This is a genomic window from Rahnella sp. 2050 (assembly GCF_040544515.1).
In the GTDB taxonomy this organism is placed as follows: domain Bacteria; phylum Pseudomonadota; class Gammaproteobacteria; order Enterobacterales; family Enterobacteriaceae; genus Rahnella; species Rahnella aceris.
This window is the reverse complement of the sequence record NZ_JBEPKE010000003.1, coordinates 1-56194: the sequence shown is the minus strand read 5'-3', so window position 1 is coordinate 56194 and position 56194 is coordinate 1. Positions and strand designations below refer to the sequence as shown.

The following is a 56194-nucleotide window of genomic DNA, read 5'->3' as shown; positions in this document are numbered from 1 at the left end:
CCGGACCAGGACCCTGAAGGGTATCAACGTCTGCGTGAAGCCTTTGATGCGGCGAAAAATCAGGGGAATGACGCGACAATCAGTGACGTTGTCACAATGCATAAGCCATCTGCTGAGGTTGTCCCACAGACCTTTTTGCAAAAACCTGCTCCGTTTAACCCCGTCAATGAGATCAGGCAGGAAACCTATCGTGATACTGCGCTACGGCGAAAAATCATTTCACAGGCAACTGAAATTACTGATGAAATGATGGACGATGAAACTGCCGGCCTTAAGCGTCTGGATGTTTTTCTCAAGAGCAATGTGCTGCAAAACCTTGAACTGCACGAATTGTTCAGTCAGGAACTGGCAGCGCAATTAAGTGATCGTGAAGGGTTATATTCCGCACTTCTGATCAAGGTCTCCGACATTATGGGCTGGGATGTCGACCATTATCAGCCCGGTGGCATCTCACCTTACAGGCTGGCGGCCCTGCAACGTCAGGTTGAGATGACTGGTGCGAAACGTTACTGGTCGGTGATGGTACGTGCATATCAGGATTCAACACTGAATCGGTTGCGCTTGCGGTTACTCACGGTTGAAGGTGCAACCGTGCCCTGGTGGGCAAAGCTGGTACCCGATTTTATGACATCACTGAGCAATAAACTCAGAGAGATCAGAATGTATCATCCTGCGTTATTACCCTATTTAAATTCTGTGCTGCTGAAAACCCTGTCTGAAACCCGGGTAGCGCTAAGTTGGGGAACTGTTTTCCTGAACGGCTTCTGGCTTTTGCTGATCATGTTGGCGACGCGTGAGCATCCAGAGCCGTGGCGCTCGCGTATCTTACTCATCGCGATTATCGGGTTGTATATTCACGGTTACCATTATCTGGAGCGAAAGTTGCGTTATCGCCCGCGTATGTTATGCGCGACAGAATGTGTGTTGTCGGTGCTCTCGACCGCGATTATGGTGAAAATAATGCTGGGCTTCTTCACGATGTTTAAGCCTGACGCAGGAAATATGGTTATGGCATTCACCAATTATGGTGTACTCAGTGCCAGCAGTTTTTGCGTGCTCTGGATGATGGCACCAAAACACTGGAAATGGTACGGCGTGCCGTTAAACGCGATTATCATATTGGCGATGCTGCCGCGGCAGTTGATGGGAAAAAGTGCCGGAATCGTCAGAGCTGTAGCGTTTATCGCATTACTGGGGGGGTATTCCCTGCTGATTGCTTTCGGCTTCCGTTAAGGTTGCGGGTGGTTAATCCACCCGCTGTTGTTTTACTCTGCCAGAGTCCAGACACTGACGCTTCCGGCAGCGCAGTAAAATTGCGCGCTGCCTTGCTCGTCGGTTGTAATGATATCCTCGCGGTTTTCCAGCACGTCCCGCCATTTTTTACCGGCGAAGTTGTCGCCCAGATCAATCGTTTTCTCACCTGCTTCGCCGTTGGACATCACCACCACGCAGCCCGGGTGTTCTGCGGTGCCGCTGCGTGAAAACGCAATGCAGTTCGGGTGATCGAAATAATCGGTTTGTGCCCCCCATGCGTAGCGCTGACGGGCTCTGATCAGCGCTTCCAGTGGCACAATCGCAGGCAGTTCAATCGTGTAATTGTTACCGTCGTCCCCTTCATCCTCGTAACTTGCGCCGAATAAATCCGGATAAAATACGATCGGCACGCCCTGTTCCCGCAACAGGATTAACGCGTAGGCCAGCGGTTTGAACCACGGCTCAACCGGTGCTTCAAGAGACTGTAACGGCTGCGTGTCGTGATTGGCCACCAGGGTCACGGCATGCTCCGCATCGGCGGCAACCAGGGTGTTATCAAAAATGGTGGTCAGGTCAAAATCCGCTCCCTGCTTCGAAGCATGGTGGAAATTCAGCTGTAACGGCGCATCGAACAGCATGGTTTTGCCTTCCACCTGATGGATGTAATTTTGCAGCGTCTGGACATCGAATGACCAGTATTCCGCGACCAGATACATCGGCTGTTCGGCTTCCGCCTGAATATGGTCAATCCATTCTTTATAGAACCAGGCCGGAATATGTTTCACTGCATCAAGACGGAAACCGGTACAGTTCGTTTGTTCCATGATCCAGCGGCCCCAGTATTTGAGTTCCTCGCTGACCGCGTTATTGCGAAAATCGACGTTGGCTCCCATCAGATAATCGTAATTGCCAAACTCGTCGTCGACCTGATCGTTCCAGCCGCCGCCGGTGTAGTCGTTAACGATTTTGAAAATGCCCTGTTCATCCGGGTTTTCAATATGGTCGACACCGCTGAAGCAGTGAAAATCCCAGATAAATTTCGAATACCGGCCCTCACGGGCGGCAAAAATGAAACGTGTCCACGCTTCCGCTTCAATGATGTCATCACTGATTTCTTCACGGTTATCAATGTTAACGCGGTTAACCTGCACGCGTTCTTTCTCATCCGCCCCCATTTTATGATTGAGCACCACGTCAAGAATGACGCCCAGCTTATGCTGTTTCAGTGCGCCGATGGCCGCAAGTAATCCCTCTTTGTCGCCATATTTGGTGGCTCGGGAGCCTTTCTGTTCAAACTCGCCCAGATCAAACAAATCATAAGTGTCATAGCCAACCGAATATCCCCCTGATTCGCCTTTATAGGCGGGCGGGAGCCAGGCAGCGGTAATGCCAATCTCAGCCAGCCAGGCCGCTTTTTCGGCCACCTCCGGCCAGAGCTTCCCCCCATCCGGGTAATACCAGTGAAAGAACTGAAACAACGTAGGATTCTGCATACAGACTTTCCATTCAGATGACCAGGAAATGAAGTATGGAGCAGGAACGAAAAAAATGCGGTAAAAGGCAAAAAAAAGCCGGTCAGCAAAGTGACCGGCTATGGGCATGTTGGAAAACGGAATCAGTTGATATCAGGATGCTGAGCAATCAGATTTTTTCTTTTTGCTTCAAGTTCAACAATCTGCGCATCAATATCTTCAATTTTCTGTTCGATGTTATCGTGATGTTCCTGGAGGATTTCACGCGCTTCCGCACGGTCTGAGGCCGCCGGTGTGGCGCCTTTCAGCGGACGGTTGGCGGTTTCTTTCATAAAGATACCGGTCACCAGACCAATCATCGCCACCACCATCAGGTAATACGCGGGCATGTACAGGTTATTGGTTGTTTCTACCAGCCACGCCGCGATCGTGGGCGTCAGACCCGCAATCAGTACTGAAATGTTGAAAGCAATCGCCAGCGCGCTGTAACGGATATGCGTCGGGAACATTGCCGGTAACGTTGACGCCATCACACCGATGAAGCAGTTCAGTAGCACCGCGAGGATCAGCAGACCTAAGAAAATCAGGCCTATCACATCACTGTTAATCAGAATGAAGCACGGGATAGCCAGAATGAACAGGCCGATGCTGCCGATGATCACGAAAGGCTTACGGCCAAAGCGGTCGCTCAGCATCCCCATGAATGGCTGTACAAACAGCATACCGACCATGATGGCGATGATGATCAGCACACCGTGATCTTCAGAGTAATGCAGGCTGTGGGACAGATAGCTCGGCATGTAGGTCAGCAGCATGTAGTAGGTGACGTTTGTGGCAATCACCATGCCGACACAGATAATCAGAGGCCGCCATTGCTTGGTCAGGATTTCACGGAACGAGACTCTTGGCGGTTCAGCGATGTCTTTGCGTGCATCACTGTCGATTTTATCCACGTGCTGCTGGAATGTCGGGGTTTCTTCCAGCGCATGACGCAGATAAATACCGATCAGGCCCAGCGGCGCAGCGATGAAGAACGGAATACGCCAGCCCCATTCGAGGAAGTTCGCCTCACCCACAATGCTGGAAATCAATACCACGACGCCCGCACCGAGAATAAAACCGGCGATGGAACCGAAATCCAGCCAGCTACCGAGGAAGCCGCGTTTCCTGTCAGGAGAATATTCCGCAACGAAAATCGCTGCACCGGTATATTCGCCACCCACCGAGAAACCCTGCGCTAATTTTGCCAGTAACAGCAAAATGGGCGCCCAGATACCGATGGAGTTATAACCGGGTATCAGCCCGATACAGAAGGTGCTGACGGACATGATGATGATGGTGACGGAAAGGACTTTCTGGCGACCAAATTTGTCGCCAAGCGCACCGAAGAACAGGCCGCCCAGAGGCCTGACAAGGAACGGTACGGAAAAGGTTGCCAGGGCGGCAATCATTTGAATACCCGGGTCTGCACCCGGGAAAAACACCTGCCCTAAAGCAAAGGCCACAAATCCATACACACCGAAATCAAACCATTCCATCGCATTGCCCAGTGCTGCGGCGGTAATGGCTTTTTTCAGTTTGGTGTCGTCAATGATAGTAATGTCATTGATTTGCATAGGTTTCACACGTTTTTTTCTTAATCTCATCTTTTACATCCCTTTTCTAAAATACTCCACCGTGTAAGCGTGAGATATTTTGTTCGTACTCTTTAATCATCCAGAGTATCAATAGCATTTGAGTAAGCTATATCATTATAGGATGGTTTTACGCTGTGGCAAAAGCCAACCGTTTTGTGATCAGCTTTGCACTTTTGTTTTCACCCGACGCCGTTTTATCTCACTAAGTGGTAATGTGTTTTCAAATTAATGAAACTGCATTTTAATTAATGAAAGGGAAGCCAGAACACCGGCTGATTTCAAACTACTTGTGGGGTGAATCATGGCAAAAGGTTCTCAGATTCAATTTAATTTCCATACCGTTCAGGACCCTCAGACCGGTGCGCGGGTAACCCGTTTAACGCCGCCCGATGTGTTGTGTCATCGCAATTATTTCTATCAAAAATGCTTTACCCGTGATGGCAATAAACTGTTGTTTGCCGGTGAGTTTGACGGCAACCGCAACTATTACCTGCTGGATTTGAAAACACAGAATGCGGTGCAACTGACGGAAGGCAAAGGCGATAATACTTTTGGCGGTTTCCTCTCTCCGGACGATCAGTATCTTTACTACGTCAAAAATGAACGTAGCCTGCAGCGCGTAAAACTGGCTGATTTTAGTGAGCACACCGTGTATCAGGTGCCGGAAGAATGGGTTGGCTACGGCACCTGGGTGGCCAACAGCGAATGCACCCGTCTGGTGGGTATCGAGATCAGTCGTGAGGACTGGACGCCCCTGTCAGACTGGAAAATCTTCCAGGCGTTTTATCACAGCAATCCGCACTGCCGTCTGTTGCGCGTCGATTTACTCAGCGGGAAATCCCGTGTGATCCACGAGAAAAACGAATGGCTCGGACACCCGATTTATCGCCCGTTTGATGACAACACCGTCGCTTTCTGCCACGAAGGCCCTCACGATCTGGTTGATGCACGCATGTGGCTGGTGAATGAAGACGGCAGCAATGTGCGTAAAGTGAAAGAGCATGCGCCAGGCGAAAGCTGCACACATGAATTCTGGGTACCGGACGGTTCTGCGCTGATGTATGTGTCTTATCTGAAAGGCCAGCATGACCGCCACATCCGCCGGTTCGATCCGCAAACTGGTGAAGATGTCTGTCTGATGACTATGCCGGCCTGTTCGCATCTGATGAGCAACGAGAATGGCACGCTGCTGGTCGGTGACGGTTCCGGTACGCCGGTAGATGTGAAAGATACTGCCAGCCATACGATTGAAAACGATCCGTGGTTGTATATTTTCGATGCCAAAACCCGTCAGCATGCTCCTCTGGCCGCGCATAACAGTTCATGGCAAGTGCTTGATGGCGACCGGCAGGTGACGCATCCGCACCCATCTTTCTCGCCCGATGACCGTCACGTGCTTTTCACCACCGATTACGAAGGCTTACCGGCACTGTATCTGGCGGAAATCCCGGATGCCCTCCTCAGTTCATTACGCAAGGACTAACCGATGTTTACGTTTAAAAAAGATATTCCCTTACAGGATCTGGGTGACGGTGTGAGCCGTCGCGTTCTGGCGCATGACGGCACCATGATGGCCGTTGAAGTGTATTTTGAAGAAGGCGCCATTGGACCGATGCATAACCACGTGCATGAACAGCTGACATATGTGTTGTCCGGTCGCTTTAAATTCACGATCGGTGAAGAAACCCGTGAAGTAAGCGCAGGCGATACGCTGTATAAAAAACCGTACATCATGCACGGCTGCGTCTGTCTGGAAAAAGGTGTGTTGCTCGACACGTTCACGCCGCAACGACAAGATTTTTTATAATTCTTTCTGATCATAAAAAAACCGGTGCCATGAGCACCGGTTTTTTTGACCCCACAGAAAACAAAATCTTATGCGAGGATTTCACGCACAAAGGTTTCGATCTCTTTGTTCTGGCAGTTTTCAAAGAAACATTTCTGGAAACGTTCGCCGGTGACAGCGGTTTTTACCAGTTCAGGATCGATAGCACGCAGCGTATCCAGATAGTTTTCTTTTACCACTGCGGCTTTCACCTGATTCAGAATACCGGCGTTGCGCACCTGAGGTTCTTTGCGGTCAGCCGGATAGCCTTCTCCTTTCACACCGGTAAAGGCCTTTTCAAAGATGAAACGCACGTTCAGCTCAGCGCCCCAGCCGAAGCCTTTAGCGAATGGCAGTGATAAGGCGTTGCCGTTGTTGATTTGCGCGAACAGGAAGGCATCCGCCGGATCAATGCAATAACCGCAGTTAACGCCCGGGTGAATGTTCAGAGACATCAGTGCGCCCTGACCGGTGCCGCAGCCTGCAACGACAAAATCCACAGCTTTAGAATTGAGCAGAATACTGGCCATGATGCCCAGATGGATGTATGTCAGGTGGTGATCCTGTTCGTCAGACATGCCCACGTTGTAGACCGGATACTCTTTTTCCGATGCCACGGCGTTGAGTTCTTTCAGGATGATCGCGTTTTTAGCGGCCTGACTGTTTTCCATCATCAATGCAATTTTCATGAGATTTCCTCTTTGGGCAGCGGTGTGATCCGCTGCTGTCGGTGAATATTTGTCAGTAATTAGCGTGATTAACGCGCCAGCCAGCCGCCGTCAACGGCAATCGTGTAGCCATTGATATAGTCGGAAGCCGGTGAAGACAGGAACACAACCGGCCCCATCAGATCAGATGGCAAGCCCCAGCGGCCAGCAGGAATACGCCCCAGAATCTCTTCGCTGCGTGCTTCATCGGCACGAAGTTGCTGGGTGTTGTTGGTCGCCATATAACCCGGTGCAATCGCGTTCACGTTGATGTTGTGTTTCGCCCATTCATTGGCCAGCAGACGAGTCACACCCATGACGGCGCTTTTCGATGCGGTATAAGAAGGCACGCGGATACCGCCCTGATAGGAAAGCATCGACGCGATATTAATGATTTTGCCGCCGGTGCCCTGAGCAATAAATTGCTTCGCGACAGCCTGTGACATGAAGAACACGGATTTGATGTTCAGATTCATCACATCATCCCAATTCTTTTCGCTGAACTCGATGGCATCTTCACGGCGGATGATCCCGGCGTTATTGACCAGAATATCCAGATGTCCCATTTCTGCGACAGCGCGTTCGAGCAGTGCCGGAATGACTTTCGTGTCGCTCAGATCAGCCGTCAGGCTCAGGAAACGGCGGCCTGTTGCGCCAACGCGTTCGATAGTTTCTGTGGGCTCGACAATGTTGATCCCAACAATGTCACAACCGGCTTCGGCGAGGCCGATTGCCATACCCTGACCTAAACCGGTATCGCAACCGGTCACTACCGCGACTTTTCCCTGAAGCGAGAAATTATCCAGAATCATGATGGTTCCTTTATGCATAAAACGGAGGCGAATACGCTTTTCCGCAGGATTATTGGTTGTCGGGCTGTGCCCGGCGCCGAAATGATAAAAGGAGTTTAGCGATAAAATTCCCGCAACTCAAGAAATTGAAACATCATTTCAATTTATGTGAACTTTGATGTCGTTTTTTGTTGGGTTGATCACGTCCTGACGCAGGGGGTCGGGCAAATGCCAGAAACAGAACGCTGTAAACAGGAAAAATGCGCAGCAAAGCGCCTGATGAAATTAATCATCCGGAGGAATTCTGGAGAGGAAAGGGAAGTTTATGAGGGAGAGAAAAATTCACTGCCCGGCAGGGAAGCCGGGCCAGCGGTACACGCTCACCAGGTAAGCGGAGAGCTTAAGCAGAGGCAACCGTTAGTGCAGGCAGCCCTGACATTCCGTTGCCAGATTCAGACCACGACGCCAGTCGCCCGGAGTCTGACCAAACTGGCGTTTGAAACTGCGGGTGAAAGATTGCTGTGAGTCGAAGCCCAGAGAAATCGCAACGCTGACAATAGGTTCGCCACTACTGGCCAGCATATCGGCAGATTTCTTCAGTTTTTTCTCACGAATGTATTCACCCATCGGCAAGCCGGTGTGCTCTTTAAACATACGCTGCAGATACCAGCGGGAATACCCTGCCCGTTTGGCAACAGTTTTAATATCCAGACGTTCTTCCAGATTGTGATCGATCCACTCGATCAGGTCGTGAATGAAATCCTCGGTTCTCATGGCAAGTCTCCTGCTTCTTTTTTGTTTGCGCCCCCCGAGGGCGACTCGTCTTTTAATACGTTGACCCAGTTTTCGATTAAATGCAAGTTTTACTATTGCATTTAATTGGCCGTTACCGGATAGTCTCTTTCCCGAAGTAAACGTTCTGTAAAATAGCACAGAAAGTGTAACAGTAATTCTTGCACTTTAGTAAGCGCATCCCTACAATCCCCTCGAATCAATTGTATCAGTATTTGATACATTATTGTGCTGATGAACGGCGCAAGTCCCAAAAAAGTCAGATCAGGCAAAGGACGTTACCCGGCGGACAGGCCGGTGTATTGCCTGGCAGTACTTACTCACTGGAAATAAAAATAATGATGAACCTGCAAAAATCACAGGTTGTTGTACGCGGCCGCTCCGGCGGTACGCCTTTGACGTTGCGCCTTTCAGGGGTTGCGCTGATGGTTGCCCTGCTCGCCGGGTGTGACAACAGCGTGGCGCAAAATGCTGCACCACCTGCTCCGCAAGTCAGCGCGGCAGATGTGTTAATCAAACCAATCAGCCAGTGGGATGCGTTTAACGGACGTGTGGAAGCGGTACAAAGTGTTCAGTTGCGCCCCCGCGTGTCCGGCTATATCGATAAAGTGAATTATCAGGAAGGTCAGGAAGTGAAAAAGGGTCAGGTGCTGTTCACCATCGACGACCGCACTTACCGCGCCGCGCAGGAACAGGCGCAGGCTGAACTGGTGCGTGCGCGCAATCAGGCCAGTCTGGCGAGAAGTGAATCCGCCCGTACGGAAGCGCTGATCGGTTCGCTGGCTGTGTCGAAAGAAGCTGCGGAGCAACGTCGTTCGGCCGCTTCGCAGGCACAGTCAGATGTGCTGGCAGCTCAGGCACAGCTGGACATGGCACAGTTGAATCTTGATTTCACCCGTGTCATCTCCCCGATTGATGGTCGCGCCAGCCGTGCGATGATCACGACCGGCAATCTGGTAACAGCGGGCGACAGTGCCAGTGTACTGACCACGGTGGTGTCACTCGACACGGTCTACGTGTATTTCGATGTCGATGAAGGGACGTTCCTGCGCTATCAGGCGCAGGCCCGCGAAGGGAAATTCAATGACAGCCCGCAAAGTCGCTTACCGGTTCATGTCGGGCTGGTGGGTGAAAACGGCTACCCGCATCAGGGCGTCGTCGATTTTACTGACAATCAGCTGAACTCCGGCACAGGCACGATCCGCATGCGTGCTCTGCTGGATAACCGCGACCGCACATTTACGCCGGGATTGTTTGCCCGCGTTCAAATGCCAGGCAGCGCACAGTTCAACGCCCTGCTGGTGGACGATAAAGCCATCCTTACCGATCAGGATCGTAAATTCGTTTATGTGGTGGATAAAGACGGCAAGGCGCAGCGACGTGATGTTGAAATTGGCCGTATATACGGCGGCTTACGCATCGTGCAGAAAGGCCTTGAAGCAGGCGATCGCGTCATCATCGATGGCGTACAAAAAGTGTTCATGCCGGGCATGCCGGTCAATGCCAAAACCGTCAGCATGGCGGCTAATACTGTCACGCCAGCCGCTCCTGCCGTTCAATAAAAGAGAATCCTGACTCATGGACTTTTCCCGCTTTTTCATCGACAGGCCGATTTTTGCGGCCGTCTTGTCGATTCTGATTTTAGTCACCGGGGCGATTGCCATTCCCCTGCTGCCGGTCAGCGAATACCCGAACGTGGTACCGCCAAGCGTGCAGGTTCGCGCTGAATATCCGGGTGCTAACCCGAAAGTGATTGCTGAAACCGTGGCGACGCCGCTGGAAGAAGCGATCAACGGTGTTGAAAACATGGTGTACATGAAATCCGTGGCCGGTTCTGATGGTGTGCTGGTGACGACAGTCACTTTCCGTCCGGGAACCGATCCGGATCAGGCACAGGTTCAGGTGCAAAACCGTGTGGCCCAGGCCGAAGCCCGTCTGCCGGAAGATGTCCGCCGTCAGGGCGTGACCACGCAGAAACAATCGCCAACGTTGACGCTGGTGGTGCATCTGGTGTCACCTTCGGGTAAGTATGATTCGCTGTATCTGAGCAACTACGCCACGCTGAAGGTGAAAGACGAGCTGGCACGTTTGCCGGGTGTCGGGCAGATCCAGATTTTCGGTGCAGGCGAATATGCCATGCGCGTGTGGCTGGATCCGAACAAAGTCGCGGCGCGGGGTCTGACGGCTTCTGACATTGTGAAGGCAATGCAGGAACAGAACGTACAGGTGTCTGCCGGTCAGCTGGGCGCAGAACCGATGCCGAAAGACAGTGATTATCTGCTTTCCATCAATGCGCAGGGTCGTCTGAAAGATGAAGATGAGTTCGGCAAAATCATCCTGAAAAGCGGTGATAATGGCGAAATTGTCCGTCTTCGTGATGTGGCGCGTATCGAAATGGGGTCCGGCAGTTATGCCCTGCGCGCGCAACTTAATAATAAAGATGCAGTCGGGATCGGTATCTTCCAGTCGCCTGGCGCGAATGCGATCGATTTGTCAGACGCGGTGCGAGCCAAAATGGATGAACTGGCAACCCGGTTCCCGGAAGGCATGACCTGGCGTGCGCCGTACGACCCGACGGTGTTTGTCCGTGATTCCATCAGTGCGGTGGTTCACACATTGCTGGAAGCCGTCGTGCTGGTCGTACTGGTGGTTATTCTGTTCCTGCAAACCTGGCGCGCATCAATCATTCCTTTGCTGGCGGTACCGATATCTGTGATCGGGACATTCAGCATTCTGTATTTGCTCGGATTTTCGCTTAATACACTCAGTCTGTTCGGGCTGGTGCTGGCGATAGGGATAGTCGTCGATGACGCCATTGTGGTGGTGGAAAACGTCGAGCGAAACATCGAGGAGGGACTCGCGCCAAGGGACGCTGCGCACCAGGCGATGCGGGAAGTTTCAGGGCCGATAGTGGCTATCGCGCTGGTGCTGTGTGCGGTGTTCGTGCCGATGGCGTTTTTGTCGGGCGTGACCGGTCAGTTCTACAAGCAGTTTGCGGTGACCATCGCCATTTCAACCGTGATCTCGGCCATCAACTCACTGACGTTGTCCCCTGCTCTTGCGGCATTGCTGCTTAAATCGCACGGTGCACCGAAAGACATGCCGTCGCGGCTTATCGACCGCCTGTTCGGCTGGATTTTCCGACCGTTCAACCGGTTCTTTAATGCCAGTTCACACCGTTATCAGAATGCAGTGTCTAAAACACTTGGGCGTCGTGGCGCGGTATTTGTGGTTTACATTCTGCTGTTGTGTGCGGCGGCCTTTATGTTCAAAGCCGTGCCGGGGGGCTTTATCCCGACGCAGGATAAACTGTATCTGATCGCGGGCGTGAAAATGCCGGAAGGCGCGTCCTTATCCCGCACTGATGCGGTGATCCGCAAAATCAGCGCAATGGGGTTAAGTACTGATGGCGTAATTGATGCGGTGGCGTTCCCCGGGTTGAACGCTTTGCAGTTCACCAATACGCCGAATACCGGTACGGTGTTCTTCGCGTTGAAACCACTGAGCGAACGTACCCGTACAGCGGCGGAGATTAATGCGGAAATCAACGCCAAGATTTCGCAGATCCAGGAAGGGTTCGCCTTCTCCATTATGCCGCCGCCGATCCTCGGATTGGGTCAGGGATCAGGTTATTCTCTGTATATACAGGATCGTGCAGGGCTGGGTTACGGTGCATTGCAAACCGCGATTAACACCATGTCCGGCGCTATCATGCAAACGCCGGGAATGGGGTATCCGATTTCTTCATATCAGGCTAACGTGCCGCAGTTGGACGCGCATATTGACCGTGATAAAGCCAAGGCGCAGGGCGTATCGCTGGACGAACTGTTCAGTACGCTGCAGGTGTATCTCGGCTCGTCCTATATCAATGATTTCAACCGGTTCGGACGTACCTGGAAAGTAATGGCACAGGCCGATGGCCAGTTCCGTGACACCGTGGAAGACATTGCCAATCTGCGTACCCGTAACGATAAAGGTGAAATGGTGCCAATCGGCAGTATGCTGAATATCACCACCACTTACGGTCCCGATCCGGTGATCCGCTATAACGGCTATCCGGCAGCAGATTTAATCGGTGACGCTGATCCCCGCGTGCTTTCTTCGACGCAGGCAATGACCGAGCTGACTGCAATGTCGAAAAACCTGTTACCGAACGGCATGAATATCGAATGGACCGACCTGAGCTATCAGCAATCCACACAAGGCAATGCTGCACTGATTGTGTTCCCGATGTCCGTGTTACTGGCGTTTCTGGTGCTGGCCGCCCTGTATGAGAGCTGGACGCTGCCGCTGGCGGTAATCCTGATTGTGCCAATGACCATGCTATCGGCCCTGTTTGGCGTGTGGCTGACCGGTGGCGACAATAACGTGTTTGTACAGGTCGGACTGGTGGTGCTGATGGGACTGGCATGTAAGAACGCGATTCTGATTGTTGAGTTCGCCCGCGAGCTTGAATTGCAAGGTAAAGGGATTATCGAATCTGCGCTTGAGGCATGCCGTCTGCGTCTGCGCCCTATCGTCATGACCTCGATTGCGTTTATCGCCGGGACTATCCCGTTGATTCTGGGGCACGGCGCGGGTGCGGAAGTGCGCGGTGTCACCGGTATTACCGTATTCTCCGGTATGCTGGGTGTGACGTTGTTCGGGTTGTTCCTGACGCCTGTTTTCTACGTCGCACTTCGCAAGCTGGTGACGCGTAAGAAAGTCGTTTTAGAAACGCAAACTGTGTAAACCGTTAAGATCAACAGAATGCAAAAAGCCGGGAGAATGATCTCCCGGCTTTTTTTTATATGCTTTATTAAGAGCGGTGCGCAGCGTCTTGCGTATCAGCGCTCTATTTCAAACAGAGCGAATCTTCTGGGTTTTGCGCCGCTAAATCTTTGGTACATTTGTATTTGCCACCGCGTTCAAACTCAGCCAGGGCATCCGCAACGGTATGACGGGCTAACACCTGAAACGACGCTTCTTCGGCTTCGCTGACAATGTTTTTGAAATAGGTGCAGGCATTGGCGCTGACCACACAGCGGGCGGGCACGTCCGGGCGCGCTGCCCACAGACGTTTATCTTCAATCACCGCGCAATAAATATCACGAAGTGTGATTTCTTCCGCCGGACGGCCAAGTGTAATCGAGCCGGTGCGACCAAGTGTGGAGACGATAATGCCATGCTGAGTCAGTGGCACCATCAGTTTGCGGATAAAACTGGAGTTGGCTTCCAGACCCGTTGCTAAAATCGCACTGGTGCAGCGCTGGCCAGCCTTTTGGGACTGAGCGATACAAAACACCATCTGCATAGCTGTCGGAAAGCGATAATCTAACATGTCATTGTCCTGAGAAACCAAGTCTTAGGTGAAGCACCGTATCACAGAGGAAATCCCCTATACGTGATCTGGTCAATAATATAACAAACACTGTTGCATTATTGAAGGCAGACACCTCTTAAACGCACAGAAAGCCACGATTTAAGGCACAAAAAAACCCATCCGGAGATGGGTTTTGGTACTCAGATTCTTTTATGAGAAGTTTCGGAGATTAGAACTGATATTGTAAGCCTACACCCACGATATCATCGGTAGAGATTTTGTTGGTTTCGTAGAAATTATCATCGTTGTCCAGCAGGTTAATTTTGTAATCAACGTAGGTGGACATATTTTTGTTGAAGTAATAACTCGCACCAACAGAAACATATTTAACCAAATCTTTATCGTTGTTATCAGAAGTATTACTGCCGTCTGCAGTCAAATCCTTACCTTTAGATTGCAGGTAAGACACTTCAGGACGTAATCCAAAATCAAACTGATATTGTGCGGTTACTTCGAAGTTCTGCGTTTTGTTTGCAACACCACTCTCACCAAACATTGTCATATTACGCGTTTCGGAATACATCGTAGCGAGATAGACATTGTTTGCGTCATATTTTGTACCCACAGTCCAGACATCAGCTTTATCCCCTCCTGCAAAATTCTCACCTGCAGAAGTCGTCTGATCGTTTGTACGGTCAGATGATGCATACGCGGCACCCACAGTGATACCCATACCGAAGTCGCAGAGCGAAGTAAATAATTTAATCCATTGAATAAAAAAGAAAATACCGCCATTTCAGCATGCCTTTACTTGCTGAAAATTGTGTATGTAACTGCATGAATTTACAAAGAATAAATTTAGTTTTGCAGAAGGGTTTTATTTTACGAAAACAAATATTACTGTATGTATATCCAGTTTGATGTATGCACGGCGATTTATGTTTGTTGAGCTGATTTACGACAAAAGAAATATGGTCGGTGTGCCGAACGGCAATGCTCTGATCCTTGCTGAACTGACCAAGCGTGTACATGGCACCTTCCCTGATGCTGACGTGAAGGTGAAGCCAATGGTGACGCTCAGCAGTATCAACACGGATGTCAGCAAAGCGCAGAAGGCGGTTCTGGCTGGAATCGTTGAAGAGATGTTTGATTATGCCGGTAACTGGCTAGCAGTCGACTAGAAAGATACTTGAGGCAGAAGTCAGACTTCACTGGATAAATCATATTACCTGTATACCAGCCATAAGATACGAGGCAACTATGCTTATCTCGAAATCTGACGTTATGAAATTACTTCATATCAAATCGAGGGACACGCTTTCCCGGTATGAACGTGACAGATCGTTCCCTGCCCCAGTTAAAACTCACCCAACATTTTACGTCAGAAAGCATGTTGTGGAATGGATAGAAAAACAGAGTTACAGCCCATCACCTTCAGACCTGTCGGTTTGAAGACGCAATGTATTATGGCTTTTAAATGAGGCAAATTTATGCGCGTGGAAGTGACTATTGATAAAACCAAGCAGTTACCCGCCGGCGCGGTCGAGGCATTTAGAGAGGAGTTTCAGAAGAGGCTCGAACGGAATTACCCGGGTGCGACGTTCAGTGTTCGCCGAGCTGGCAGTGACGGGATGTCGGTGATGGGCGGGACGACTTACGACAAGGAAGTTATTGATGTAATGCTTGAGGAAACGTGGGAAAGCGCTGATGACTGGTTTCAACCATGACATAATTCAGCTCTAACTTACTCTCTGATTTATCCACAGTATTTGTGTTGGAAGTTTTCCGGTCTATGATGATTGGTAATAATTTTCTAATTATAATTTACTGAGGGTCTACGGATGGAGTCCGTGAGAATTCAAGATGTGAATGTTTCCCTGCGCTACGACGGCAAAGATGCTGAAAATCATCAAATCGAATTGACATGCCTTGGCGAATCTTTAAAGGGTTTTTCTAAGATTTTAGCAACTGCCGGCACATTCGCGCTCACACAAAAATACTCAAAAAATGTTTCATATCAGGAAGTAAAAGTATACGCAAAAGAGGCTCGAGCAAACTGTTTTACTCTTGATACTGCAATGAATTTTATAACACAGTCTCAATTGTTCTCAGGATCTGCCGGGGCTATACTCGGTGCATTAATACCTTATATATTTGCGCGAAACGCACAAAAGAAAGAGGAAATGAAGGCCTTAAAAGAAGCTCTTGAGAAGGCTATTGAAGCCCTCGGAAATAAGGACAGACCAACTATCGACGGATTGATCTCAGTGATCGATAAGATGGCAGGAGAGTTGCGCCCTTCAGTTCGTCAGGCTGTATCCCCAATTGGTAATACCTGTGACAAAATCAGTGTAAGCACTGGGACAGGAAACCGAGCGGCTACTATCACTGAGGCCGACAAAGAAATCATTGATCAACTGGATGATGATGAAGTACTTGGCCTACGTGAATATCGTGTATTTGTTACAGAATTTGATGCACATCGCATGACAGCGAAAGTGCTTATTGATGGCGATGAATCAGGTCGGCGAGTCATAGCTCAAATTAGTGATCCATCAGCCTCTAAATCGCAGAACCCGTATTTAGCCGCCCTAAGTTCTTACATGTTTAGCGGTGGCGCCAGTAGTTCCTGCGTGACTGTGACAGCAAAAGCTACAGTTAAAAAAGGTGTCATCAATAAGTTGTTCATCGTAGATATACAAGCTTAACCCGGCCACCGAGCCGGTTTTTTTGTTTCTCCTACCATTGCTTAAATCTGAATCTCCTATAATTTACCTCTCAATGCCGCGCCATTAACACCAATCATGTGCAAAACCCACTATTTAGCATCTGCTAATAATAAAACCATCTAGTTACTGTGGGAGGGTTTAAAGTGAGTAGTCTGTACAAATTTGCAGATGCAAGGATATTCCCTTGAAAGCCAATTAAGTTAATTGCCTGCTCCTCTGCGGGCATTTTTTTTGCCATAGAGGTAGTAATTTAAAGCAACAGGACTATTCTCATATCAGCTGACGCAAGATCAGCAAGCCTACCAAGGCGCTATGAGTGCCTATCTTCTGATAACCCGCCGTTAACGCGGGTTTTTTTTAACTACAAACTACATTTACTTAAGCCAAATCTACTTCATGAGCTATCCTTAACAAAGGAGTAACACTCCTGTTCCTAAACTAAATTTGGTGATAATTCACTAGCCTTCGTTCGCGAAGGCTTTTTTGTTTATGTCGGCTTTTTTTCGGTAAGGAAAGAAAGTTATGAAGCAGGTTTGTTGTTAATCCCAAGCGTTGACTCGATCTGTTTCAGCCGTTCGGATAATGCTGAGATAAGTTCTGCCTGGTCTTCATTGCGTTTCTTTAATGCTTTAATAGCGGCACCAGAATATGCGGCTGATACCCCTAGTGTGTTGAGCGATAGCGTGTCCTCTTTCGCGAAGAGCTCCCCTTCCTCGTCGATATAAAGCTGCGGGTTTTTAGTCAATGTGACTGCATCAGGACAATCTTTCTGGACATCCTGCGCAATGAAACCAAAACCTTTAGCGCCCTTTGTTACCGAAATTACTTTTCCGGCTTCGTCGTATTCGCTCGGGACATCGCAGTAATCCCATGAGCAAGTCCGCCATGAGGTGAGCACTGATAGTGCCTGCTCCGGCTCAATTTCGACAACGTTCATCTTAACGTCAATGTCAGATACTGCCGCCCGCCTCGCAGAAGAAACGCCTTGTCCAGTATTAAGCATGCTGAAATCAGTAATTACATCTGAGTTCACAATACGGGAATAAATCGGGTTGCAGTCTGAAAATGAAGTGATAGGAGCTAATCCCTTTTGGTAACAAATCCCCTGCTGATATACTTACGATCGATTCTTTGGAAGAATTTACTATTTATCATCGAGGGCTACGTCTTGCTTTGGAATATCCTGACCTATTTTGGCGACAGCATGCTCATTTTGCCCACCGGAATAACCCTCGCTTTATTTATGTTATGGAAGGCTGACAACCCAGCCACAGCATTAATCTGGCTGACTATAATGGGTGTTTCTGGCCTCGCGGTGAGCATCTCAAAGCTGTTGTTTCTCGCCTGGGGCATTGGCAGCAGTACATTTAATTTTACAGGCTTCAGCGGGCATACCACGATGTCAGCCACTTTATGGCCGGTCATATTCTGGCTGATAGGCCAACGTTTTCAACCTGACAGACGCAGGCTGATGATTATTGCTGGGTATCTCATTGCCATTATTGTGGGTATGAGCCGACTCGCACTGCATGCTCATTCCGTCAGCGAAGTGATCTCAGGATTAATTCTCGGTAGTCTTTGCAGCATAATATTTTTATATACACAAAACGAGCGTGACATGCGCTATTTCACATTCACTCCATTAGTTATTCTGCTTATTCTCCCTCTGTCACTGATGAGCTTTGGCAGGAAAGCACCAACGCAGCAGTTTATAGAACATATCGCTACGCAAATCACAGGCGAACAACCCTGGACGCGGGCAAAACTGGTTGAATGATGTTGGGAAAATGACGAAATCGGCTGTGGGGAATGCTTAGGCCGAGTGGAATTATGAGTAGATTACAATCCGTGAAAGCCAAGAATTATGAAGCATCCCCGCTTCTGACCCGGAAAAAGAGACGCTTTGCATAGCCTCATAACTAAACTGAGACTCTGTAAATACGTATATAAATGCACTATCAATCTCCTGATATTTATATAGTTACGATTGTTAAGTTATGAGTAGCAAAACTGGCGCATAAAAATCATTGACTTTGATGTTACGAGTATAGAGGATAAATTTAAGGATTTTTGGCATCTGTTTCTTGAAGCTATCGTCATTGTTGGTGTTGATTTTAGGTTTGATATATCGCAAGCGGCTTATGCTCCTGGAGGATGATGAATGGGCTTCTAACCTCTGTCGAAATTACTAGTGTGATAATTCAATTAGATATTCCATAATCAATATATTAGATGAGTATTTAAAAATGAGAGAGCAGTGGGTAGATTATGCTAAAGGCATAGGTATAATATTGGTTGTCATCGGGCACGTTAATAGAGGGTTGGATAGCGCTGGTATATATATATCAGAACCTTTCTTTAAAATGTTCGATAGCATCATTTACACTTTCCATATGCCTTTGTTTTTCTTTCTTTCAGGGCTTTTTTTTATAAGTTCTATACAAAAAAGTGATAAACCCGAATTCATTAAGAAGAAGGTAGCAACTATAGCATACCCTTATGTTATATGGTCAGTCATTCAAGGGTCTATCGCTGTATTGCTTTCAAACTTTACAAATAAAAAAACAGATTTCATTTCTGTTCTTGCCTTCCCATATCAACCGACCGGTCAGTTCTGGTTCCTCTATGCTTTGTTTATGATTTTTATAGTGGCATGTTTAATATATAACAAAAGGAATTTCACAACTCAACTACCAATAATAACAGTGGTATCGTTTTTATTATATATTTACAGTTTAAATATTGGAAATTTATTTCACTTGAACTTCATAACAAATAATATTGTGTTTTTCTTTTTAGGATGTGTTTTTAGCACTTTGAAATCTGACCTGATGATTACAAAAACAAACGCAGCGACCTTGCTTCTATCGGTATTAATGTTCCTTCTTGTTCAATATAAATTTCATTTCATTGATGGTATGTTCTATGACAGAATAGGCATTTCAACATTTGTTGTTGCTATGGTTTCAATATTCTTCATTTATGTTTTATCTCTGACTCTTAGCTCAATAAAGGTTGATTTACTAAGTAAGATTGGAAATGATAGTATGGTTATTTTCCTTGTGCACATACTTTGTGCCAGTGGCACAAGGATAATTCTAAGCAAATTATTTGGGGTTAGCAACTGGTACTTACACATGATTGCTGGGACTATTGCAGGAGTAGTTATTCCTATAATATTTTATGGGTTAGTAAAAAAACTAAACTTAAAATTCCTTTTCACTTACCCAGTGAAAAGCAAAAACTCTTAGGTAAACACATTAATAATATTAACTGAACTCCATGTTATATAATCATGCACTTTAATGACATATAACATGGAGGGGGTAAATATGATGTAATTTTTTTATTAAATGATAATTTCTTGTTGAGTTGTTTTTCAGCGTGACCCCTGGTATATTTTGATGTCCTGAATATATAGTATTAAGCAGGTTTTTAAAAATACCAGGTTGCTGATTATCAAATAACAAACTTATAATATAATACCTTTTTTTGCTGCACTGGCACGCATAAGTTGCGTAAGTGTTGAAAAATCAGCATCTGAAATGTATTCAGAAATAATAGCAACTTCGCATAACTGGCATTTCCCAGGGTACTGGCTGTTATATGCCGACCCTAATCTGAATACGTCGCCCAGGTCTGCCGGGTTTGCCGCAGGTGAATTAGTGCCACTTGTGCCGGCAGTCAGGTTATTGACCCTGCGCGTTCTGTCACTGTTTTTACATCGCCCGGAAATCATGTACCACTGATTTATGGGTGATTCAGTTGCTGTTTCTGCGGAAGCCCCGGTTGATACCCCGCTGACTAAAACTGAATGCTGGAAGCGCGTGATGACGTTGCCGTTTCCATTGTTTGAACCAACATCAAACGCTAATGACGTGCCTAAGCAGAGCCCTGTATTGTCAGCCCTTTGAGACTGATAATCAGAAACAACTGCAATCCCCTTTTCTTCTAATGGTTTAACGGTTGCAACAATTGTCATATCAGTGCTGTTTTTGATCGAGGTAACAAGGTAGGCCATCTGGGCACCCGTCAACTCAATGTAATTTGCTCCATATGTCGGACTGCCTATTACAGAGAGAGCAGCCCCGCCTTCAATAAGATTTCTCACTGATGTGGCAGCATCCACGCCGAAAGAAAAGAACCCTTCCCATGCAGCATTGAACGGCACGGATAACTTCGCTTTAGGGGACGCCCACAGGCTGGCGTTTTTATTAATGATTCGTGTTGCCATAATATTTCCTTAGAAGAAGTCTTGCGGGATATTCCCGACAACCAGTGTGAGACGGTCAAATGTACAGGTGTTACCGGATACGCCGCCGGACGTATCAAGGATGGCAAGCACTGAAAGCGTTGTCGCCGTTAACGGCACCGTGATCACTGCCGCCTTCCAGACAAAACCACCCCGGCCGTTAGGGGATGTGACGCCATAAACCCGGCTGGCCGATATTCCGTTTATGGATACAGATCCTGCGTTAGAGCGCGTGTTTGCAGCGGGGACATACGTTCTGCAGGCGAGGGTAATTGTCTGCCCGCGTAAACGGCGCACCAGGCCAGATGGCAATGCACAGGCGGCGTTCGCATCCCCTGTTCCTGTTGACGTGAGTTTCAGGCCATAGTCACCCGACTCAAAGTTCACAGTATCTTTGTCAGCTGTGCAGCCAGTAAGGGTCCAGCCATCTGGGGCTGCGCCGCCTTCTGTCCACGTTACGAACTCACCATTCGGGATCAGGTTCGCACCATTGATAAGGCCCTGAGTGTATTTCGCGGGTGTAGACGGCCATACAAAAAGATTTTTCACGAGGTCAAATATTTTGGCATCACCGGTTGCGTTGGGGTGGATGTTATCCAGATACCAGTCGGTAGGCTTTCCAGCATTCATGAAAAGCTGATAGGCATCAACCAAACTGAAACCCGCTGCAATGGCGGCTTGCCGTGCACCGTTACTCCTGTTTGCCCCCTGATCGCTATCCCTTAACGGGTTTTGAGAGACCATGATCCCACCGGCTGCAGGGTGTCTGAGCAAGATTTGATAAACGGCCGCCAGCGCCATGCCGGCCTGTATTCCTGTTGTGACGTTATAATCAGTGTTATGCCCGTGATTAAATATCAGTAAATCAGCCTGTCTTGGGACGTAAGCGGCCTCAAAATACTGTCCCATAAGATAAAGAGGTTGAGTCCCCGCAACGGCAGCATTATAAAAATGAAGTGTTTTCCCCGCAGTGCCGACCTGCAGAGTCACGGGTGAACCATACGCACCAGACGCCCACGAGTAATACAGGACGGTATATGCCGGGTAATTACCCGCCAGAAACTCCGCCAGTTTTTTCGTCCATTTTTTAAACACCCCGCTGACTGGGTCAGTATCCTGAGTGATCCCTGTAGAATCAGAGTTGATGATTACGCAAACATCATCCAGCGCTGAACGCATTTTTGACAACAAGCCATATGCTGCTGACTGAGGTGGGAGATCTACAGTAACTTCGCCAGGGTCTTCGCTTCCGCCGCCATCACTGCTTGAAGAGGGAATGGAAAATCCCAGCGCGTCAGAAATCATCAACTGGTCGTCATCAAAATTTCCATCTTGCGTAACTGAAATATTGCCCGATGTAATTTGGTTTTCATCGAGTGTTAACATCGGGGTTTCAAAGGCTCCATCCTGACGAATTTGTGAGTGTGAGAAGCCGAGTTCATCAGTGAAAATAGTTAACGACTGGGATAATGGATCCTGCTGGATATTAGTTCTCACCTCCTCAATAGCTACCTGAGATGGCATTTTACGACCTGTCTCCGTCAGCACCCCGGCGGTATTGATGTACTCAATAGCCAGTGATTCATCATCAGAACTTCGCACGAATGTTGCAGCCCCGTCAGGGATGTTTGCAATATCGGCCTGGGCGGCGGCCAAGGTCATATACTGCCGGCTAAGGGGGACAAGGTTCGTCAGTGGGTCTTCAACTGCGCCAACTACCTTTGCAATGTGTCCCCAGCTTGGACCGGTATACTGAGTGCGATCGGGGCGCGTAATGGTAACTGACGGTTCATCACTGTAAATCCCCTGCCAGTTCTCAAAATCGAGAATACGTCCGCGGGCAACCTGCGCGAAGTCGTTGATCACTTTCTGCGTAATAGCCATCTGAAGCAAAGCTGGCACGGAATTCCAGGACAGTCCGGTTGATGAGGGGCCGGTGAACGCTTCGGTAAGGGTGATTTCAACGTCTGATACCACCGAGGAAGCGACAATAGTATAAGGAGCACCACCCACGTTAACGTACATAAAATCACCGGCTTTTAGCTCCGCACTGAAGCTGGTACCGCTACCGATGACTTTGTTAGAACCGTTGGTTAAATCAATAGTGCCTGCTGGCATGATTTTCTCCGGACATAAAAAACCCGCCTAATAAACTGTCTGCTTAAATTTGAACAGTATACTTAGCGGGTAATAGGGTTAATTTATGATATTTGCGTTACGGTTTGCAAAAATATTAATAGTCTGGTTTCCTACTATATTTATATTTGCAGGTGAGGACGAAGTATTTCTAAACCTTATGCCAATTATTGTATTTCCATTTCCAGAAGGAGAAACAACTTGTCGCGATCCAATAACTTGATTTTGCCCTGTGGAAAGTGTTTCAGTAGCGACAACATTACCTGCCACAACCCAATCCATATATACTAATCCTGGACCACCTAATGAAATATTAATGTAAAATATACCATTACCGTTCGCACTGGTTAACGCAATTTTACGTTCAAAAGAAGTCTGAGCGATCCCACAGATATTGTATTCAGACGAAGTCTGATTCCCACCTAAACTGAATGAACCAACGTTAAAAGTCCTGCCGATGGAAAAGTCAGAAAGGTCACCTACTATCCTGTTAGCATTGAGCGTACCCAGAATTGTGCAGTTCTCATTAATCAGTACATTATTTAACTCGCCTTCGCTGGCATAAATCTTCCCACGCACAGTAACACCGGAGAACTCTGAGGTACCATTTTTATTGATGTGCCATCCCGCCTGACCCGGGATGTAAGTATTGGATTCTATGTAGTCCCCAATCATGGCGTTCGTTATCCATGCATTTCCGATGAATGCCTGGCTAATAAGCACCTGTCCATCTTTGATAATAAATGGCGAATAAAGATTGTCCCCGCTGCCGCTAATGACAACAAACTGATTGGCATTTACGGCAAACCGGGTCTCTACTGCCGTGCCATTCACTATCGCTGCAACAGAAATCCCCGCATCGTACTTCGTGCCATTGTAGTTAAGCCCCATCTTCATCGTCCAGATTGCAGATGGCCCACTGGCATCAGCATACGCCGTGAATTTCTCCTGGATAACCGCTTCCTGCTCACCAAATTTCGCCGCCACATCCGTTTCGAGCTGAGCGATAGAGCTGTTCGCATCGGTAGCTATTTTTGTTGCTTCAATAATCCCCGCACGGTTTTCACCGTAGTTTTTCCACTGCTGATCCACGCTGTCATAGTTAGCAAGAATGCTTTCAGCCAGAAGTTGGGGATCGGTAATCAGCGGCTCTAAAAGCGCTTTACCGTCCTGTGTTTCAAGATATTTTTCCAGCGTGTCATGAATAAGGTCGTTGGCATCAACATTGCTTGCACCGGCGACATAATCAGTCCAGTCCCCCACGTTGCCAATTCTGTCAACCAATCTTGCCCGGTACCAGCGCCTTATACCTGCCGGCATTGGGCCATGCTGATATGCAGATCCCGGATAGGGAACGGTGGCCAGCAGCGTTGGGTTTTGATGGTCAGCCGTGGTTGCTTGCTGTAGCTCGGTATAGGCTGTGTCGCCGCTGCCTGCAGGAAATCCCCAGGTGATATCGATATTCCACACGACATTGTTAGTTGCAAAAAGATTGGTCGGCGTTCCCGGTTTGCCTACCTTGCCGTTTAGGGTGGTTGAATTTGCATATCCCCATGGTGATGACACATCGACCGCATTGACCGCCCGGACGCGGACATCGTAAACACCGGCGTATATCCCCTGAATGGTAAAACCCTGGGCGCTGGTCTTACCAACGTTAACCCATTCGCCATTATCTTTACGCCACTGCGCAGTGTAATTGATCGCCCCTTCGACTTTGTCCCAAGATGCCTGAAGCGATGCTACTGTGAGACCCTGTGCAATGTGGTCAACTTCGGTGATCTGGATATTGTCCGGTGCTTTCATCACGTTGGTTGGCGTGACAGTAATCGGTGCTGCATCGACTTTCACGCCGTCATCGATGTACCGGTACTTATTCGGGTCATGCTGTACGCCTGCCACCGTAAAGGTACCGTCATCATTAGAGGAAATTGAGGTGATGCGATAATACTGAATAGCCAGGTTATCGCTGTCGATGGCCCACACTGCACCAGCGACCGGTGTCATGCGATATGCCGTGGCCACGGTGTACGTTTTCTTATCGGCGCTCACGGCACTGATTGTCCGTGTCTGCGCAGATCCGTCTGGTAGATTCACCACAAGACGATCGCCGGGGCCGTAATCTGCGACACGGTCAAGAGTGACATTTCTGCCGTTCACCGCACTAATGCGGCCACCGTTGGCTTTCCCTGCCTTGAAAGGGTCAGCAATACCAATGATCTCCGCCGGCATCGGGATATAGCCATCGAGACCGACACCAAAAGAAACCGTGCCGTCTTTGGCATTGGATAAGAGTACCCAACGCCCGCGGCGGTGTGCCTCACTCTGCGACGTGCAACCAATTGCCATAAGTTGGGTTTCATTCCAGTTGTATCGCTCAACCAGATCAGGCTCATAGACGCTTTCAGGGGTGTCAGAAAAGTGATTTCTCGGATCAGACCAACTGACCAGACAGGAGGAAAACCGGTTTTTATAGGAGCCGCCAGCGTAGGTAAAAAGGCCGTCGACTACGTTCGCGCTGTGATAAGTAAAATCTACGTCGTCCTGCGGCACATCGGCCCGCACGAATATCTGATCATTACCCCAGAAGGTAATGCCACGAAAGACAGCCGCCAGATCTCGGAGTACCGTGTAAGCATCCTGCTGGCTCTGGATGAAAACGTTACAGGTAAAACGCGGCTCGGTACCTCCGACCCCGTTGGAAACCGGTTCGTCGCAATACTGCGCAATGCTGTAAAGCTCCCATTTATCGATCATGGTCGCGTCAACCCGGCCGCCCATGCCATAAATCTCATCGAGCACCAGGTCGTAAAAAATCCACGCAGGGTTGTTACTGTAGGCAATTTTAAAATCCCCTGCCCAGGTCCCGCTGTACGTTCTTGTATCCGGGTTATAGGTTGTAGGCACCCGGATCAGTTTGCCCTTAGGCTTGCAGGTGGTTTTTGGCACGCTCCCGTTAAACTGGCTGGAGTCGAGCTCGATATAAAGCAGCGCCGTGTTCGGATAGCGCAGCTTGCTGTCGATCACTTCGGCAAAGGAAAATACCTTGAAGGCGTTAATCAGTTTGGTAGAGGTCGAATCAGCGGTGATACGCCGTACGCGAATAGCCCAGCCAGTGGTGGCGGACGGCAAGTCGATACGGTGGTCCCGCTGATACTCTGAAGTTGTTTTCCCGTCAAACGAACCATTCACCACGGTCTGATACGCGGACCCATCGGTAGAAAGGTCAATCGCATACTGGGTGACTGTCCCCACCATGTCACCGTTATCTTTATACTGGTACTGAATCGGCAGGCTCAGTTTGATACGAATGGCATCGAGCGTCAGGTTAGAAAACTGGCGGGTCCAGGGTGAGGACGCTTTGACTTCAATCCCCACGGACGACTCGTTATCAATCTCGGGCATGCCCTGAAGGTATGTCTGATCCTGCGTACCTTTACGGTAATCCCATTTCACTCCGGTGAAATTATAGGTGCCGTCGTCATTAGCCAGTTGGGTATCATTAAGGAAAATTTGCTGAGCAACCAGATCACCTTGAATTTCACCTTCCGAAAGGGCAATGACCATTTTCAGTTTTGCTTCGGATAGCAGATCATCTGCCTGCTCAACCGGCGTATGGGCGCTGCTGCTCCCACCCTTCGCGCCGCGGATAATGGTATCACCTTCAAGAAGTCGCATATTTCACCCATAAAAAACCCGCCGAAGCGGGTTATTTAATAATTGTGTTGAGGTTACTGCTGGTCACTGGAGAAAATCCCCGCGCTAATAATGGCTCCGCCTATTTCACGCTGTCCGTACAACACCGGTACGGGGTAACCCATGGCCACGGTGTTTACGGGGGCGCCAAACGCATAGTTTGGCTTGTTGTCCGTGCTGGACGAAGCGCCGACATTGTATGAGGGCTGTGGCGTCAGCATCTGGACAACGCCGCCCACCATCATTGACAGGCCGATACCCGTCAGGACAGTCGTAGCCGACATAGCCCCAGCACTTAAAGCAGCACCCCATGCAGCCATTGAAGCGCCAGCCGTAAAGAATGCAGCCACTAGGGCGACAGCACCGATAACGATCTGGAGCGTGCCAGCCCTCTTAGCGCCTTCAATCACCGGCACCATCATGTATTCTGTGGCTGCTGTCGACATATCAAACTCTTCGAGCGAGATATTGTTTTTGCCGCTGTAGAAAGCGAATTTCACGCCATTAAGATGAGCATTCGACACGTACTTTTTGAACCCTTTAACCTGGGAGCACATAGCCCGGAGAAATTCGTTAATGTCGGCCACATGAAACTGGTGAGTTTTACCGAACTTCTTCGCGAGAGGACCTTTTAACGTCATGGTCTTAAGCATCAACCAACTCCTTACGGCGGACGACGCGAACCGTCCGGTCCCGGTAATATTTGCCGTACGGAACGCGGGCAGAAAGGTTACCGAACATGTGGTGAACCATAATGTTGTCACCAAGGTAAATGGCCGCATGATTGGTTACAGGGGCCTGAACGCGCATCATGATCATGTCACCCGCCCGCATGCCGCTGGCGTCAATCTCAACGAACCCTTCCGCCTGCCAGTTATCGTCATAGAGGTTTTCTTTTCCATCAACCCACCATTCACGATCAACCGAGTAGTTTCTAACGATGATACCGTGCTCCATCCGGTAGTAGTCCATGATGAGCGACCAGCAGTCAGCATGCCCCAGCACCCACCTGCGGCCCGCAAGCTCACGGTCGCCGCGCGGTGAAATCGTGCAGAAATCCCCATCCGGCCACGACATAATCCCCCATTCGACACCTGAGTGATCACACTGGATACGGTCCATTTCCGACGGCACCAGTTGAACCACATCGGGATGCGAGTGGATAACCATAATGACCTCTCCCAGTTCAGCAGCTGAGAGGTAGTCGTCCGGTGAAAGCGTGAAGGTAGCAGCGGGTTTTTCAGCGACATTCCGGCACGGTATAAACCGCTGTCCGATTCCGGTTTCAACGATCAGCCCGCAGGCTTCGTTTGGGTATTCGGCTGACACATGCGCACGGATCTCATTCATCAGTTTTTCACGCATGGTTATTTCCCCTGTAAGTTTGCTGCCGGAAACCCGCCAAACGGCAAAGGGTTTTCATCACCGAAACGCAATTTGCAATCAGATATGCGGCCGCCGCACACATCGAGCGCGGGGTTGTTTGTAGGCGTACCGTCTTTCAGAAAATAATTTGAACCTGCGTAATCACAACCCGTACCCGTCCGGTACCAGCCGCGCATGCACCAGGTACAAACATGTGTGATTTGTCGCGTAGGCAACTGAAGGCTTTGTACGTCGAACGGAGAGCACAGTTCAAAATCTACCTGTACGCGGGTCTCCGCTTTTTTGGCATTGATGTAAAAAAGCTGAACGCGTTCTTCCGTCCGGCTGGCGGTGGGGTTTCCGGCGATCCAGTTTGCTGCATCAAGATATTTCGCCAGCGTCGTATGGATTTTGACTTTCGCCTTTACCATATCGTCATACTGCAGGCACAGCGCAGTGACGTAATTACCCACATTACCCACTGACAGCGTCGGCGTGGGCTGCGAACCGGTACTGGATAATTCCAGCCCGGTTAGCTCATAGGGATGGGGATCATATTCATTGCCCTGCCAGATAATGGAGGGCAGGTTTTCAGCAGCAAATGAATTCCAGCCCGTAGGGTCAATATTGTGTGCATGAAATCTCAGGATGGTATCAAAACCAAATTGAGTCCCATCAATCTCAATGAGCTGGATCAGTTGCCCCGGCTCAAGCGCCTGTACATCCTGCGTAAAGCTCATGGTTTCTCCCAATAAAAAAGGCCGCCCGCAGGCTAATGCTGGTCACTTAAGGAAATAAGGCCCGTGAATTTGGGCCTTCGATGAAGAAAAATAGCGCTACAAGCCTGATTCCTTCGTTATCCTTTGAAGCACAAAAATGAATTTGTATTCATAAAAGTGCTTAACTGACTGGTATTAGCCCGCAGGCAGCCTTTCAAGACTGTGATGATATTAAGGCGCAAAGGCCCGTTCAAAAGTAAAACTCAGCGTGGCTTTGTCTCCGGCGGGGAAACTGACTGAAACAGAGTCAGATTTTACCCGCCACAGGTGAGTTTCTCCCCACGGCGTGGTCCACCAGAATGAAGAAATCACATGGGTCAGTAAAAACTGGCGGATCGCCACCGCATCCTTTTTTTTTCCAGTCCAGTTCAGGCTCCAGGTTTCGGCACTCGCGTTAATGCCGTTTGCAGCAATCTGCTTATACCCATCGCCAAACTGCGCCTGCAGTGTCCTGACTGTGTCCGTACCCTGAGCACTTTTTTGCGTTCGCCAGGTAAAATTATCAGTCGCCATATAACACCTATTAAAAACCCGCCGAAGCGGGTTGATGATATTGAAGAACCTTTTATGTAATTATTTTTGTGTAATTGTGGCTTTGAAAAATCACCAACCGGATTACTCTTACAGCCTAGGAATAAAAAGTATTGCAATGATAACGATAAAAACGACACCAACAATGATAAAAAGATATTTAGGGTAAACGAAATCAGAGGGTTCCTCTTTATTAACTTCCACATTTAAAGCTATATCCTCTGTAGCGATTTCACTTCTGCAATGTTTACATTTTTTAGCTTCCACATTAATCAGTTCAGCACAAAAAGGACATTTCTTAACATTTAAGGAGTTCACTTTTATTTTATCACCAAATATAGCCAGCAATAGCCCACAGAGGCCGATAAAGCCACCTATTAGTATTCCATTTTGTCTAGTTGAAATGAGGCCAATATTATTGACGGTGTAACCAGCCTCAGTTACAACAGTAATACCCATTGAAAGTGCTGAAATTATACAAATCATACCAACAACAAGAATGACTAAACCAAAAATTTTCATAACAATTCCCCAATTTTTGATGAGTAATTACATCCTACCATTGGGGAAAATCAAAACAATTATTTTCAAATTATCAATGATATATTCACTTTTTATACAACAAACCACCGGGTGATATTTCCTTCCTGAGCCTGTCCGATACAACCTGCTGAACAATGCCCTGCAGCTGTTTTGCGGTATTTGCCGTATCACTGCTGCTGGTTTCAGTCGATGAAGGTTGCTGATCGATGGTGACCGGTGCATAAACGCTGATATTGCTAGCCCCAAACCGTGAAGCCATTCCTTCCTGCGCTCCCACATACCCGCCTGAAGCATAACCCTTCATCAGACGATAAAGATTTCCGACCCCCAGACGGCTGGTCGCTTCCTTGGTGAATACAAACTCCCCGCCGTGAACAATGCCTTTGGGTTCATACTTTCCGCCGTGCCCGGTGTAGCCCCCCGCGTCATATTCGCGGATGTAACCACCGTTATAAGCAAGCTGCAGGTTACTATAGCTGCCGCCGGTGATTGCCGTCCCTGCATTACCGCCACCAGAAACGCTTCCCGTTACCCATCCCATGGCTGACTGAATCGCGTAGGCCACCAGCAGACGGTCGATCACATTAACAATCATTTTAAGAATGGATGAGGTGAAGTCTTTGAAACTTGCCTTGCCGGTAGTGACCAGACTATTCAACTGGTCTGTAAGCCCGTTAAATCCGGACTGAGCCACCTGCTGTACGGACGTGAAAACATCCGTTGCAGATTCAGCGTATTCCGCCCAGCCCTGTTTCGCACCCGCGACCCAGTTTGACCGCAGGGCGTCTTCTGCATCATACGTTTTCTGTTGTTCCTGCAGGATGCGCTGCTGGGCAGAGGGGTTAAACGCATAGGCTTCCTGCAGACGCTGCAGGGTGGCAGCCCGATCTGCCTGACGCGAGGATACGCCCTCTGCCTGGGCATCCAGAGCGGCGCGTTTTGCCGATTGCTGCTGGGCAAATTTGTCCGCCTGGTCGGAAAGTGTATTCAGCCTTTGCTGGGCAACAACCTTATCGCCCAGTACAGCCAGTTGCCGCTTGTACTCCAGCGTTTCATCCTTGTGCGCCAGCAGGGATTTTTCCTGTGCAGATAACTGCCGGCTGCTGGCTGCCTGTTCAAGGACGGCGTACTGATTCTCGGTTTGCCACAAATCCTTGCGCTGCTGGCTGATAACATCGTTAACGCTGGTATGCTGCTGCAGCACCTTAAGCTGTGCCTGCAGACTCAGTAAGTCCCCCTGCGCGCTGTCTTCTGCCCGGTCTCCCGCAGACGTGGTGACCCGCTGTTTTTTGGGCTCCTGCCATTTCTTTGCCTGCTCGACTTCTTTCTCACGCAGGGCAATGAGTTTTTGCGCATTCGCGATAGCGGTCGCATCACCCGAAAAGGCAATTTTCCGTGACTGTTCCCGCGCCTCTTTAAGTTTAGCTTCAGCACCTGCAACAGCATCCGTGGCCAGATATTCCTTATTTATCCACTCCACGGTTTTCAGTGTTGCCAGGTTCCCGTCTGTCGTGGCTTTTGTGAGGTCCCCCCTTAACTGCTTCGCCTGCTCAAGAACGCCAACGATGGGATCAATAGCACCCCCCAATGCCACGCTTTGCTTGCCTAAATTGACCCCGGAATAATAATTTCTGACCGCCTCTTCCGCATCCGTCCACGCATCCGGAATACCGAGAACCTTAAGCCGGTGCGCTTCGATCTGGGTGTTGAGGTTGGTAAAATCAGATGAGCCTTTGTATTCACTGACCTTGGCTTTCGCATCCAGATAGCTGAAGCCGACGGCAATCATTTTCTGCGTGGCTTCGTCAGCACCATCTTTTGTGGTGATGAAGAGATCGGCAACGCTTTTAATCGACGCGCCAGAAGAATCGGCAATAGCCCGGATATTTTGCGCCAGCTTTTCCGCTGCGCCACCACTTAAACCCAGGGACTCCTGAATAATCTTGCTGGCTTCGGCAATCTCCTGCTGACTTTTATAAACCGCCAGGCCAAGGCTGCCAAAAACGGCAGCAGCGACGCCGATAGCCGCATTGAGCGGCGTAATGTATGTCAGCAGTATTTTGGCAACGTTCCCGACCCCGCCAAACGAATCTTTAATCTGACCGCCCTGCTGAAGGAGGATCAGCCAGGGGCTTTGCCCGCCTGCCAACTGGGTGGCAATATCGGTGAACTGAGCAGGCAACATCCGCATTGCCGCTTTATATTGCCCGATGGAAATACCCGCACGCTGTGCCGCAAGCTCCTGTTTAGAGAATGCCTGCTGAACCTGCGTCCCGGCTTTCGTCGAGTCCGCCCCTAAGCCGGTAAATTGCTTGCGGACATAACTGACCTGTTCATTAAATTTTGCGGCATCAACATCGAGGCTGACGACCAAATCACCCACTGGCTGGGCCATAGCGGACTCCTCCTGACAGACCTTCTGCGATAGCCATTAACTGTTCATCATCGGGATCCGGCTGCTCTTCCACGACGTGAGGTTTTAGCAGACTGAAATGACCCACGTTAATATCGGTTTCCCCGCATACCAGCGACAAAATATTGAGGTTCAGCGCGGCGAAATGTGCATCAAGCAGCGCATCTTCGAAGTAATGGGACGCATAAAATCGGTGCCATTCCTCCAGATCGCTGGAGGACATATCAGAAAGCATGGCGCGCCAGTCAGGTCGCCTGAACTCACGCGCCAGCTTCATGACAAAATCCTTTTCACGGGTTAGCGCTTTTCCGCTGTTTCCCCTTGGCTGTCGGATCCTTCGGATTCAGGAGCAACCTGTTCGGTAGTCTGAGTTTTTGCCATCATGCCCGACAGCACTTTGACCTGGGTATCCGCTTTCCCGATGGCCTCGACCGGCCATGTGCTCATCACTTGTTGCTGAAGTTCGCGGATATCCGGCTTCGGCGACTCGCTGTGCCACAGGGACATGGCGACCACCATCGCACCCGCCCGGATATTCAGCTCAACCAGGGCGGCTGACAGGATTTGTTCGTCAGGCTCATCGTTGGGCAACGCTTTTTCCTGCGCGGCCAGATAATGCAACAGTTCGACGCGCTGCAGCGCCGACAACTCGTACAGGGTGGCGTTTGCCCCGTTGAACTCAAACAGTTCTGATTTTAAAAACATGCTCGCTCCGTTATGCCGCCGTGACGGTCAGTGTGCAGATAGCCACTTTCTGGCCGTCATTGGTCATCACGATGAGTTGCGTCGTGCCCGCTTTAAGGCCCTTCGCCGTGACGGTATTACCCGATACCGTCAGCGTAGCGACGGTCGGATCGGCAGCCGCAACATTAAACGCGCCGTTTGTCGCTCCGTCCGGAAGCACCGCCACAGTGATCACCGCATTTTGTCCAACCACCACGCTGGTGGTTGACGGCGTGACGGTAACGCCGGTCACGGGTACCGCGGCGGCCTGATTGCTCTCGGCCAGCGCCGGTTTGCCCGTATTGGTGATTTTCACCGTCCGGGTGATCACCTCTTTTACCGGCACCGCTTTGCCCAGGCTGCTGATCCAGCCACGGAAGACATCAACAGCGGTGTTGGGATACCGAATTTTGTACCCGCGCACCGCGCCATCGTAAAACCAGTTAACCAGATCCTGCTGCCCGCTCTCGCCAGGCTTCCAGGCCAGTGTAAACGACGTGTCCCCGGAAGATTTGGCCCCCTGCGCCGTGCCGTTCCAGTCGGCGTCGGCGTCATCGAGGTACGTGTCGTCGTAGGATTCCGCCGTCATTTCTCCCGGCGTCAGCTCCTTGATTTTCGCCAGCCGGGTCCAGTCCTGATCCGATAGCGGATTGGCGTAGGGATCACCGCTGCCGGTGTAAATCCAGAGTGTGGTGCCCGCGCCTTTGGTCGGTTCGAGTTGTGTGGTCATAAATTCCTCACATTAAGTAAGTCAGGGTGTAACGCAGGTCAGCGGAACCCCACGTCGACATTTCATCATCGCGCTGATAGTCATAGCCTTCGGGCGTGATGTTTTCGATAAGGTCTGAAAGCGCCGGAATGTCACCCACAACGGGGTAAATGTTTTGTTCCATCCACAGGTCGAGATCGGTATCAGGACTCACCGCCTTGAGAAATACCTCCACATGAAGCGTCGCCCGCCACTCATCTTCATCAAGGGTTTCCCCCGTAGGTTCAGCACCGGACAGGTAGACGGCAACGGCGGGCAGGTCTTCAGCGGTCAGAAAACTCGGGCGGCCGTCATACCAGGTGACGGAAGGGTCGGTCACCGAAAGTTTCAGCGCATCCAGCACGGCTTTACGGATTTTGGGGTGCTTTATCATCGTTTAATGATCAGCCTCAGTTGATTTTTCAGGGCGGAAGCCATTTCCTTCGGCATATCGCTTTGCATCAGACGGTGAGTTTCTGCGGTATACGCTTCCGTAAGTGGGGTGGTTAACGGTATCTTCACAACCTCAATCGGGTACCGGCTTTTCCCGGAACGCTGGAGCACATGCCACCGGCCGTTAGCCAGTTGCTGAATAAACGCATTCCGAAAGGTAAAGCGGCCTATTTTGAGTACGCTGCCCTGCCCGCGCAGGTTGCCCTGACGCCGGGAGACACGCATTTGTGCCGCGCCCAGCTTGATGGCCGGTAAATTACCCCGGTTGATTTTTAACGTGGCAACCGGCCGGTTTATCGTGGCCTTTTTCAGTTTTGTACGCTGCATGACCAGCTTTCTCGGCACCTTGGTTTCCTTCGACACCGTGCTGCTGCTGCGACTGATGGCCCGCCCCGCCACCCGGTTAACCGCCTGCGCCGAGGCGCGGGGAACGGCCGTCGAACTGATACTGTTCATATTGGCGATGGCCTGTTCCAGCCCTTTGATGGTCATATTCCCTCCCCTTACTCCAGCCAGATTTGTGGCTTCCCGTTAAACATCTGATGACGGGTGACAATGTAACTTTCTGCCTGATAAACCACCTGATCGTTACGGTGCGGCCGGTAACCGGGAGAAAAAACCACAACAGACAGGCCATCGCCGCTCACCGGCCCCATCTCGGGCAGAAAATGGCTTTCAACACCGGTGAACACGGTGCCATTAATCACCACCTCCCGCCCAAACCGCGCGGTCGTTACCGCATCCATCCGCGCGGCCAACGCATCAAAGGCGTTAGCCATTGATTTTCACTTCAACGACGGTGCTGCCCGCAGCGGCAGCTTCCCAGGCAATGCCAGCGGCCACGGCATCCGCAGACGCCAGCTGGATTTCACCGTCCGCGATATACACTTTTGTGCCGGCGGGGATCGCATCGGCGGAGACTTTCGGCAGCAGGAATACCCCTTCAGCCATGCCCGTACCGGTTTCATTCGGGGCAATATCCACCAGAGAGACAACCAGCAGGGAACCCAGTACCACGGGGTCGCCGCTCTCGATCACGGCAGCGCCGGTGTTGGTAATGGAAATCGTCTGACCTTCCTGTACAAAATTCTTAGCCATTGAAAAACTCCAGACGCCCCGGAAGGGGGCGAATTTTAGGTATAAAAAAAGCCCTTACGGGCATTCGGGCAACGCGGGAGTAGGATTACTGGCCGGAAGATTTCACCAGACCGCGGTAATCGAGCGGCGCAACACCGGCATCAATGCGCACTTTCGTCGCAATACCGTCAGAACTGAACCCCTCCTGCTGATCGATGTAAGGCAGCTCGACACCGTTGAGATAAGCCACCTCGATGGTGTCCATACCCTGTGCAGCGGCCAGGTACCAGGACTTGGCACTGTTATCGTCCAGACGTGGTTCACCGATCACCGTCGCAAAGTTCTGGATCGGGTTGATGATACCGGCGTTAACGTCGGCGCCTTTCACGCTGGCAGATTTGATGGTCTGGTTTGCCACGGTTTCGAGGGCGGTTGGCACCAGCAGGAACGCCGGGCGGATATTCAGGGTACGGCCGGTGGTTGGCTCTTTCTGAACGCGCATCAGCTGGCGGCCCGCATCCAGATTCGCGACGTCAATGGCACCGGTTGCCAGGTTTTTATGATCGCTGCTGAACAACGCCTTACCGTCTGACAATTTCGGGTTGCCGGTCAGCACGGCATACACCAGATCGCCGATGGTGGCTTTCGCGGCGCGGCCCATTTTCATCGGCACGTCAGTCAGCTGATTCAGATCGTCGTTGATGATGGCCTGACGGGTAATGGAGAAAATTTCACCGTAGGTGGCCAGCGCAATGGTCTCGCTGTTATCGGTGGTCGTGACGTATTTGTATTCCGCCCCTTCGCGTACCTTACGCAGCGACGGGAAGCCGCCCAGCCCGACGCGGTGCGCCGTTTTAAAGTCAGAGAGCTGCCCTTTCTTCGTCCAGGCTTCAAAGGTTTCCTGTGACTCCTCCCAGCCTTGCAGCAGAGATTTGTTCGCCACATCCAGCAGAATATTGCCAAAATCAGAGGTGGTGTGGGTCATCGCCAGCCCCACCATCTGCATCGGGTTATAAGCCGCAACGCCGACCCCGCGCTCGGTCAGCGACATGCGCGCATATTCGCGCAGGGTCATGCCGTTATACACGTTGTCATTCTGCCGGTCTTCGTAGCCCGCGCGCGCCATCAGCGCCTGGCGGATACCGTCGCCGGTAAAGTTACCGTTTCCGGCATAAATATGCGCATTGCCGCCGTTTTTATTGGACGGTGTAGCGCCTTTCCCCAGCATCACCAGCAGCTTGTCCTTGGCTTGATCGACCGTGCAGTCGATATCTTCAATGCATGACGCCTGTAATTCCTGATGGCGTCCGCCAAACATCGCGAACAGGTCTTTGATCCCCGTGACGCGCTGTTTCTGCGCGGCAATGACCTGATTTCGGATGGCGTTTTCATCCAGTGCGGCAGGTTCAGTAACAACCACAGGCGCCGGGGCTGGTTGCGGATTAGCAGGTGCCTGAGTCGTCGCTTTCGGCTTGGTGATCATGTTTTTCAGTGCATTTGGCATAGCGTCGAATTCCTCGATACGTTTTGAATTAATGCGGGCCATCGCCTGCACCGCGGTAGAAATCTGGTCAGCAAAACCGTGCTCAAGGCACTCCTGCGCGGTCATCCACGTTTCCTCACCCAGCATCAGGGCAAGTTCGTCAGGGTTTTTGCCGGTTTTTTTGGCATAGGACGGGATCAGCACGGCCTCGACTTTGTCCAGCAGGTCAGCATAGTCGCGCATGTCGTTGGCATCGCCGCCGGTGATCCCCCAGGGCTTGTGTACCATCATCATGGCGTTTTCAGGCATGATGATGGGATTGCCCACCATGGCAATCACCGAGGCCATTGAGGCGGCAAGACCGTCGATATACACGGTTTTGCTCGCCGTATGGCTGTTAAGCAGGTTGTAAATGGCAATGCCGTCAAAGACATCGCCGCCGGGCGAGTGGATATGCAGGTTGATATGGTCCAGATCGCCCAGCGCTTTCATGTTGCTGGCGAACTGGCGGGCGGTCACGCCCCAGTAACCAATCTCGTCATAAATATAAATGTCAGCAGTCTTGTCGCCGCTCGCCTTCATGCGGAACCAGCTTTTGTCCCCCGCGGAGGCCTTGGGTAACGCACCCAGTTTATTTCTTCGATTCTTTCGCACTGGCTTCCCCTTTATCGTTTGCCGGGTCCGTGTCGAAGACCAGACCTAACGTTTTGTTTTCGTCGACTTCCGCCTTGCGGCGGCGTTTTACATCGCCCGGATTCGCGCCGCGCGCCCTGACCCAGTCCCCTTCCGTTGCCGCACCGCCGCGTAACAGCACGCGCCAGGAGTTGGCCTCTTTCATCGGGTCAATCCACGGCATCACCGGCCCGCTGTAGACCGCATTAAACAACGTCGACATGTCCACATCGGGCGGAACGTCAATCACGCCCGCTGTGATCGCCATCTGCAACCAGCTGCGATACATCGGTCGGGTCACGGCCGCAATAAATGCATCCTGAAGAATGCCGTAGCCTTCAAAGGACTCCACCAGCTCCTGACGCTGAGAACTGTAAGTGCCGTTGTAGTTACGGGAGATGCTGGAAAAGCTGCTGCGGCTGCCGGCGGCTACCGCCCTGAGCTGCCCGTTGCGGAACGTTTCAAGGTTGGGATTCGGCCGGTCCGATTTAATCATTCCGATTTCTTCGCCGGGCTCCAGTTCATCAAAGAGCATCCCGGGCTCGATGTTGAGCTCGCGGGGGTCTTTGTCATTACCACCGGCATCGCCGTAGGATTGCCCGTCGCCTTTTTTCACGTACATGCCCAGCGCAGCGGCAATACGGGCGGCCGTCAGTTCAGAATCTTCATACTCTTTCAGCGCACTCAGGCGGATCAGGATGCCGGACAGCAGGCTGTTTCCCCGGACCTGATGAAGACGGCGCATGAATTTGAGGTGCATCATGCCGTCTGCAGCGATTTCCTTGGTGTTGCCCAGTGCAACGCCTGATGTCACCAGATTTTTGTAGACGACATACTTTGTCGGGCATCCCCAGTTGTTGAGATAGATCCCCTGACAAATCCCCTTCCCGGTATCGTTCATCTCCAGCGGTATGTAGTCCGGCTCCAGCGCTTCGACCCAGAAAGGGATGTTCGCCGTCGGGGTGAGTCCGGGTGCGGAACCCCGTACCATCTGGCCGAAAACCTCACCGTCGCGCAGCCAGGTTCTTGCCATCAGCCGCTCAAGAACGGGGCGGGTAAACTGCCCTGTCACATCGGGGGAAACAGACCACTCCGCCCAGGCTGCCCGGATCTGTTTAGAGAGCTCATCGGCCACCAGCCCCGTTTTCAGGATGGGCTGGGGGTCAACCACAATTCCGCGCGCGCCGACAATGCGCTCTTCGAGTTTGTCCAGCAGGCCAATCACCAGATCGTGATTATTGTCCAGCCAGCGCGCCTGCTCCCTGACCGAACGGCCAGCAAACTGCGTGAGCTGGTTTGCGTTGCGGTTTTCCCGCTTCGCCCGGTGCGTGCGCGTCGGTAATGCCGCCTCGTAGGCATTGATTGCCACACGGGACCGCAACCGGGAGGCTTTCCAGCCTGGTGAAATCAGGCCAATGGCATCATCAATCAGGCTCATCGCGGGAACCTCGCCAGCCGGTACTGCGGTCGCCCGCGCTGCGCCGCCAGCAACGTACTTAACCGGCGCTCCCAGTATTTTCGCCCCTTCTGGATTTCACTGAGGTTCTCCATCGTCATGGATTGCCCGTTAAAGGTGATGGATTTCCCCTGCAGGACGGCGCGTTCAGCGGTCGTATACTGCTGGATCATGTCTTCAATATCGGCCTGATTCATAATACCCAGCCTCCTGATGTGGATGGCGCCCAGGCAGAGGGTTTCTCCTCTTCCTTGGCGCGGGTTGTTTTCGGTTTTTGATGATGACTGCGGGGTTTCAGTGTGGGTGAATCAGAAGGTGCTGGCGGAGCGGACTGTTCAACGGGGCGCGCCCAACCAGGCGGTTTTTCCCAGTTTATCCGCTCGTAACCGCGCAAAATCACCAACGCATGGGCATATACCATCAGGTCGAACGCTTCGTTTGTACATAGCTATAAACCATTTAATATCAATCGGTTAAAAATAACAGCGTTAGGGTTTTTAATTCTTCGCTATACACATAGCAATACACAGATTATTTTAGTGAGGCAAAGCCAAGTACACTTACTTATTGTGAGGTTAAAGGTGAGTTATGTTTAAATATATTAAGTTCAATCTGGATGCTGAAATAGAGAGGATTTGTTTATCTGAGCTTACCAGTGCTGGCTTAAAGATACCCAGAAAAAACAAATTACCATTATTGCATTTGCTATTGAATATGAAAAAAAAGTTAATTGAGCCTAGACCTCGACTTGTTCATTTTCCGCGTGAATTTTCTATACCCTTACCTAATAATAAAGGTTTGCAGATACTAGTAAATAAGATGTTAATGGGCGTAAACATTAACTCTTATCAAAGTAATCGCCTCCATGAAATTGACTTTCATGACAATTTTCTTAATGATTTTGGATTCCATCACTTTCATCTTGGTGATAAGTTCGATACTGGTAAAAATAAGATGTTTATGGTTCGAACCGGGCCTGTTTTAATTGCAAAAGTAGATGACGATAACATTTACGTTGTTGGCATTTTTATGCACCAAAAAGGTGAAAAAGGATACATATTTGCAGATGAAAAGTTGCTACAAATTCTTTACGATAATTGGCCAAAACTTTTAGATGATTACATAGTGTCAAATGTTACTGGTCATACACTTTCTCCTGTTGATAGATTTAACTTGCGCTCAAACGGTTATAATGCACTCATACAATTGAAAGATAATATAGTAATCAGATCACCTGGTGGTGGAATGATGGGGAATCGTCTTAGCTTCGATGTATTCAATGAGATCATTCATTTAAATCGGAACTTAGACCAGCTTAAAGCTTCTCTATTTGAGAATGTCATTGATAGGCTGCCTTATAACATATCTTTTAAAATTATCACCTTTGGACATAATGAGTTAAGTTTATTCTCGGAAGGAAGTTGCTACTTCCTTAAAATAACCCAATGTAATGGTGAGATGAAAGTCATTTGCTTATATCCGGGTTATGGTCCCTTATACAGTCATGGGTTTGTCAATAAAAAAACCTCAGTGCTATCTGATTTTATTTTATCTGAAATAGGTTCATTTTCAAAAATAAACTTCCTCTGTCCCTTCCCTACTATTATTAATAGAAAGAAATCTATTGATCTTCAATTTCGGCCTCAAACACTCTCCTTGCCATCTCATCACGAAGGTCATCAATAATATTTTGGACTCGCGTTACTACGGATGGGGATAATGCCAGATCCCGTTCTAAAACATCTGGCAGAGTTTCTAAAACTTGTACTACTGCTTTTGACATTACTGCAAACTCACGTGCCACGTCCTCCGCTGGAATAAGTTCACCATTTGCCTGTTCGAATTTTAGGCGTTCATTCTCAGACTGATACCAAGCCTTGCGATCTTGCGGTGACATCTCGCCCCCGACCCGAACTGATGGCATTATTAGTGTCTTAAGAGCAGTACTTAGCTCGTACAGTTTGAGATTCTCGCCATTACCTCCTGCTAGCTCTATTTCTCGGAGCCTACGTGCCACCATGTTGCGATGCATACCTACTAAATCAGCCAATTGGCTGACATTCACTAGGGTATTTCCAAGCGTCATATAATCCCCCTGCTGCACTTGCAGTTTTGCAGTAACTGTATTTCATTTACAGAATTATCAACTAGTTAAATAAGTGCTGCTGCACCTATAAAATATAGAAAACTAGCCGTTTTCCGCGAGTCCGCCGCCCCGTGGCAGGCACTCCCGCCGGGAGTACCTTTCATTTTGAATCATTTCATTTGCAACTAAATCACGCTTGCCCGGACGATTTGACCAGCCCGCGATAGTCCAGCGCGGCCACGCCTGCATCAATGCGCACCTTCCATGCAACGCCATCAACCGTGAAGCCCTGCTGCTCTTCGAGGTAAGGCGTATCCATGCCATCCAGATAAGCCACCTCGATGGTGTCGCTGCCCTTGGCTGATGCCACATACCATTGCTGCGCGTTCTTCTTATCCAGTCGTGGCTCAACAATGACCTGCCCCATATTCTGCACTGTGTTGGCTACCCCGGCGTTCTGATTGAATACCGGATTGGTATCGCTGCCCACGGTCTGTGTGCCGATCTGGAACGGTGAGGATGTTGATTGCACAGTCCGCATGGCTGCACCTTCCAGCGCGGCAGGGACAATGATGTAAGCCGGGGTCACGTTCAGCGGGTTGCCGTCTGCATCTTCCTGCAGGCGCATAGCCTTACGTGCCTCTGTCAGGCCGTCCATGTCCATGCCCTTAGCAATCAGGTTGTGGTGGTCAGCGTGGAACAGCGCCTTACTGTCGGTGTATTTAGGGTTATCGGTCAGCACTGCATAGACCAGGTTGCCGACTGTGCGTGACGCGGCGCGGCCCATCAACTGCGGGATGGTCGTCAGCTGTGACAGATCATCATTGATAATGGCCTGGCGCGTGATGGAGAAGATATTGCCATAGGTGGCCAGCGCGATCGGAACGCCGTGATCGCTGGTGGTCACATACTTGTACTCGGCACCCTCCGGCACCTTGTCCAGCGACGTGAACCCGTTCAGACCAACGCGCTTAGACTCATGAAAGTTGGAGAGTGAACCTGTCTTCGTCCAGCTCTGGAAGGTTTCGCCGCTGTCCTGCCAGCCCATCAAGACAGACTTCTCTGCACCACCGGCAAGGATGGAAGAAAAGTCGCTGGTGGTATGGGTGAACGCAAGGTTCACAATCTGCATGCGGTTGCCGAACCCCGTAATGCTGATCCCCCGGTCGGTCAGAGAGGCTTTCGCCATATCAAAGAGCGACATCATGGTGTAAGGGTTACAGCGCTCTGCCTGGTCATGTCCAAGCCGTGCATAAAGCCCCTGACGGATGCCGTCGCCGGTGATGTTGCCGTTGCCTGCGTAGATGTGCGCATTGCTGCCGGTTTTATTGGACGGGGTGGCATCTTTGCCCATCAGCGCCAGCAATTTATCCTTAGCCTGTTCAACGGTACAAGAGGCGTCTTCAACGCAGGTTGACTGCAATTCCTGATGACGGCCGCCAAACATGGCAAACAGGTCTTTAATGCCGTTGATACGTTGCTGCTCTGGTGCTGCAGGTGTGGTTACTGAACCCTGAGGGCCAGTGATCATGTTCTTCAGTGCATTTGGCATAGCTTCGAATTCCTCAATTCTTTTTGATTCCAGACGAGCCATGACGTTTACCGCTGGCTCCAGTTCATCGGCAAACCCCTGCTCAACACATTCACGACCATTGAGCCAGGTCTCCCCCTCGAGCATCTGCGCCAGCTCGTCGGCAGATTTGCCCGTTTTACTGGCATAGGCTGGGATGAGCACGGCCTCAACCTTATCCAGCAGGTCGGCGTAGTCGCGCATCTCTTTAGCATTCCCGCCAGAGATGCCCCAGGGCTTGTGAATCATCAGCATGGCATTTTCAGGCATCACTACTTTGTCGCCGGCCATCGCGATAACGGAAGCCATAGACGCAGCCAGGCCATCGATATGCACAGTCAGATTGGCGGGGTGTTTTTTCAGAAGGTTGTAAATAGCGATGCCGTCGAACACGTCACCGCCCGGGGAATGAATAAACAGGCTGATTTGCTTTACCTGTCCCAACGCTGCCAACTCATCGGAGAACTGGCGGGCAGTAATGCCCCACATGCCGATTTCGTCGTAAATCTTGATTTCAGCAGCGCCAGCCGTTTTAGCCTTGATGGAGAACCAGCTTTTCATAGCCATGCCCCCAGTGTTTGGTGATGCCAATAATTCACACTGCTGCGCACAATCTGGCCTTTAGTGGGGACAGGCATTTCAGGGTGATTCTTTTTAATGAACGCCTGATATTCCTCGATCTTCTTCATTGTTTCGGCGTCGATATGGACAGTACCGCCCTTATCGTGCATCGATTTGTTCTTATCAGCCATCTTCTTACCCTTATCGTGATTGATGGTAAAAGTACAATCATTGATCACTAAAAGTGGTAAGTAAATGGATTTTTATCAGAAAATCAGATTTATGATTTTTTTCATGCTAAGTATCTTTTACTCATAATTATCTAATGAAGGGAATGCGATGAACCTCGATTCGAAGCAAAAAAAATTACTCAATGATGTTGCCAGGCGATCATTTAGAGATATGGCAGATCAAGATTATTTGGCTGCAAGGTTATGCTTCAAGAATAACCTTCCATTCCAATTCTTATGGATGTCGCAGCAAGCAATTGAAAAATATATAAAGTGCATACTTCTATTTAACACAACATCTACAAAAGGAATTGGTCATGATCTTCAAGAAGGGATAAAAATTATAAATAGAATCCCTTATTTAAATCTTGATTTAAGTGAAAAAACCATCGCCTTCATAAAATATATAGACGAACAAGGAATTAACCGATATTTTCAAAAAACTATGTACACACAAGGCATGGAGTTAATCACACTGGATAGAACCATATGGGAAATTAGAAGATACTGCAAAACACTTGATTATGAATTCAAAAAACCAGATGGTGAGACAATAAACGCTCTTGAACTAGAACTTAAAGCAATAAAACTTTCAAACGAGCTTCCTCCACATAAGTTCAATCTAATAGGCGGATATCTTGAGAAAAGATTAAAAGATAACCAGCATGGGCAGGGCAATTTATTAGCGTGGAAGAATTTCTTTTTTGGCAAAAATAAGAAAAGCACTATAAAAATCGCTCGTTCAATTCGCTGGGCATCTCCAACACAAGAATTACATCCAGAAAGCTTGGAATTTTTGGGCGCTTTTATCAGACTTAAATGATTTATTGGGAGCATAAGAACCCACTTGCTCCCCACTTTCCACACTGCCCACTTGCTCCCCACCCTCGTTTTGATTAATAGCCCGAAAAGCCAGCAATGACGCGGGTTTAAACAGTTTTCCCCACTTAGTCCGTGTATATGGGCGCAAAGTGGGGAATTGGGGGGCCTGCTCCCCACATCCCCCACCTGCGCCCCACTTAGTTATCCACTTCCCGTAAGGATTTCACTGTCAGCAAATCGCCATCCTGAATAACCAGTCCATCATCAATCAGTTTCTGGAGCCAGCGCGTAAAATGCTTGGTGTTAATGCCAGTGGCTTTCAGATCGTCGCGAATAATCGCCCTGTTACAGGGTTCACCCCGCGCGATTCGGCTTCTTATTGCCTGCCACAGCGCCATATGGTTATCGGTGAGTTTCTCCACCCCAGCCAGTTCAGGATCAACCTCTTTAGCCTCACGCGGTACATCGCGAACCACCAGCGAGCACACCATTTCCCCGTCTTCATCCGTGTACAATTCGGCGGTGCGAAGGTCATAGGCTTTACGTTCGGGCTCCTCGGCATCCTTCATCTTGGTGCATGACAGGATTAGCGCCTGCCCTTCTCCTTCTCGCTTCACATTGAACTCAGCATCAAGCGCTGCCCGGAACGAACTCGAACCACGCGCCCCCTTAGTCTCATCCTTACCGGAGTGATGAACCACCAGCACTGTTGCGCCTGTTTTCTGCTTGATAACGTCACAGCCCTCGATAAATGCCCCCATATCACGAGCATCGTTTTCATCATTACCGCCAAAGCAACGCGCCAGCGTGTCGATCACCACCAGCCGCACAGGCATAGCGCACTCCGCTGTAATCTGCCTGGCTGCCAGAATGACCTCTGATACCTCTGATTCACGGACCGGGAAGACAGGACGGTTAACCAGCCAGAGATTATCAACCTCCTGGCCATGTACCTGCTCCCACGCTTTAATACGGCGGGGAACGCCTACACCGCCCTCACCTACCACATAAAGCACAGCGCCGCGCTCAACCTTCTTACCAGACCATGAAGCACCAGCAGCTATATGGCAGGCCCATGAAACAGCCAGGAAGCTTTTATACGAACCGCTGGGGCCGTATATGCTGCACAATGACTGTGCAGGGAGCATATGCTTAATCACATAGTCCTGCCGCGCATCGAATCCGGATGAACCGATGCTGAGAGGCAAGCGTGTACGCTTTATTGCTGGTGCCTCCGGAGGGAACAGCTTATTGATTCGGCCACTATCGGAAAGTGCAGCTGTTAACTCGTCGTCTCCGATAAATTCCAATACCACTGATTTTCGTTTCTGCTGTGCTTTATCTGGTTCCTTTGATGACTGATAACCAGATTCAACAAGCCAGCCTGGATCCTCCTTGCCAATCACCATCGACCGCATTTTGATCGCCAACTCGCCGAGGGGGGTTTTTGGGTCTGTCTGGAGTATCGCAGCAGCAGCTAACTCTTTTTTCACCGGATGACCATTCACCCAGAGATAAACGCAGGAAAAGAGCGGATCAGGCCATTGGTTCACTTTCTCTTTCAGCACATGACTCATGGCTTTGGCCTCGCTGACATAGTGAATTTACCGATCAGCGGGTGATACCAGTACTTGCTGCGGCACTGGCGTTTTGCACCTTTGATGATGATCAGCGCCGCCTCGCGGAATTTAGCTTCATGCACCGCATAGCTGGCGCCATGACGGACAATCAGCACCCCGCTGTTTCTTGCCAGTTCCTCAGCCTTCTTGGTGGATATGCCCATCTCAGCCGCCATGGCGGTGAGCGGGGCCATACCTTCTGGGCAGGCATCCTTCCGGGACATTGCCGCAAGCGCCAGCTCAAGGGCGGCAACACGTTTTTCCAGCTCGTTAAATTTGATTGGGCTGATCATTTGGTTCCTCCCCGGCGTTTTAATTCGTAATCGGCGTTCTCACGGTTCTGATCAAGAGCCTGCATCAATCGTGGCAAGTGCTTCAAAGCGCTACTTAAACCCATCATGTCTCTTCGGCATTCTTCATCTGAATATTCGTCACTATCACAAGCTTCCATGGACAAGCAGCCCAGGGTGGTAAGTGCGAAAACTATTCCTGATGCAGCGTCCCCACAGTTGTTTTTGTAATCAGTCAGCGCTTCTTGGGAAAGGTCTTTGAGTAGGTCAGAGCTACCCACGACAGCATGGTAGATATCACGCATGACGCACCTCACTGGCTTTTTTCAGATCACGGACACGCAGCAAAACTCTGTCAATAAGGCTGATTGCTATGTCGTGCTCAATCTCGTTGGCGTCGTTCATGTAGAGAGACGCCGCCAGAAGGGTTTCAATCAGCAGCAGTTCTTCTTCGATATCGATATCTGACCATTTCAAATTAGGCATGAGATACCCCCTGAACAGGCAGGCGGCCAGCAAAGACCATCACGCAGCCAGCCGGTGACTGATCACGGGCTTCACGTTCGGTAGTGGCGGTGATGTGAATCACATTGCAAGTGCTGGCGTTGAGAGCCAGAAAACGCCATGTGAATTTAGGGTGAGTTTGGGTAGACTGCATATCAGCCATAACTGTTACTCCGATTAACGGTTTGGTGAGACGCCTCGGTACTGCTCGAACAGCCCGGGGCGTTGCTTTTTGTAAATACGCCGTGATAACGTACGTACATAACAAAATCCATACTATGAGGTTACGTACGTACATGTCAACTATCAAGAGAGATAAAACTCCCAAAGGCGAAGGTCTATCACCTACTTTCCAAATCCGCATTACCCCAGAACTGCGACTGCAGTTGAATGAAGCGGCCAGCCGCGAGGGAGTAAGCCTGGGTAATTGGCTGAAGGGGTTAGCCCGAGCAGAGTTAGTGCGGCAGGGGATCGAACCAAAAGGCTGATCAGCCAGTTTCTCGGCCAATCAGGTATCAGCAGAGTTTTTCGGGGATTGGAGATCTCCCGAAAACCTGGGAGATTGGGGTGTGCGGCAAAGTCGCATACCCTCTAAATGATGAAAGAGTAAAAATTTATTTGCATTACCCAAAACAGTTTAATCAGATTATTACTTTTTAGAATTATTGGCCTCTAAAGGGGATCTCTGATTTACTAATTTTCACTGATGAATATCCTTTGGCATCAAGAAAAATTTTTAGGCTTCTATGTGCTGATTCAAAGTCCTCACTGGGGCCAATAATAACCTCTTTAATCGGCAACTGACCAAGATTGATTATTTCCATATAAGGGATAATTAACATTCCGTTATCACGGAATGAAACAGAACCTAACTCCATATAATTCCTGATTAAAAATCTAAATTCACCTTCCTCTTCGAATCCTTTATGCTTAAAGAATGGAGTGATGCTTTTTACCAGCCACTTTAAATAATTACTTTCATTGCCAGAGTTATCATCCTCATCAAGACTTTCTTTAAAATCACCATAACTTTTCCAATACTCGATGATTTGACTTTTAATTGTCAACGTTTCTTCAATTTCTTTATAAGTCACATCCTTTGCACCTACTGAATACTTATCTAGATGAATCTCCAAAAAGCCTGAACTTGATTCTCCTGAGGCAGCATTACGCCTCAGCATTTCTAGTAACAGATCCTCATCAAAAACTATCGAGACACCTTGCTGTGATCCGCCATACCCTCTCCATTGGCTCAGTAAATCTTTATGTCGACAAAAGCAAATGACAAATAAGTTATTCATTTCATAAGTTCTTAATTCTTCAACTGCAAATTCGAAATCAATTTTCCATCCATTATAAAGTTCATCATCCCCAAAATAGTCAAGGGCCTTTATTGCACACTTTAATCCATGCTCTAATTCACTCTTGTCATTTAAGAAAGAAAGCTGTGTCGCCCAAAATCCTTCTGAATTAATTATTCCTTTAAAACCAGCTAGATTAGTGTAATGGCAGATTATTTCTGAGCTCATACATCCCCCTATATTTAAGATACACTCCATTCGCCGCGGATCCACGCCTGAACTTCAGATAATCGCCACCCCATAGCGGTTACACCGATCTTAACCCGCTTAGGGAAACGACTCTCTTTTTCCAGTTCCCAGCGGGTTGTATTGGAGAGTCCACTAAGCATACGACATTCTTTCTCACGGATCATGCGGTCGATACCTGGCATTGATAAGAGTTCTTCTGTAGTCACTTCTTTGATCATATTTGTGTTCATATTAAACCGCCTTTCTTGTCACAACAGTTACGTTCTCATGGACACCAGCTAAACAGTTTAGATAGGTGATCCACATGTTTAATGCATCCAGCTTTTTATCCAGATATTGGCTGCGGTTATAAATTCCCATGACACCGGGCATTGTGTGGCCGAGGAGTTGTTCTACGACGTAAAAATCGACGCCCATGTCGTTTAGACGGGTAGCTAACGTTCTTCTGAAATCATGAAGAGTCCAGTGGAAGTGACCTAATCGTTGGCATGTTTCCTGAGCATGGGCGCTTGCGCTTGTCTGATATACCTTCTTCCCAAGGATATAACCCTTATCCTTGTTAACAATGTGAAGGTTGGTAATCCAATCCCTTAACTCAGCAGGAACCGGTCTTACTATTTCGATTTTGTTTTTACTTTTCCCCTTTGGCACCCTCCATAACCAGTTTTCTAAATCCCAGTCTTCCCAAGTCGACTCTCTTACTTCCCTTTGTCGACAACCGAACACGAGGCATAACAGCATAAGACTTTTCATATATACGGAAGCAAAAGGCCACTGGTCTTTTATGGTGAGATGAGTCCATACATCCTTAAGTTCTTCGGGTGTAAGGACCCTGTCACGCTTTTGCGGCGCACTCCCCATATCAACTTTTCGCAAGCTGTCTAAGGCCGTTGAGTTTGCATACTGTCTCATCCTGCAAAAACGCAATGCTTGCTTGCAGTCCGCAAATGTGTGACCAGAAACGACCGGAGATTTTTTCTTAATCCTGTCGAAGCAGGATATCCACTCAGGAGCTAAACAATCACTCAAGGGAATGTGTCCGATGAAGGGAAAAATATGTTTTTCAAAGCGCCAGAGATGACCGCATTCCGGCACCCTGTGATCTTTCGCGTAGTTTTCTACCCAATACATGAGGGCATCTTTGACAGTCACAGGATTTAGTGTCTGCTCAATAGAAATACGATTCTGTACCCGCGGATCGCGGCCATCAGCAAGCCAGCGCCTGCATTGATCACGTTTTTCTCTCGCCATTGCCAATGACATGTCTGGGTAACGTCCCAACGTCATCCAGACTGGAGAGGATTCGCGGCCACCTAGCCGAAAGAAAAAAACAAAACTTATGACGCCGTTTTTACTCACCCTCACTGATAATCCGTTTCCATCGGCAATCAGACTTTGCTGCTCTTTTGCCTTACCCAAAAGTGACTTGAGTTTTTTGTCACTTAATTTGTCTTTAGAAGCCATTTCACACCCCAACTGCAATACACATTGCAATACACAGTCACTGAAATCGGGAGAAGCATAACGAATGCCACCGAACACCACATTGCCAACTATATCTTTAAAAACAATACGATGAATGATGTATGCGTAGATCATCTAATCCCGCCGAATGTGGGTATTATGAAATCGAACGCTTCGTTCGCCCCCTTCCCTGGCTTCGTCCATTTGCCGTCAGCGCCCCTTCCTTCATAGGTCAGTTCGTCATAGAACCACTCCCCCAGCCAGTCAGGAAAGTGAACATAGTTAGCCCCCGGCGTATCGCGCTGAAGTGCGTTACTGATCCGGTCTTTGAGCATATTGGTCTGCAGCAGGTAGAGCGGCACGTCGCCGCGGGCCTCCGCCCGGCGGTTAGGACGGTCGGTATTGTCCGGCAATGACTTGGTGATCAGCTTGCTGCGGGTCGTGCTGTCGCCTTTGAAGAGATAAACGCGCTTGTGAACGCCATCGCGGCGACATTGTCGCCAGAACTCATAGGCATTACCGGTCACCCCGTCTTCACCGCCGGAGTCCACGGCCATCGCCAGCACGGGCAGGGAAACACCCGGATTGCTGTTGAGTGGCCACTCCTTATCCAGCACGTCGGTGCGCAGCAGGTTCCAGTCTTCCAGATAGCCTGCGGGGTCAACTGGCAGACTTTCGCCGTTCGGCCCCGTGCGCATCGACTGTTTAATGTTGTACCGGTCGACAATCCACCGCTCGCCGTGCGCGCCATAACCAATCACCTGTACAACAAAGCGCCGGTTGCGCCCGCCCTGCACGTCAACGGTCGCCACCAGAAAACGCACGCCGTCGGGTACCGTACGCTTGGTCACCACGGTGGCGCGCGCCATGAGCGTTTCGGATTTCCGCTGCTCGACGCTGGACTGTGGAATATAAGGCAGCCCCCAGTCAGTGTTGATCACCGCTTTGAGGGTTTCTTCACTGCCGTTGGCCTCATAATCCTGCTGGGCAGAAAGCAGCTTATAGACCAGTTGGGACAGGGTCTGATATGCCGCTGCGGGGCCTTCCATCCAGAAAGAAGCAATGCGGGAACGTCTCGCGGTACCCGTAATCACACCATGACGGTCAATCTTCTCACCGTCGCGCAGCCAGACACCTTTCTGATTAAGAGCGCGCTTCTGGTCTGCTGTGACTTTTCCGCGGCAATGTGGACATTCAATGAATGCCGCCTCGCTGGCAATCACCGGATCGACAATATTCTGATAGCCCTGCACCACATCTTTCGATGGCTGAAAATATTCGCCGCAGTGCGGGCACGGCCAATACCAACGGCGACGGTCGCCTCGGTTATATAAAGAAAGAATGCCTGTTGTGGGGGGCGCCTCATGCAGGGAACTCCGCCGCCATTTTGTGTCAGTGACTTCACGGCCTGGTGAACTCTCCACCAACGTCATACCGGATGACATAAATGTCGTGGTGCGTTTTGAGGCCAGCGTGAACCCGTCCCCCTCACCATCAATATCATCCGGCCAACGGTCATAATCAGTCAGTGCAACAAATCGGTAGTCAGAGGATGACATGATGTTGATCGAGGGCCAGCCTATTTTAAGGTAGTTGCCCGCTCTGAAGGTCTTATCGTGGACGTTATTATCGTTTGTGCGCGGACTCATGCGACTGGCCACCTCCTTGCTGACGCGAAAGGTTCTATCCAGCCTCTTTTTTGAATGCTCCCTCGCCTTTTCTTCCGTCATCTGTATCAACAGGAAGTCTGCTGGATCACAGACAATGGCATACACTATCCACCCATCAATAAGACCAATCGTTTTACCGGTTCGCGCGGGGCCAACAAACACCACTGCGTCATAATCCCTAGAAGCGAGACAATTCATCGGCTCTATAATGTAGGGTGTGAGCGTTGCATCCCACGGTAAGGAACTCCCGGCTCCCATGGGCACTCGCATAAACTTGGAGACCGCCTCCGCCACGGGCATTCGTCTTGGTGGCTTCAGTAATGTAGCCACATCACGGCGCAGTGCACTTGCTGACGCATAGCCGTTAATTAACATTTTCACCGTCCTCAACTGCCGCAACTTCTTCTGCCAACACTTCACGCATTTCATCAATGACTGTCTGCGCTTCGGCTATTTGTTCTGGACGCCAGCCACGGTCGCGCTCCAATTTATCCGGCCAGGTATCGAGCACCTGAGAGATAGCCTTTACCAACAATGCCATCTCACGGTGTGCCTCAGATGCGGGAAGCAACTGTTTGAGCGACTCCTCTAACTTGATGCGCTCGTTTTCAGACTGGTACCAATCCTTACGATCCTTCGGCCCCATTTTGTTGGGGTTCTGAAGTTCATCAGGATCGTCAGGTTCATTCGTGCCGAAGAGAATTGGCCCCACGTCTTTAAGGGCGTAAACAGGGTTGCCTTTCACCGTGCCGGCGATTGGTGTATTAGCATCGAGCAGCCGCTTTCTTACCGTTCCACGGTTCAACCCAAAAGCCTCAGCAATCTTCGCTACGCTCCAGTTGTAGGCGTCCCCCAGATTGCTGATATTGGACATTGACACCTCACGCTGTCAGGTGAAGTCACGATTTATTTCGTTAACTCAGAGGGTTATAAACTGGTCAGATGACAGGGGAATTGAACTTTTGTCACCTGAATTTCATTTTTTATTATATATAACAAGGAGATAATAGACGTGCTGCTGACAGCATAGAAATACGAAAACTAGCCGTTTTCCGCGAGTCCGCCGCCTCGTGGCAAGGCCCCCTATTGGGAGTACCTTTCTTTGCTAACTATTTCATTTGAAACCATACTCTAGATGGCTAGATTACCTTCTGAGTCACAATTCAACTCGAATTGCATACAGGCGCATACGGGATGCCATCGATAGTGACCTGCATAAATGCTCCAATAAAAAAGCCACCAGCAAATCTGCTGATGACTATCTGAGACTGAAAAAAGTCTTTCGACCTACCTCAAGTTTCTTTAAGTTTTTAAAGTAAATTACCATTTTGTGCTCTATTGTTAGATGACAATGCCAATAGAGTAGAAAAGATGGAATGGAAAGTGGTAGATGGAATCTTTCTAACGCCTGATAACCTGCAAATATTGAAAGTTACGGCCGAGGGGGATTTAAAGTTCTTGATATGGATTAAGTCTAACTTTGAAGTCCCCCTAAACTGCATGCTTACGCCAGTCATCGACGGATATATAGCCAACCATGACAAGGGCCATTTTGTAGCGATTCAGAAAGCAGTGCCATACAGCCTGAGCGAGTGGGAGATTGTAAAAATGGCACAACATTCATCCCATTCAGTTCATATTGATGGGGTTACCTCAGACCATTAAGGTGTACTTTGTTTGGCTAAATACTCGATGTAGCCTTGAAGATACTCTATTACTTCGTTGTCTTTGATAATGCTTGCTCTGAGATCGAGAACAGTCTGTCCACCTGCAGGAGTGAAGTCGATTTGTACTGCATCGCCCAAGCTGCTGGTGCCGGAAGTGCCGTTCCCGATGAGTTTGCAGGTAGCAAGGTTTGCTGCGGCGATTCGCACCCGGCGAGTACCAGCAGCGACATCAGCGCGCAACTTTTCATTCTTAGTTTGCTCATCTGCCATTTCCTTCGTGTGTTTCGCATCCAGCGCCGCCAACGCAATCTGTGCCGCTTCTGTACGCTTCTTCTGGTTGGTCAGGTCAATCACTGCCTGATCGCTTTGTCTCTTCAGCTCTGCGGTGTGGGCTCCATTAAGTTTGGAAACGTCAGCATCCCAGCGTATTCCCTCAATCCACCAGGTAAGGGCAGCGCCAGCGAAGAAGGCCAGCACAATCAATAAATTGTTATTCATCCAACCCCCAGCACGTCAGTTCGCTTTCCTGATCACGTCGTTGCACCTGACCGAAGCAATTATTCGCACGTATATTGCAATCCTTGCCACCGTCCCTCACCCAGCGTTTTATCTCCGAGCAGGCACCGCGTTTATCACCAGTATTAAGTTTGCGGTAGAACGTCGAAGTAAAGCATTTCGCCGGACCGATGTTGTAAGGGCAAAATGAAGCGATTCCGGCAATTTGTGGCTGCGTCAGCGGGACGGTGACGTTTCCCTTTACCCAGGCAATCGCCTTATCTGACTCCAGCTTATTTACCTGGGCGCATTTCGCTGCTGTGAGCTTCATTCCCTTGTAAACAAGACGGCCATCAACACGGGTTGCGCCGCGGCAAATAGTCCAGACCCCCACGCCATCTTGATAAGCAGTCAGGCGATTACCTTCCTTTTCATCAAGAAACTGGCCGAGGATCGCTGAAGCACCGGCACCAGAAATAATCAGAGCAATTACAGCTTTGCTGAGTTTGCTTTTGATACCAGGCTGAGTTGCCATCATTCACCTCTGAGTGCTTTGCGCCGGTCTTCTTTAATTTTGAAATAAAGGTTTGTCAGGTATGTGAGGAGTGCAACAGCTATACCTGCCAGCACACCTATAGCGTTCCACTGATCCGGACTAAATGCATTCAACAGGCCGTTCAGGACGCTACCGGCAGAGGCTCCGTACGCAATGCCTGTAGTCAATTTGTCCATTCTCATAATCTCCCCCTCCGGTTGTCCGGTTGGGTGCGTAGTAGTGAGGGGTTTAGCGGCTCAGTCCGTTTGCGAAAGGATGAGTGGTTAGCTGATTGACTGGCCGCCAAAACGAGAAAAGGCCACCAAATTGGCAGCCTCAAAAAAGCAAAAACCCGCACATTGGCGGGTTCAAATAACTTCTGTAATTAAAGATGTAATGCCTGCCCCACCCGGCGCTTATCTCCGGCACTCTTAATGGCTTAGCTCTTGAAGGGGCGAATTCATCATCTCAGATTAATCCTGATGACATTTAACAATATTTGCGAATTTAACCATTTTTAGACCAATAAAATACAACATTGTGATCCAGCCCCAGGAATCAGCGAACGTGGTGATACCTGCTCGGACATTAATAAACCTTTATCGCTGCGAGTGTCCTCACACCCGAATTTAGGGTATAAAAAAGGCTGCGAATCGGCAGCTTCTAGAAAGTGTTTTATAGTGACGGCACTACTCAATAAGGACATGTATATGAAAAATAAAATCTTCGTTGTCTTAATGCTCACCGGCATGTTCACCAGTTTTTCAGGACTTGCGGAACTCTTGCAGTGCAGTATCAACGTCGGCAATCTCTCCGATTGCCAGCCATATCCATCAACGAAAAATGCCCCTCTACTCAGAAGCGATGGAAAGGTGTCTTTATGCGAGATTAATAGCGGACAGGTTGGCTCATGCTCATCAAATTATGACGGTGAAATAGTCATCAAGAGAGGTAGTGGTTACTCTGAATGCAATGTTGAGTATGGCGAACTGAAAGGCTGTACTCCTCCTGTTTATTCTGGCTCAGCGATTATTGATACTAGCCAGGAATAAGGGTAAAGCTTTTCGGTAAGGGCATTAACCCCTTTGACTGGCCGGAAATGTCCCAGCTTACCAAGCCGATGCTCTTACCTGATGTGCAGAAACGAAAAAGCCCCGCATTTTTGCAGGGCTCTCAAAGCTTTTCTAGGTGCTCATCTACAGAAACGCCTATGATTTAGATAAATTACGCCAAGTTCGGACAAAATATCAGAAGTGGCCGCCGCCGACCGCGCATAATCTTCAAACGCCATTTTTGCCATAATGCGTAGGCATTCAGCCATGCGTCTCCCTGCGACTTTACCGATATGCTTCGGAGCCTGCTGTTTGGCGTACTGGGTCAGTATGCCGACCGCTATCGTTCTATCCTGCTGGCTGATACCGGCTCAGACATTGATAAACCCCTTATCGCTGTTATTGTCCTCCACGAATCGAGGGCATAAAAAAGGCCACGCATAAGCGCAGCCTAAGTATCTTTAGCCACATCTTCTGTGGCTATATTTATGACGTTAAGACTTGGTCAGACACAGCATTGGTACAAAATTTAATTATCCTTGTTCTATTTCTGAACAAAGAAGATCAACTTAATTTGACTTAAAAAATATTTTAATTGTTAAAAAAAACTTATTACCATGTGTTGTGATGTTGGTGTTTATGTTGGCCTTATTTGGGCAACCTCACTTATTGCCTGCGCTGTAAGTGAGGTTTTTTACATCTGAAAAGTCTTAAATCTTAAAATACGAAAAGCCGAACATTGGCTTTTGCTAAAATTCGGCTGAGCATTGGCCTACCAAGCTACAAACGACTTATCGATGAGGATCGTTTCAGTGCTCATGCGAATGTGCTTTCCAGACACTCCGGGTGATCCCATCTTCGCAGACTGGAAAGCAGTGTTTATTATGTGCTGCGGTGCCGGGTGCCTCCCGGTGAACCTTTAGCCAGCCAAACCATGGTTCGCTTACACTGTGCCAAACTTACTTCGCTAGCTGATTTGCCCCACCGCTTAGGTGAGATCCACCGCAACGACATAAAAATAACATACAGCACAAAAAGAGAAAACTACGCTGACTCGAGGCTGGAGTTCTTTGCCACTTCTCTCTGTGGCCGCGTTTGCCAATCGATAACCTCCTATCGCCGTAGGTGTCCTTACAACCGAATTGAGGTGACCTGCCCCCAGGATTAGATACAACGCTCACTTAGTAATGTCGGATCCTTCACTATCAGAATTACCCTTTCTCCAGGCCGCCGCAAATTCAGA

At 49.5% G+C, this 56194-nt stretch carries 57 protein-coding genes and 3 pseudogenes (1 of these 60 cut by a window edge); 15 read left to right on the top strand and 45 right to left on the bottom strand.

Going from position 1 to position 56194, the window contains the following annotated elements; all coding sequences use genetic code 11:
* On the top strand, nt 1–1233 hold the 3' portion of the coding sequence (locus ABIC79_RS13865; RefSeq protein WP_240433058.1) for a hypothetical protein. It extends 111 nt beyond the left edge of the window; 1233 of the gene's 1344 nt are visible here — the last part of the coding sequence; its start codon lies beyond the left edge, outside the window; it ends in the stop codon at nt 1231–1233.
* Between the two features lie 32 nt (nt 1234–1265).
* On the opposite strand, the gene amyA is transcribed toward ABIC79_RS13865, so the two are convergent.
* Nucleotides 1266–2747: an alpha-amylase gene (gene amyA, locus ABIC79_RS13860; protein WP_112151358.1), complete on the bottom strand. Its 1482-nt coding sequence runs from the start codon at nt 2745–2747 to the stop codon at nt 1266–1268.
* A 122-nt stretch (nt 2748–2869) separates the two neighbouring features.
* Nucleotides 2870–4372, bottom strand: a complete 1503-nt coding sequence (gene proP / locus ABIC79_RS13855; RefSeq protein ID WP_013577751.1) for a glycine betaine/L-proline transporter ProP — start codon at nt 4370–4372, stop codon at nt 2870–2872.
* A 292-nt stretch (nt 4373–4664) separates the two neighbouring features.
* Between proP and ABIC79_RS13850 the strand changes: the two genes are divergently transcribed.
* Nucleotides 4665–5846, top strand: coding sequence for an oligogalacturonate lyase family protein (locus ABIC79_RS13850; protein ID WP_013577752.1), 1182 nt, complete (start codon nt 4665–4667; stop codon nt 5844–5846).
* A gap of 3 nt (nt 5847–5849) precedes the next feature.
* Nucleotides 5850–6170 carry a cupin domain-containing protein gene (locus ABIC79_RS13845; RefSeq protein ID WP_013577753.1) on the top strand — a complete coding sequence of 107 codons (321 nt, stop codon included), beginning with the start codon at nt 5850–5852 and terminating at the stop codon, nt 6168–6170.
* Between the two features lie 68 nt (nt 6171–6238).
* On the opposite strand, the gene ABIC79_RS13840 is transcribed toward ABIC79_RS13845, so the two are convergent.
* From ABIC79_RS13840 to ABIC79_RS13830, 3 genes are all read right to left on the bottom strand, one after another.
* On the bottom strand, nt 6239–6877 hold the full coding sequence (locus ABIC79_RS13840) for an RpiB/LacA/LacB family sugar-phosphate isomerase (RefSeq protein WP_013577754.1): 639 nt from the start codon (nt 6875–6877) through the stop codon (nt 6239–6241).
* Nucleotides 6878–6945: 68 nt separating this feature from the next.
* Complete coding sequence (gene kduD / locus ABIC79_RS13835; RefSeq protein WP_013577755.1) at nt 6946–7707, bottom strand: 2-dehydro-3-deoxy-D-gluconate 5-dehydrogenase KduD; 762 nt, start codon at nt 7705–7707, stop codon at nt 6946–6948.
* Between the two features lie 396 nt (nt 7708–8103).
* Complete coding sequence (locus tag ABIC79_RS13830) at nt 8104–8460, bottom strand: helix-turn-helix domain-containing protein (RefSeq protein ID WP_013577757.1); 357 nt, start codon at nt 8458–8460, stop codon at nt 8104–8106.
* A gap of 443 nt (nt 8461–8903) precedes the next feature.
* On the opposite strand from ABIC79_RS13830, the gene ABIC79_RS13825 reads away from it, so the two are divergent.
* Nucleotides 8904–10040 (top strand): efflux RND transporter periplasmic adaptor subunit, encoded by a 1137-nt coding sequence (locus ABIC79_RS13825; protein ID WP_223509661.1) that lies wholly within the window; start codon nt 8904–8906, stop codon nt 10038–10040.
* Between the two features lie 16 nt (nt 10041–10056).
* Complete coding sequence (locus ABIC79_RS13820; RefSeq protein ID WP_013577759.1) at nt 10057–13209, top strand: efflux RND transporter permease subunit; 3153 nt, start codon at nt 10057–10059, stop codon at nt 13207–13209.
* Between the two features lie 103 nt (nt 13210–13312).
* Here the strand turns inward: ABIC79_RS13820 and ABIC79_RS13815 are convergent, their stop codons facing one another.
* Entirely contained in the window at nt 13313–13798 is a 486-nt protein-coding gene (locus ABIC79_RS13815; protein WP_013577760.1) for an RrF2 family transcriptional regulator, read from the bottom strand.
* A 211-nt stretch (nt 13799–14009) separates the two neighbouring features.
* A pseudogene (locus tag ABIC79_RS13810) lies at nt 14010–14522 on the bottom strand (porin); the annotation flags it as partial.
* 196 nt (nt 14523–14718) lie between these two features.
* Between ABIC79_RS13810 and ABIC79_RS13805 the strand changes: the two are divergent.
* From ABIC79_RS13805 to ABIC79_RS13795, 3 genes are all read left to right on the top strand, one after another.
* Nucleotides 14719–14961: a DinI-like family protein gene (locus ABIC79_RS13805; protein ID WP_354567517.1), complete on the top strand. Its 243-nt coding sequence runs from the start codon at nt 14719–14721 to the stop codon at nt 14959–14961.
* Nucleotides 14962–15270: 309 nt separating this feature from the next.
* Nucleotides 15271–15507, top strand: a complete 237-nt coding sequence (locus tag ABIC79_RS13800) for a DinI-like family protein (protein ID WP_354567515.1) — start codon at nt 15271–15273, stop codon at nt 15505–15507.
* 114 nt (nt 15508–15621) lie between these two features.
* Entirely contained in the window at nt 15622–16488 is an 867-nt protein-coding gene (locus tag ABIC79_RS13795; protein WP_354567513.1) for a DUF7946 domain-containing protein, read from the top strand.
* 541 nt (nt 16489–17029) lie between these two features.
* Here ABIC79_RS13795 and ABIC79_RS13790 read toward each other — a convergent pair.
* The gene (locus ABIC79_RS13790) at nt 17030–17512 is read right to left on the bottom strand and encodes a tail fiber domain-containing protein (protein WP_354567511.1); all 483 of its coding nucleotides are present in this window, start codon (nt 17510–17512) and stop codon (nt 17030–17032) included.
* Nucleotides 17513–17677: 165 nt separating this feature from the next.
* Between ABIC79_RS13790 and ABIC79_RS13785 the strand changes: the two genes are divergently transcribed.
* Together ABIC79_RS13785 and ABIC79_RS13780 are read left to right on the top strand one after the other, a co-directional pair.
* Nucleotides 17678–18286 (top strand): phosphatase PAP2 family protein, encoded by a 609-nt coding sequence (locus ABIC79_RS13785; RefSeq protein WP_354567509.1) that lies wholly within the window; start codon nt 17678–17680, stop codon nt 18284–18286.
* Between the two features lie 469 nt (nt 18287–18755).
* Complete coding sequence (locus ABIC79_RS13780) at nt 18756–19760, top strand: acyltransferase family protein (protein WP_354567507.1); 1005 nt, start codon at nt 18756–18758, stop codon at nt 19758–19760.
* Between the two features lie 221 nt (nt 19761–19981).
* Here ABIC79_RS13780 and ABIC79_RS13775 read toward each other — a convergent pair whose 3' ends face one another.
* The 20 genes and pseudogenes from ABIC79_RS13775 to ABIC79_RS25655 form a co-directional block, all read right to left on the bottom strand.
* Nucleotides 19982–20743, bottom strand: coding sequence for a hypothetical protein (locus ABIC79_RS13775; protein ID WP_354567505.1), 762 nt, complete (start codon nt 20741–20743; stop codon nt 19982–19984).
* A 9-nt stretch (nt 20744–20752) separates the two neighbouring features.
* A complete protein-coding gene (locus ABIC79_RS13770) occupies nt 20753–22879 on the bottom strand; it encodes an SGNH/GDSL hydrolase family protein (RefSeq protein ID WP_354567503.1) in 2127 nt (708 codons plus the stop codon).
* Between the two features lie 78 nt (nt 22880–22957).
* Entirely contained in the window at nt 22958–26575 is a 3618-nt protein-coding gene (locus ABIC79_RS13765) for a TipJ family phage tail tip protein (RefSeq protein ID WP_354567501.1), read from the bottom strand.
* A gap of 53 nt (nt 26576–26628) precedes the next feature.
* Nucleotides 26629–27246: a tail assembly protein gene (locus ABIC79_RS13760; RefSeq protein ID WP_354567499.1), complete on the bottom strand. Its 618-nt coding sequence runs from the start codon at nt 27244–27246 to the stop codon at nt 26629–26631.
* Nucleotides 27239–27958, bottom strand: a complete 720-nt coding sequence (locus ABIC79_RS13755) for a C40 family peptidase (RefSeq protein WP_354567497.1) — start codon at nt 27956–27958, stop codon at nt 27239–27241. The genes ABIC79_RS13760 and ABIC79_RS13755 overlap by 8 nt, the downstream gene beginning before the upstream one ends.
* Nucleotides 27959–27960: 2 nt before the next feature.
* Entirely contained in the window at nt 27961–28698 is a 738-nt protein-coding gene (locus ABIC79_RS13750) for a phage minor tail protein L (protein ID WP_354567495.1), read from the bottom strand.
* Between the two features lie 210 nt (nt 28699–28908).
* Nucleotides 28909–29250, bottom strand: a complete 342-nt coding sequence (locus ABIC79_RS13745; RefSeq protein ID WP_354567493.1) for a phage tail protein — start codon at nt 29248–29250, stop codon at nt 28909–28911.
* Between the two features lie 108 nt (nt 29251–29358).
* On the bottom strand, nt 29359–29790 hold the full coding sequence (locus ABIC79_RS13740) for a zinc ribbon domain-containing protein (protein ID WP_354567491.1): 432 nt from the start codon (nt 29788–29790) through the stop codon (nt 29359–29361).
* Between the two features lie 85 nt (nt 29791–29875).
* The gene (locus ABIC79_RS13735; protein ID WP_354567489.1) at nt 29876–32206 is read right to left on the bottom strand and encodes a phage tail tape measure protein; all 2331 of its coding nucleotides are present in this window, start codon (nt 32204–32206) and stop codon (nt 29876–29878) included.
* On the bottom strand, nt 32187–32501 hold the full coding sequence (locus ABIC79_RS13730) for a phage tail assembly protein T (protein ID WP_354567487.1): 315 nt from the start codon (nt 32499–32501) through the stop codon (nt 32187–32189). The genes ABIC79_RS13735 and ABIC79_RS13730 overlap by 20 nt, the downstream gene beginning before the upstream one ends.
* Before the next feature lie 20 nt (nt 32502–32521).
* Complete coding sequence (gene gpG, locus ABIC79_RS13725; RefSeq protein ID WP_354567485.1) at nt 32522–32929, bottom strand: phage tail assembly chaperone G; 408 nt, start codon at nt 32927–32929, stop codon at nt 32522–32524.
* Nucleotides 32930–32939: 10 nt separating this feature from the next.
* Nucleotides 32940–33677 (bottom strand): phage tail protein, encoded by a 738-nt coding sequence (locus ABIC79_RS13720; protein WP_217192315.1) that lies wholly within the window; start codon nt 33675–33677, stop codon nt 32940–32942.
* A 7-nt stretch (nt 33678–33684) separates the two neighbouring features.
* Nucleotides 33685–34089, bottom strand: coding sequence for a phage minor tail U family protein (locus ABIC79_RS13715; RefSeq protein ID WP_015689736.1), 405 nt, complete (start codon nt 34087–34089; stop codon nt 33685–33687).
* Nucleotides 34086–34640, bottom strand: a complete 555-nt coding sequence (locus ABIC79_RS13710; RefSeq protein WP_354567482.1) for a phage tail protein — start codon at nt 34638–34640, stop codon at nt 34086–34088. Before ABIC79_RS13710 ends, ABIC79_RS13715 begins: the two co-directional genes overlap by 4 nt.
* Nucleotides 34641–34651: 11 nt before the next feature.
* Nucleotides 34652–34927, bottom strand: coding sequence for a DNA breaking-rejoining protein (locus tag ABIC79_RS13705; RefSeq protein WP_354567480.1), 276 nt, complete (start codon nt 34925–34927; stop codon nt 34652–34654).
* Nucleotides 34920–35246, bottom strand: a complete 327-nt coding sequence (locus ABIC79_RS13700; RefSeq protein ID WP_112198375.1) for a DUF2190 family protein — start codon at nt 35244–35246, stop codon at nt 34920–34922. Before ABIC79_RS13700 ends, ABIC79_RS13705 begins: the two co-directional genes overlap by 8 nt.
* Nucleotides 35247–35331: 85 nt before the next feature.
* Complete coding sequence (locus tag ABIC79_RS13695; protein WP_354567776.1) at nt 35332–37290, bottom strand: ClpP-like prohead protease/major capsid protein fusion protein; 1959 nt, start codon at nt 37288–37290, stop codon at nt 35332–35334.
* 49 nt (nt 37291–37339) lie between these two features.
* A complete protein-coding gene (locus ABIC79_RS13690) occupies nt 37340–38818 on the bottom strand; it encodes a phage portal protein (RefSeq protein WP_354567478.1) in 1479 nt (492 codons plus the stop codon).
* A complete protein-coding gene (locus ABIC79_RS13685; RefSeq protein WP_354567476.1) occupies nt 38815–39033 on the bottom strand; it encodes a DUF6148 family protein in 219 nt (72 codons plus the stop codon). Before ABIC79_RS13685 ends, ABIC79_RS13690 begins: the two co-directional genes overlap by 4 nt.
* A pseudogene (locus ABIC79_RS25655) lies at nt 39030–39275 on the bottom strand (phage terminase large subunit family protein); the annotation flags it as partial. The gene ABIC79_RS13685 and the pseudogene ABIC79_RS25655, both read right to left, overlap by 4 nt.
* Before the next feature lie 149 nt (nt 39276–39424).
* On the opposite strand from ABIC79_RS25655, the gene ABIC79_RS13680 reads away from it, so the two are divergent.
* Nucleotides 39425–40522, top strand: a complete 1098-nt coding sequence (locus ABIC79_RS13680; protein WP_354567474.1) for a hypothetical protein — start codon at nt 39425–39427, stop codon at nt 40520–40522.
* On the opposite strand, the gene ABIC79_RS13675 is transcribed toward ABIC79_RS13680, so the two are convergent.
* From ABIC79_RS13675 to ABIC79_RS13665, 3 genes are all read right to left on the bottom strand, one after another.
* Nucleotides 40458–40922 (bottom strand): DUF1441 family protein, encoded by a 465-nt coding sequence (locus ABIC79_RS13675; RefSeq protein WP_354567472.1) that lies wholly within the window; start codon nt 40920–40922, stop codon nt 40458–40460. The two genes, ABIC79_RS13680 and ABIC79_RS13675, sit on opposite strands and share 65 nt — an antisense overlap.
* Nucleotides 40923–41112: 190 nt before the next feature.
* The gene (locus ABIC79_RS13670; protein ID WP_354567470.1) at nt 41113–43053 is read right to left on the bottom strand and encodes a ClpP-like prohead protease/major capsid protein fusion protein; all 1941 of its coding nucleotides are present in this window, start codon (nt 43051–43053) and stop codon (nt 41113–41115) included.
* Complete coding sequence (locus tag ABIC79_RS13665; protein ID WP_354567468.1) at nt 43050–43244, bottom strand: hypothetical protein; 195 nt, start codon at nt 43242–43244, stop codon at nt 43050–43052. The genes ABIC79_RS13670 and ABIC79_RS13665 overlap by 4 nt, the downstream gene beginning before the upstream one ends.
* Nucleotides 43245–43392: 148 nt before the next feature.
* Between ABIC79_RS13665 and ABIC79_RS13660 the strand changes: the two genes are divergently transcribed.
* On the top strand, nt 43393–44106 hold the full coding sequence (locus ABIC79_RS13660; RefSeq protein ID WP_354567466.1) for a HEPN domain-containing protein: 714 nt from the start codon (nt 43393–43395) through the stop codon (nt 44104–44106).
* A 196-nt stretch (nt 44107–44302) separates the two neighbouring features.
* Here ABIC79_RS13660 and ABIC79_RS13655 read toward each other — a convergent pair whose 3' ends face one another.
* The 5 genes from ABIC79_RS13655 to ABIC79_RS13635 are packed head-to-tail and all read right to left on the bottom strand — an operon-like array spanning nt 44303 to nt 46681.
* Nucleotides 44303–45682: a helicase RepA family protein gene (locus ABIC79_RS13655; protein ID WP_354567464.1), complete on the bottom strand. Its 1380-nt coding sequence runs from the start codon at nt 45680–45682 to the stop codon at nt 44303–44305.
* Entirely contained in the window at nt 45679–46017 is a 339-nt protein-coding gene (locus ABIC79_RS13650) for a hypothetical protein (protein ID WP_354567462.1), read from the bottom strand. Before ABIC79_RS13650 ends, ABIC79_RS13655 begins: the two co-directional genes overlap by 4 nt.
* The gene (locus tag ABIC79_RS13645) at nt 46014–46319 is read right to left on the bottom strand and encodes a hypothetical protein (RefSeq protein WP_354567460.1); all 306 of its coding nucleotides are present in this window, start codon (nt 46317–46319) and stop codon (nt 46014–46016) included. Before ABIC79_RS13645 ends, ABIC79_RS13650 begins: the two co-directional genes overlap by 4 nt.
* Nucleotides 46312–46500 (bottom strand): hypothetical protein, encoded by a 189-nt coding sequence (locus ABIC79_RS13640; protein WP_354567458.1) that lies wholly within the window; start codon nt 46498–46500, stop codon nt 46312–46314. Before ABIC79_RS13640 ends, ABIC79_RS13645 begins: the two co-directional genes overlap by 8 nt.
* Nucleotides 46493–46681 (bottom strand): host cell division inhibitor Icd-like protein, encoded by a 189-nt coding sequence (locus ABIC79_RS13635; protein WP_354567456.1) that lies wholly within the window; start codon nt 46679–46681, stop codon nt 46493–46495. The genes ABIC79_RS13640 and ABIC79_RS13635 overlap by 8 nt, the downstream gene beginning before the upstream one ends.
* A gap of 133 nt (nt 46682–46814) precedes the next feature.
* Here ABIC79_RS13635 and ABIC79_RS13630 point away from each other — a divergent pair, with 133 nt between their 5' ends.
* Complete coding sequence (locus tag ABIC79_RS13630; RefSeq protein ID WP_354567454.1) at nt 46815–47006, top strand: toxin-antitoxin system HicB family antitoxin; 192 nt, start codon at nt 46815–46817, stop codon at nt 47004–47006.
* Nucleotides 47007–47180: 174 nt separating this feature from the next.
* Here the strand turns inward: ABIC79_RS13630 and ABIC79_RS13625 are convergent, their stop codons facing one another.
* The 5 genes and pseudogenes from ABIC79_RS13625 to ABIC79_RS13605 all read right to left on the bottom strand — a co-directional run bounded on the left by ABIC79_RS13625 (nt 47181) and on the right by ABIC79_RS13605 (nt 52076).
* The gene (locus tag ABIC79_RS13625; RefSeq protein ID WP_354567452.1) at nt 47181–48047 is read right to left on the bottom strand and encodes a DUF2971 domain-containing protein; all 867 of its coding nucleotides are present in this window, start codon (nt 48045–48047) and stop codon (nt 47181–47183) included.
* 14 nt (nt 48048–48061) lie between these two features.
* Nucleotides 48062–48298: a helix-turn-helix transcriptional regulator gene (locus ABIC79_RS13620; protein ID WP_354567450.1), complete on the bottom strand. Its 237-nt coding sequence runs from the start codon at nt 48296–48298 to the stop codon at nt 48062–48064.
* Nucleotide 48299: 1 nt separating this feature from the next.
* Nucleotides 48300–49667, bottom strand: a complete 1368-nt coding sequence (locus ABIC79_RS13615) for a tyrosine-type recombinase/integrase (protein ID WP_354567448.1) — start codon at nt 49665–49667, stop codon at nt 48300–48302.
* A gap of 20 nt (nt 49668–49687) precedes the next feature.
* Nucleotides 49688–51577, bottom strand: a pseudogene (locus ABIC79_RS13610) (phage terminase large subunit family protein); the annotation flags it as partial.
* Entirely contained in the window at nt 51567–52076 is a 510-nt protein-coding gene (locus ABIC79_RS13605; RefSeq protein ID WP_014416520.1) for a DUF1441 family protein, read from the bottom strand. The pseudogene ABIC79_RS13610 and the gene ABIC79_RS13605, both read right to left, overlap by 11 nt.
* Nucleotides 52077–52573: 497 nt before the next feature.
* On the opposite strand from ABIC79_RS13605, the gene ABIC79_RS13600 reads away from it, so the two are divergent.
* Nucleotides 52574–52867 (top strand): hypothetical protein, encoded by a 294-nt coding sequence (locus ABIC79_RS13600; protein ID WP_112151565.1) that lies wholly within the window; start codon nt 52574–52576, stop codon nt 52865–52867.
* Here ABIC79_RS13600 and ABIC79_RS13595 read toward each other — a convergent pair.
* The 3 genes from ABIC79_RS13595 to ABIC79_RS13585 are packed head-to-tail and all read right to left on the bottom strand — an operon-like array spanning nt 52864 to nt 54105.
* Nucleotides 52864–53367, bottom strand: coding sequence for a lysis protein (locus ABIC79_RS13595; RefSeq protein WP_354567445.1), 504 nt, complete (start codon nt 53365–53367; stop codon nt 52864–52866). The two genes, ABIC79_RS13600 and ABIC79_RS13595, sit on opposite strands and share 4 nt — an antisense overlap.
* Complete coding sequence (locus ABIC79_RS13590; RefSeq protein ID WP_013577791.1) at nt 53360–53899, bottom strand: lysozyme; 540 nt, start codon at nt 53897–53899, stop codon at nt 53360–53362. Before ABIC79_RS13590 ends, ABIC79_RS13595 begins: the two co-directional genes overlap by 8 nt.
* Nucleotides 53899–54105: a class II holin family protein gene (locus ABIC79_RS13585; protein WP_041689160.1), complete on the bottom strand. Its 207-nt coding sequence runs from the start codon at nt 54103–54105 to the stop codon at nt 53899–53901. Before ABIC79_RS13585 ends, ABIC79_RS13590 begins: the two co-directional genes overlap by 1 nt.
* 504 nt (nt 54106–54609) lie before the next feature.
* Here ABIC79_RS13585 and ABIC79_RS13580 point away from each other — a divergent pair.
* Nucleotides 54610–54951 (top strand): hypothetical protein, encoded by a 342-nt coding sequence (locus tag ABIC79_RS13580; RefSeq protein WP_166861103.1) that lies wholly within the window; start codon nt 54610–54612, stop codon nt 54949–54951.
* A 140-nt stretch (nt 54952–55091) separates the two neighbouring features.
* Here ABIC79_RS13580 and ABIC79_RS13575 read toward each other — a convergent pair whose 3' ends face one another.
* A complete protein-coding gene (locus ABIC79_RS13575) occupies nt 55092–55316 on the bottom strand; it encodes an antitermination protein Q (protein ID WP_354567773.1) in 225 nt (74 codons plus the stop codon).
* Between the last annotated feature and the right edge of the window lie 878 nt (nt 55317–56194).

Bases quoted from the DNA above. Each gene is read 5' to 3' on its own strand.
- ABIC79_RS13625 (WP_354567452.1), bottom strand. From the start codon at position 48,047: ATGAGCTCAGAAATAATCTGCCATTACACTAATCTAGCTGGTTTTAAA.
- ABIC79_RS13705 (WP_354567480.1), bottom strand. From the start codon at position 34,927: ATGGCTAACGCCTTTGATGCGTTGGCCGCGCGGATGGATGCGGTAACG.
- ABIC79_RS13695 (WP_354567776.1), bottom strand. From the start codon at position 37,290: ATGAAGGCGAGCGGCGACAAGACTGCTGACATTTATATTTATGACGAG.
- ABIC79_RS13780 (WP_354567507.1), top strand. From the start codon at position 18,756: ATGAGAGAGCAGTGGGTAGATTATGCTAAAGGCATAGGTATAATATTG.
- ABIC79_RS13635 (WP_354567456.1), bottom strand. From the start codon at position 46,681: ATGGCTGATATGCAGTCTACCCAAACTCACCCTAAATTCACATGGCGT.
- ABIC79_RS13715 (WP_015689736.1), bottom strand. From the start codon at position 34,089: ATGATAAAGCACCCCAAAATCCGTAAAGCCGTGCTGGATGCGCTGAAA.
- gpG (WP_354567485.1), bottom strand. From the start codon at position 32,929: ATGTTTTTAAAATCAGAACTGTTTGAGTTCAACGGGGCAAACGCCACC.
- ABIC79_RS13660 (WP_354567466.1), top strand. From the start codon at position 43,393: ATGAACCTCGATTCGAAGCAAAAAAAATTACTCAATGATGTTGCCAGG.
- ABIC79_RS13665 (WP_354567468.1), bottom strand. From the start codon at position 43,244: ATGGCTGATAAGAACAAATCGATGCACGATAAGGGCGGTACTGTCCAT.
- ABIC79_RS13800 (WP_354567515.1), top strand. From the start codon at position 15,271: ATGCGCGTGGAAGTGACTATTGATAAAACCAAGCAGTTACCCGCCGGC.
- ABIC79_RS13600 (WP_112151565.1), top strand. From the start codon at position 52,574: ATGGAATGGAAAGTGGTAGATGGAATCTTTCTAACGCCTGATAACCTG.
- ABIC79_RS13740 (WP_354567491.1), bottom strand. From the start codon at position 29,790: ATGAAAATTTTTGGTTTAGTCATTCTTGTTGTTGGTATGATTTGTATA.
- ABIC79_RS13730 (WP_354567487.1), bottom strand. From the start codon at position 32,501: ATGAAGCTGGCGCGTGAGTTCAGGCGACCTGACTGGCGCGCCATGCTT.
- ABIC79_RS13675 (WP_354567472.1), bottom strand. From the start codon at position 40,922: ATGACGCTTGGAAATACCCTAGTGAATGTCAGCCAATTGGCTGATTTA.
- ABIC79_RS13755 (WP_354567497.1), bottom strand. From the start codon at position 27,958: ATGCGTGAAAAACTGATGAATGAGATCCGTGCGCATGTGTCAGCCGAA.
- amyA (WP_112151358.1), bottom strand. From the start codon at position 2,747: ATGCAGAATCCTACGTTGTTTCAGTTCTTTCACTGGTATTACCCGGAT.
- ABIC79_RS13645 (WP_354567460.1), bottom strand. From the start codon at position 46,319: ATGCGTGATATCTACCATGCTGTCGTGGGTAGCTCTGACCTACTCAAA.
- ABIC79_RS13845 (WP_013577753.1), top strand. From the start codon at position 5,850: ATGTTTACGTTTAAAAAAGATATTCCCTTACAGGATCTGGGTGACGGT.
- ABIC79_RS13795 (WP_354567513.1), top strand. From the start codon at position 15,622: ATGGAGTCCGTGAGAATTCAAGATGTGAATGTTTCCCTGCGCTACGAC.
- ABIC79_RS13735 (WP_354567489.1), bottom strand. From the start codon at position 32,206: ATGGCCCAGCCAGTGGGTGATTTGGTCGTCAGCCTCGATGTTGATGCC.
- ABIC79_RS13710 (WP_354567482.1), bottom strand. From the start codon at position 34,640: ATGACCATCAAAGGGCTGGAACAGGCCATCGCCAATATGAACAGTATC.
- ABIC79_RS13630 (WP_354567454.1), top strand. From the start codon at position 46,815: ATGTCAACTATCAAGAGAGATAAAACTCCCAAAGGCGAAGGTCTATCA.
- ABIC79_RS13615 (WP_354567448.1), bottom strand. From the start codon at position 49,667: ATGATCTACGCATACATCATTCATCGTATTGTTTTTAAAGATATAGTT.
- ABIC79_RS13720 (WP_217192315.1), bottom strand. From the start codon at position 33,677: ATGACCACACAACTCGAACCGACCAAAGGCGCGGGCACCACACTCTGG.
- ABIC79_RS13670 (WP_354567470.1), bottom strand. From the start codon at position 43,053: ATGAAAAGCTGGTTCTCCATCAAGGCTAAAACGGCTGGCGCTGCTGAA.
- ABIC79_RS13815 (WP_013577760.1), bottom strand. From the start codon at position 13,798: ATGTTAGATTATCGCTTTCCGACAGCTATGCAGATGGTGTTTTGTATC.
- ABIC79_RS13790 (WP_354567511.1), bottom strand. From the start codon at position 17,512: ATGCTTAATACTGGACAAGGCGTTTCTTCTGCGAGGCGGGCGGCAGTA.
- ABIC79_RS13775 (WP_354567505.1), bottom strand. From the start codon at position 20,743: ATGGCAACACGAATCATTAATAAAAACGCCAGCCTGTGGGCGTCCCCT.
- ABIC79_RS13680 (WP_354567474.1), top strand. From the start codon at position 39,425: ATGTTTAAATATATTAAGTTCAATCTGGATGCTGAAATAGAGAGGATT.
- ABIC79_RS13805 (WP_354567517.1), top strand. From the start codon at position 14,719: ATGTTTGTTGAGCTGATTTACGACAAAAGAAATATGGTCGGTGTGCCG.
- ABIC79_RS13745 (WP_354567493.1), bottom strand. From the start codon at position 29,250: ATGGCGACTGATAATTTTACCTGGCGAACGCAAAAAAGTGCTCAGGGT.
- ABIC79_RS13750 (WP_354567495.1), bottom strand. From the start codon at position 28,698: ATGAGCTTTACGCAGGATGTACAGGCGCTTGAGCCGGGGCAACTGATC.
- ABIC79_RS13595 (WP_354567445.1), bottom strand. From the start codon at position 53,367: ATGAATAACAATTTATTGATTGTGCTGGCCTTCTTCGCTGGCGCTGCC.
- ABIC79_RS13820 (WP_013577759.1), top strand. From the start codon at position 10,057: ATGGACTTTTCCCGCTTTTTCATCGACAGGCCGATTTTTGCGGCCGTC.
- ABIC79_RS13760 (WP_354567499.1), bottom strand. From the start codon at position 27,246: ATGCTTAAGACCATGACGTTAAAAGGTCCTCTCGCGAAGAAGTTCGGT.
- ABIC79_RS13620 (WP_354567450.1), bottom strand. From the start codon at position 48,298: ATGAACACAAATATGATCAAAGAAGTGACTACAGAAGAACTCTTATCA.
- ABIC79_RS13830 (WP_013577757.1), bottom strand. From the start codon at position 8,460: ATGAGAACCGAGGATTTCATTCACGACCTGATCGAGTGGATCGATCAC.
- ABIC79_RS13655 (WP_354567464.1), bottom strand. From the start codon at position 45,682: ATGAGTCATGTGCTGAAAGAGAAAGTGAACCAATGGCCTGATCCGCTC.
- ABIC79_RS13770 (WP_354567503.1), bottom strand. From the start codon at position 22,879: ATGCCAGCAGGCACTATTGATTTAACCAACGGTTCTAACAAAGTCATC.
- proP (WP_013577751.1), bottom strand. From the start codon at position 4,372: ATGAGATTAAGAAAAAAACGTGTGAAACCTATGCAAATCAATGACATT.
- ABIC79_RS13840 (WP_013577754.1), bottom strand. From the start codon at position 6,877: ATGAAAATTGCATTGATGATGGAAAACAGTCAGGCCGCTAAAAACGCG.
- ABIC79_RS13690 (WP_354567478.1), bottom strand. From the start codon at position 38,818: ATGAGCCTGATTGATGATGCCATTGGCCTGATTTCACCAGGCTGGAAA.
- ABIC79_RS13825 (WP_223509661.1), top strand. From the start codon at position 8,904: ATGGTTGCCCTGCTCGCCGGGTGTGACAACAGCGTGGCGCAAAATGCT.
- ABIC79_RS13580 (WP_166861103.1), top strand. From the start codon at position 54,610: ATGAAAAATAAAATCTTCGTTGTCTTAATGCTCACCGGCATGTTCACC.
- ABIC79_RS13640 (WP_354567458.1), bottom strand. From the start codon at position 46,500: ATGCCTAATTTGAAATGGTCAGATATCGATATCGAAGAAGAACTGCTG.
- kduD (WP_013577755.1), bottom strand. From the start codon at position 7,707: ATGATTCTGGATAATTTCTCGCTTCAGGGAAAAGTCGCGGTAGTGACC.
- ABIC79_RS13850 (WP_013577752.1), top strand. From the start codon at position 4,665: ATGGCAAAAGGTTCTCAGATTCAATTTAATTTCCATACCGTTCAGGAC.
- ABIC79_RS13685 (WP_354567476.1), bottom strand. From the start codon at position 39,033: ATGAATCAGGCCGATATTGAAGACATGATCCAGCAGTATACGACCGCT.
- ABIC79_RS13650 (WP_354567462.1), bottom strand. From the start codon at position 46,017: ATGATCAGCCCAATCAAATTTAACGAGCTGGAAAAACGTGTTGCCGCC.
- ABIC79_RS13605 (WP_014416520.1), bottom strand. From the start codon at position 52,076: ATGTCCAATATCAGCAATCTGGGGGACGCCTACAACTGGAGCGTAGCG.
- ABIC79_RS13700 (WP_112198375.1), bottom strand. From the start codon at position 35,246: ATGGCTAAGAATTTTGTACAGGAAGGTCAGACGATTTCCATTACCAAC.
- ABIC79_RS13765 (WP_354567501.1), bottom strand. From the start codon at position 26,575: ATGCGACTTCTTGAAGGTGATACCATTATCCGCGGCGCGAAGGGTGGG.
- ABIC79_RS13590 (WP_013577791.1), bottom strand. From the start codon at position 53,899: ATGGCAACTCAGCCTGGTATCAAAAGCAAACTCAGCAAAGCTGTAATT.